The following is a 47827-nucleotide window of genomic DNA, read 5'->3' on the forward strand; positions in this document are numbered from 1 at the left end:
GAATTGCTACAGGGAAAAATCCTCCTTCTACATTTTTAACTTCTTGAGTGTTCAGTTCTTGTAATTTTAAATTTTCTACTTGCATATTTTTAATTTTTAATGAATTATTTAAATAGCTATCTTCCTTATATTATTTGGATAGCCTAGTTTTGTTCCATTAGTGGATTATCTCCAATAACGATTAAGAACTCTTGATACTCCCCAACCGGCAACTCCAGTCGCAACAGCTCCAGCAAATCCAATAGTAGCCTTAGCAGCCAATCCTCCTAACGCCATAGCAGGAATTGCTACAGGGAAAAATCCTCCTTCTACATTTTTAACTTCTTGAGTGTTCAGTTCTTGCACTTTTAAATTTTCTACTTGCATTTTTTAATAATTTTTAGTTAATAATTAATTTAAATCATCTAACAGTATTGCGCGCTATTGTTTTATGACATTGCAAAGTTAAACACAAATAACAGTGACTATTTTGCAATAATTAGCCATATTTTGCTCATATTTATCAAAAAACCAATTAATAGTAGTAATGTGAGTTTAAGGCAAGGTCATAAGTACACTTTATTGGGCTTTTTATTTCATATTTATATTACCCGTTGAAAATCAAATAATTTTATATATAAAAACAAAAAAAATAAATTGTAAACAATTTATTTTTTTAAACTCACTTCAAATTGAGGCTAATTACTCTCAATAACCCTAAGAGAAAATGTAATGGATAAATATAGTTCAATACATACCTTCTGAATACATTGTGAAAATCAAATACCAGATAGGATCAATTATTATTTATGGAGAAATCTATTTTTAAAATTTGTAGGAGATTCCCCAACAAGTTTTTTAAATAAGGTACAAAAATAGGATATACTTTCAAAGCCCACTTTATAACAAACATCTCCTACAGCAAAGTCTTGAAGCAAAAAAGCTTTGGCCATATTTATTCTGTACTTATTGATAAAATTAGTGAATGTTAAATTCGTCTGTTTCTTAAAATACCTACAGAATGCAGTAGTGCTTAGGTGTACCAGATGAGCAACCTCATCTATAGTAAGGCGTTTGTGGTAATTTTCATGTATATATTCATAAATAGTATCCATTCGGACTTTATTATAGGAAAATAATTTTGCTCTTGTATCCTCTGTATTCAGTTCTTCAACCTCTTTTGAATTGGCTAAAATTTGTAATATTTTTATTAAATCTAATAAAGATCCTAATTTTCTATCACTCTTTAATTCCTTTAGCATTCTACCTACTTCTTTCTTTGTTTCTCCTTTAAAAGAAAAACCTAAAAATGAACTTTCTAGCAATACTTTTATCCGATCAAACTCTGGGACATTCACTAAACCTTCATTTACAAAACTATCTTTAATTTGAACTACAATCTGATTATAATCAGTTTTAATTCCATAATCAAAGTTTAAATGGGGTACATTAGGTCCTATTAAAATGAGATCACTTTCTGTAAAATCTGATATATGCTTTCCAACATGTCTAATACCTCTACCCTTAGGCGTTTCTATGTATACCAATTCAATTTCGGGATGAGAATGCCAAAAAAAACATTCATTAAGTGAGGGTGTGAATGATTTAAAAGAATATCCTTCTTCAAAAATAATTTTTTCTTCTTGTATTTTCATTATTACATATTTATATTCCAAAATTGCTACAGCTATGTCACACAACAGGAAACTATTGTCCTATTGTTAGCTTATTAGCCCAACATAAGAGAAAATTAATATCATAATAAACTATTGGCAATTCTTAGGTAGAGCTCGGGAATCTCATCTTATAATCCATTCCTATATTCTCCAAAATGTCTCTTGAATATTCAATGTATTTCTAGATGCAAAAGGATTATTCATAGAATTTTTAACTTATCGAAAATCCTATATAGAAAAGATTAAAATATATCTATAATAAAATTACCATACCGATTCTAAAACTTGATAGTCTCGAATAACTTCGGATGTTAAATTAAAAATTTATTGAGGGGGTTTGAGGATGTTTTTTCAGGAGTTTCGGTTTCTTATATGCTCCTTTTGTGCAACCTTATAAGATAAACTACAGCTGTAGTTGTAAAAAATTGAGCTATAGTAAAACAAATAAAAGCTCAATGATAAGAGGCTTCATATTTCCCTCTTAATTTCTAAAATAGATTGGAACATCTCTACGCCCCGTACTATACTAAGTAAAAGCCTTTATTATAATAAATTGTTTTTTCATTTTTTTATCATTTAATACACTTTTCATACTCATCTTTTTTAAGAATTGAACTTTTTATAAATTAGGATTGATATCGGCATAATTTTAACACGAAATCATCCCACACAACTCTTAAAAAATAGATGGTATACGAAAAGTAAAATATCCATTTATGCTTTTACAAAAATAAAATATGTACTATATATATAAAGAACGTTTATAATTACAAATTTTGTAAAATAATGATTGCTTTCAATGCTATATCGACATGATATTATTATATTATAAGCTAGACTACTTAATTCAAATACGTCTCTTTTTATTTGGTTACGGTATGTAAGCATGCATCACTATTCAGATGGTAATCAAATTATTATTTATATTCCTTTATATCAAAACAATTTACTGGAAAATGAAATTAAAGTATTTTTCTTTTACTTAACAAATGTTATAATTCTTAGGATAGTCCATTAAAAATTCTTCATTGCAATTCCTATTCTAGTTACATAGTACTATCAGCAATAAAATATCGTTTTCATAATTTGATAGGTAAAAATTACTTACTAAAGCTAAATTGCTATACTAAAATACTCTTTTCTCCATTTGGAAATAGTATGTCGACTAATTTTAAAATGTATTGCTAATTCACTATTATTCAAGTGATGCTTTTTCTGAAAATTCAATATATGTATAACGGTCGATTCATTATATGCACGATGACTTTGATTAAAGGCTTTCGTACTACTATTTGGTGACCCAAATATTTTTTTGTTAAGTGTTATAACATCCAGAACTGATAAATATTCCTTATTTAGAAGACTTATGCATTCTTCCTTTTTATGAGGATATTTCTTCTCTAAAATATCCCTGAAAATTTGCTTGTAATTAATGTTTGCTTTGTTCATATTAATTTTCATAAATAGTTTCTACTTTGTACTATATTTATCCAACCATTTATACAATGTACTTTTAGGAATTCCATAATCCTTCATAACCTGTATCAAATCTTTTTCACCAGCATATAATATCTCCAAAATAAAATCAATCATTTCTTTGGTATATATATTTTTACGAAATTGAATTTGTTTAGAAACGGATACGGGTCTATTCTTAGTCCCATTTGGAGGGGCATACAGGATAAGATGCTCTGAGTATATTCTGAAAAAATCATATTTTAAAAGTCTACACCAGCTTAATAAAATCTCAGTATCTAGCGTTTCTAATTCATACATTTTTTTTATTTCACGCTCTTCACAACCAAAAAAATCACAGATAAAAGAAAATTCAATCTGATTTTCATCCACCTTCTTTTTTATTAAGTTACCTAAATGAATATTTTTAAAATCAAACGTATTTGGAACCATGTTATATTGTATTAAAAAGCCAATAAGAATTAATATAAAATATCTTCTACATTTAATGGATTCTCCATATATATTCCATTCAAAACTTCTACCTCTAAGTGACTTTCAAAATGAGTTTTTATACTATGGGATCCAAATACTGTTATATCACAATGATGCATCATAGAAATCATTTTTTCTCCTTTATATTTATTATAGGAATAGATATCTGAATGAACCCAATTAATTTTTTTTGTTTTGATGAATGGGCTTCTCAGAAGTGCTCCAAGAGTAGAGTACTCCATAGCAATCTCAACATCAGGAAGTAAGTTCATTTTATAGTACTCTAAGCAAGAAAAAAAACGATACATAATCAGGATCATCTTCATTTCTAAAAAATAAGCCTTGGTCCATTTTTTATTAGAATTAAGCACCTCATTATTGGTCATATAAAATACTTGGACATAGCTAGGAATTTCCTTAATCAATTCTCCTTTATATCTCTCAAGGAGTACAATAGGTTCAAATTTTGTTCTATCCAAATAATCAATGATATTCAATAAGGCTATCTGTGCAGCTCCATTCTCCATTGTGCATATACGAAAAAGAATTTTTTTCTTCATGGTTTTTAATTTATCATTAGATATATAGATTCTTTATTGGTAATTATAGAATATCAATATTTTTGGAACACCAAAGCATACACAAAAAAATTCTGAATCAATGAAGATGATTTTTATGGAAAAAATAAGTTCTTAAAATAATGCGCAGCAAAAATTGCTGCACATTACGGGATACAACATAACCTAATACAATCATCATTTGTATTTCTAGGAGCAATATATAAACCCTAGTCAAAATTGCTTCTGGTTAGTGTTATCTCATTATTAGACTTTTCCTAAAACAATATGAGATTTACTTTTTAATTACGGTACTTAGCTTTCTAGTAGAACCATCTTTCATTTCAAATCTTAAATAATATATCCCGGATTTTAAATCTCCCAAATAAATAGAAGATGATGGATTATTAATCGTTTTAACTGTTGCTCCAGAAGTATCTCTTACAAGAATTGATTTTACTTTTGAAACGTCCGGGATATTTAAGTCTGATACAAATGGATTTGGATATACCTTAATATCATTCTGTTCATCAAGTAGCTGAGATTCTGATAAAGATTGCTTAGTAAGACCTAATAAAGTAACCGCAGATCGATCGCTGGTAGTAAAACCTTCGGGTGGAGAACTGGTATTAATTTTCTCAGGGCTTGTATGGTCTAAAGAGGTTACTAGTGAATATTTATTAGATACCTCTGCGAATTTTGAAGGAGGATAAGTTGCAAAACTGTTTAATGACTTAAAATCATCACCTGGCTTGATTTCATCCACCGCAATCACAAGATTATTCGTATTAATGTATAAAAAAGGTTGAGAAAAATTTACGGTAACTTCTCCTGTAAAAGGAATAACCTCTACATCCCCCTCAAAAACCTGAGTTAATGATGTTAAAGGAATCCAATCGGAATTTGATGAGAATTGAGACTTGTCAGTATATCCCAGATACACTTTCCAAGTTTTCGAATTAGTAATAGGAGAACTCCCAGACAAATAAAATTTTAGTCCTGTAATACTCCCTGAATTAGCCTTAATTTCTGATGCCTGAAAAATTTGCTGTGAATAACTGTATTGTTGGCTAAGCAAAATAGGTACCATCCCTGTATTACCTGGAAAACCAAGATCGACTTGTGCGTGTGCTGATAACCCAGCCATCATCATACACGAAAATAACATTTTCTTCATAAAAAAATAATTTTTAATTAAAGTCCATTATTAGACATGTTTGTGCTTTTTTAATTCTATTATAGAATGTTTTATCGAATATCATTTTTCACTTGGAGAGTGAATCCTAAAAACGGCTTAATATAAACGGCCTTACTTATATAAACAGATTATTCTGAGATACAATGGATATATATAAGATACAGGATAAAACATTCTAATAAAATCATCATTTGTGTTTTCGGAAGAAAGTCTCTTATTGTCTTTTTACTTCGTAGTCATAAACCATTACTCCTTTAGAAATATCAGGATCAATATCAAGAAATTGTTCTGCAAAAGCTCTATAGGCATCATGCATTGGATCAAATGTCCCGGAAGCAGTCTGAAAAGGCTTTCCTTCATAATAATCACGATCAGCTTCCGATGCAAAGCTCACTCTAAATCCTACTTCATATCCTCTACCAGCACCTTCTTTACTATTTTGATAGCCAAATTCTATAAGCTTAATATAAGGTACTCCATTTTTTTTAGAATCCTTTAAAGCTAAAAAGCCGTCAATCACTGCTTGTTTTTGAGCTTCTGTTACATTGGGTTTAAATCTAAACAACGTCCAATGATCCAACCTATATCCAGTTTCTGGTATACTTCCACTTCCTTTTTCATTACTCGTAAAATCAAAAACTAATACGCCACCTGTACTTGGATCGTCAAGGTCAAGAAGTGGTCCTACAAAGTTTTTAAAATCGTCATACATTTGATCAAAAGCTGCCGGAGTAGGTTGTCCATCAATTTTCCCTACATAATAATCACGATCTTCCAAAGATTTAAAAGTCACTCTAAATCCTACATCATAGTTTCCCTTTGCGGCCACTTTACTGTTTTGGACACCATATTCAATTTTAACATAAGGTTTGCCGTCTTTTAAAGAATTACGAAGAGCCATAAATCGATCAACAACTTCCTGTCTTTGTTGTGCTGTTACACTTGACTTAAATTTAAACAATACCAAATGTTCTATCCTTTCTGTATCTTGGGTCTGTGAAGGATCTGGTTGGGTATCGCCATCATTACGACAAGATATTGCCGATACTAATGCAATCAAGCATAGTACAAGAGTAAATGATTTAATTACATTGTTAAAATTACTTTTTTTCATAATTTTTTTTAAAATTTTTCATTTGTTATTTTTAAGATTAATTATAAGAGACCACGCATTCGAATGAAAAAAATAGTTGGAAAAGATATTGTAACGAAATAATTACCGAGTCAACTTTTTAGACCTTTTAATATCATTCTGAAATACAGCGTACAGAAAATCCCCAATTGTCGCTGCTGAATGGTGCTTGTTGTACCGAACCACTCAAAACCCCATTTAACCCACCAGCCACATATATCATGTTCCTTGTACTAGACCAATAATTAGCCAGATAACCACGTTGTCTCAACGCTCCTGTACTAGCATTCCGAGTCCCTGCCGTAGGTAAAGTGAGTTTATTACTGTTACTTGAACAAGTCAATATAACTGCCGAAGTATAATTGGTCGCGAGCTCAAAAAAAGAACCTATCTGACTTATTGAATTAGAAGAATTTAAAGCACTCCATTCTGTCGCAGTAGGCACTCTAAACCCGGAAGGACATGGATCATTTCCGGTCTTTACAGCCCCCCAAGAACCATCTGGAGCTGGTGACGTATTCCATCCTGGAATATTATCATAACTTGCTTGGTCTTGAGCTTGAGTCAATGCTGGTGAAAGTCTCCCCCATTGATATTTGGCACCGTGAATTCCTGCAACTGGTGTATTAGGGTCTAAGCTTTCATCTGATCCCATATTATGTGTTTTCCAAGCTTTACTTGATCCGCACATAACCACTGAAGTAGGAAAACCACCTCCACTGCCTGCACCTACAAGTCTAGTAAAGACACAAGTTTGCCCTCCAATTGAAAATACAAAGGATGCTGTTCCCGAATTAATAGGCAGCCCTGTAAATGTAAAGATAAAAGTGCCACTACTCCCAAATGTCCCAGGCTGTAAAGTTGCAGTAAGACCATATACTCCTGTAGAATTAATTGTCTGAGTTGGGTAGCTAATTCCAATAGTACCTCCTGTATAAGGTATACTTGTAATATCACCTCCATTAGCAAATACATTTACTGTCAAAGTTCCAAAATGTTGAGCCGCAGAACAATTAAGAGCCAACGTAGAAGCTGCTACTACCGGAATATTGAAAGAACATGTTTGTCCCCTAAACGTAATCGAAAAACTGGCAGTTCCTGAAGAAGTTGGAGTTCCTGATATAGCAAAAGTCAATAATCCATTTCCATTGGCTAATGTTCCTGCTTGTAATGTAGCTGTAAGACCTGTCACTCCAGTAGATGCTATAGGAGTTCCTGCCGAATAGGCTGTCCCATCACCTCCTGTATATGGAACCTGTGCACTTACTCCTGAAACGGCAATGCCTTGTGTAAGAGTTTCAACGCTAGTTCCTGGACAATTAAGAACAAAAGTAGAAGGTGTTGCCGAACATAAATCCGGGCGTACAGCTTTCCAAGTTCCTCCATTGATCGAAGAAGAAGGATTATCATAATACCAAAAGCCACGGCATAATGTTCCATCTGTAGCTCCCACCCCCGCTACTCCTGAGACAGCCGTATTAAAAACAATAAAACCATCATAATAATAAGGGTAGTTATTTGCGATACCAAAATTTCCTTGTGAAAAAGAAGTAAAGGCTGCTAAGTCCGTTCTTGGAAATAATAATCCTTTTCCCACATTCGATGTATTATTATAAGCTGTGTTGGAAGAAGCATCAATAAATGCAGAACTGTTTGGAGCAGATGAAATCGCATTACTATTCGCTATTCTTACCTGGCTATCAAAATAGCTTCCCAATGCTAAAACCGCTAATAAGATAATTTTTTGTATATTAATAAATATATGTTTCATTTCTAAATATTTTTATTTTTAAATTGAATGGTTAAAATCCTGATATCCAATCCCATGACTCATTCCCTGAACCTCCTAAATACACCAATATTCCCGAACCTCCCGCCTGCACTTGGGTAAATACAGTATTCCTAGGAGCAGGTGAAATATCAATATTATTATTTCCTATATTGGATACATAAATTGTTTTCCCTACAGAAATTCCTGATGTAGGAAGTGTTAAGGTGTGTCCCGAGGTATCGATTTTTAATGTAATATAATCATCTGTAGGTAAGACTGTATAATCCGTTGTGATCTCCGTGGTAACATTAAAAGTTACCATAGAATTCCCTCCTAGAGATTTCCATTTCGAGGTAGGGTTATCATAATAGTAAAAGCCGGTTCCCGAAATATTGGAAGTTTTCCCTGAAGTTCCTGACCCAGAGATAACAAATACCAATACTCCATTTTGTGCAACGCCATAAGCTAAATCTTTAGCAGCCAGCTGAGCTACCGTGAAGCGAGGGATTAAAACTCCATCAGGAGAAGCAGTGGAAGAGGTTCCTACAACATCAAGAGTAGATTGGGGCGTATTCGTGTGTATTCCCACTTGTCCAAAAGCAAGAGTACTTGAGATTGCTGCCCATGCAACAATAATTTTTTTTTTCATTTTTTTTGTTTGTGTTATTATATTAGCTGTATAAAGACTTTCTATCTAAATAGAACCTTTATATATTTAAATCAAGCAACCTATCTTCAAAAATTAGTTGCAGAATGTGTATCATCATTATTTAGATATGCTTTAAAAATCCAAGGGTTATTTATCAGGTAACCCTTGGGAGTGAAAAAACACTTTACTATGATAAAATCTGATTTGGTTGTTAATTTCCAAAAAGGGGGTATACTAGATAGATTATAATACCTCCTATAGGTTAAATACTAAATGATATCCTCTAAAATACGATGATATATTTCTAATCATTAATTCTAAGGTTATAACTATTCTGATATACAACGCACAGAATTACCATCAGAACGCAAATCTGAATCAAAAAAGCTCACACCATACACTTGAGAAGCATCGAAAGTTATGACATAACTACGTCCATTTGGGTCCTCTGTACTAGACCAATATACCCCCTCATAACCACGATGATTCAATATCCCCGTGGAATAGTCACGATATCCCGCAGCAGGGAGCATTAACTGTTTAGCTCCACACTTATATACTAATGCCGATCCAAAATTTGAATCAATATCTATAAAACTTCCAAGTCTACTCAGAGTACTATTATTATGTAATGTTATCCACTCAGTTCTTGTAGGAACACGATATCCTGATGGACAAGGATCTTGTGGTGCTTTTATAGGTGTTAATTCGCTTCCACTAGCATTCCATGAAAGATTAGGTGCGAATGTGCTATCCCAACCTATGATATTACTAGGAGGAGTATCAACAGTAGCTACAGAAGCTTTTCTCCCCCATTGATAGTAATTCCCATGAATTTGCTTAATCGGGAAATTTGGGTCAAAACTTTCATCCGCTCCTTCATTATGAGTTTTCCAAGCTTTACTAGAACCACACATAACTAAAGATGTTTCCGTTGAAACTGTTGTACTCACATTACAAGATATACTACCAAAACTAATTGGAATTGTCATAGGTCCGGATGCTGTAGCTGATCCCGTTACATTATATACCAAACTACCATTACCCGTTGCCAGAGTTCCCGCCAGAAGCGTAAACGTTAAGCCATTTCGAGTAAATGATTGTTGAGGATAGGGTTCTCCATTTCCACCTGTATAAGGTATCATAAGTGTTCCTGTATAAACTTGACCTTGGTTAATAGTACCTGGTGAAAATATAGCACTACCACAGGTGAGAGAAGTTATACTTGCTGTAAAATCATCAACCTCTACTGTAAAAGTACACGATTTACCCGCAACTGTAATAGGAAAATTTGCTGTACCTGCGCCTGAAGGAATTCCTGTAATAGTAAATACAAAATTACTATTGCCTTCAAATAAAGTACCTCCAATTAAGTTAGCACTTAATCCTGTAACACCACCAGTCGAATTAAAACTTGCAGAAGGATAAGTACCTCCGTTTCCTCCTGTATAAGGAACTGTAGCATTGACTCCACTTGCCGATACACCAGAATGGACGGCTCCTGAAATAGTTGCAGTCGTACACTCAAGAGTTGTTATATGTCCTGTTGGAACATTTGATGAACACAACGATCCCCAATTGGGTACCACAGGGTCCTTTGAATCATTAACCATCAAGCAACCTAAATCATCAAAACAATCCGAACAAAAAATAACAAGACCATGGGCAGGATGTACAATATTATTCATCTCAGCCTCCAACATCCTTGGAGGAAGAAATCCATCATGGGTACTGGTAAGATCAAGAATCGCAGAAGGATCAGGAGCGCTTGTTCCCATACCAATTCTTCCACCCGTAAATCCTAAATTATTGCCATCCATAATCACATGACGTGTATTGGACAATGTGCCATCTGAATTATAAATATTACTACTACTTCCCAATTTTTTCCATTGATTCTGGGTAGCATCATAAAAATAGAATCCATAGGCATCTACTTTTATGGTCTGACCTATCTGATTGGCATCATCAGCAGGTTCGGTAACATACACAATTACTCCATTTTGAGCAGCTCCATACACTCCGAGGATAGAAGCATTATGGAGAGAATTACCCGTTAATCTTGGAGGTAAAATACCTTCCGCAGTACTTCCATTTGTATTTTTAGAAGTGATATCAAAAGTTGCCTTAGGATCAGGGGTATTAATACCGACCTGTCCATAAGCTAATACTTCAAAGAGTATTAAAGGTAATAAATACTTTTTTTTCATAGGTTATTGCTTATTTAAGTTTTTTTATATAGCTCAGGAAAAACATATACGTTGATAAATAGCATTTTCCTTACTATCCATAGCTGTTTAGTAAATTCTTTAAAACTCCGAGGGTTATGATTAATACCTTTGGAAATAAAAACATTTTATATGATAAAATCTTAATATCTTTTTTACTAGGAAAGACAGTCTATATTGTCAGAACATGTGTAGAATAGTTAAAAACCGGGGTTGTATGATATTCACCCCGGTAAATACTAAAATAATATACTAAAATACGATGTCATGCCAATAGAACATTTATAAAACAACGTCACACATTTTGTAGAATGAACTGTTTAAAAGAATATTAATTACCCCCTGGGCTAAAATATATTTTAAGAATAAAGTCATTGGTATTTATCGGAATGAGGTATAAAATAGGGAGGGTTTTAGTCTTTTCAGTACACTCATTAATCTCAAATATACTAGAGAAATAATATTGTCTTTTCATTAATGTTGTTTTTTATGGAGTTTAAATTTTCCTATCAATGTTATCAAACTATATATAGGTATTTATAATAGTCTCTAATTGAGAAGTATTTAACAAACTGTCATCAAAGAAGTATTCTAGAATTCTTATAGTTAGATGGAATTCTGAAACTAATTTTCAGAGCTTTTATTAATATGGAATTGAATATTTTTTTTTCATCATTGTAAGTGTCTGTTTAATTAGGTTTATATTATTAATTATATATGCAAATTTATAAGGACTTCCTCTTATCCTCACTATCAAACTCGTGGAACTATTACTGTGTTTTCGTGGAATTATTTCCACAAAATATAGTAATAATACTACAACCCATAGAGAGAGTATAATCAAAAACAAGAAACTAAACAACACATTATTAGCACATTATATTTTTCCAGATTATATGTTATACCACCAGTAGAATATTAATATCCCATAACACATTTGATGGACAAGATCTAGATGTATTTTTGAGACTATAGATTAGTCAAAACTATTTTTGTCAATACACCAAAGGATGGAATTTTTCAAAAAGAATGAAAGTGCTATGCTCATATTAGATGCCTCTGTAGCCCATCTATATAATAAAAACATCCTATTCAAGCTGATTTTAAATAAAAATGTAGATTTAATATTATATGTTGTGGAAAAAAATCCACATCAGAATAAGAATATATGTATACATTTGGCCATAAATAGATAGAAAAAGTCTTCTAATTTTGTCAATATAAATTAGAGTTATTTCAAAAAACAAAGTAAAAAAATAGAGCTTGAATTTTTGATATTGCTTTAAAGAGACTGACAAATAATTATGTATCATTTCGTAAACCTAATTATACTTCCGATGAAGATTTTTTAGAAATCAATATAATTTAAGAATAATAAATAGATTAACTTTAACAAAAGACTCTTAGATAATTTGAATTTCTAACCTCTGTTCATAGAAGAAACAAAAGAAGCTTTTATTTGTAATTTATACAGTACTTATTAGTAAGTATTGCATAATAACCAAGCACGGCAAGGCTGTCTTTATAATTATATTTGTATTATAAAACTATTAAGGATGAAGCTCTTATACTTTTTATTTATTATCTTTTTAATGAATTTGAAGGGACAGTCTTATACTTCTCAATGGTATAATACGGATAACGGACTGCCTCAAAATAGTGTAAAAGATATTATCAAGGACAAATATGGTTTTATTTGGCTGGCTACCGAAAATGGTCTCGTAAAATATGATGGAAAGCAATTTACTATATTTAATGATCCCAAGTCCAAAAACTACTATCCCTCCATCTTTTTAGGCAATCTACAAAGAGATTACATTCTCACTTATAATGATATTAATGAAAATATACAATTTATCACTCAAAGAAAAGTGGTTGTAAAAAACGGTCCTATCACTGAAAAAACTATTACGAGAAAAGGAAAGAATTATACTAATTTCTATATTGCTTTTAAAGGAAAAAGTGAAGATAAGACCCATAGCTATTTTATTCGTGTACAATCAGGAATATATTATTTTGAAAAAAATAGAATCATTTATGAAAACCATTCAAAGTATGAGATCATCATCCCTATACAATTAAGCGATGATATTCTTGAAAATACATTTGTCCACGGCGAAACTATTTTTATCCCTTATATAATCAATAAAAAAATGCTATTCATTATGGATGGAAAAACCAAGTATGAAGAAGCCCCATCTATTTATACTTCTCCTAAGAGCAAATTTTATAGAAATTTACTGCATAGACAAGTTTTTATTGTAAATAAAGATATTATATATCGTAGCAGTTTTCAGAACAATAAGTTAGTTGCAACTAAACTCATTACCTACAAAAATTTTGGATATAACTATTTTAACTCACTATATTATGATGAAGCATATAGCAATTTATATTTAGGTAGTTATAGCAAAGGATTAAATATTGTAAAGATATCCAACTTTTCCGTTTCCCTCAAAAACGGTCCTTATGAAAGTGATGTTTTTTATGCTGCAATGCCATTTGGAAAAGATAAAGTTATTACTGAAAAAGGAGGTGTTTACAATAAATTTTCAATAGTCTATGATTATAAATTCAAGGAAGAATATTCCAGAGCTAGTATGATTTATGATTCGGAAGGAAACATCATAAGCAAGAAGCAACATAAACTTTTTAAAAGATATAAAAAGGGGAATTTTCATGTGGAAGATACTCTTCATATCAATGCCCATCTGCATAAACAAGTAAATAACGTTTTTAAAAGCAAAGATCTTTATATAATTTCGTTGGAAGATTCTTTGGGATATTATCTTGCTCTATATAAAAATGATAAGTTTGATAAAACCAATCAGCTATTTAAATTTAAATGGGATATAACTTGCGTAACTCATTATGATAATAATCATCTTCTTGTAGGAAACAGAAAAGGGCTATTTATCATTTCACTCGTCACCCATACAATAAGTAGAATAAATGGGAGTCAAAATCTTTTTATAAAGTCCATCAAAAGAACATCAGATGGAAATTTCTGGCTTACTACTGTTGCCAATGGTTTTTATTTACTTAAAAATAATCATCTTATTAATATGCCGTTAGATCCCAATAAATATATTGTATCCGCCCACTGTATCCTTGAAGATAACCATGATGGTATGTGGATATCTACCAATAATGGATTATTTAAAGTCCTAAAAAGACAATTACTGAGTTATAGTAAGAATAGAAAAACAAAGGTTTACTATCATCGTTTTACCCGATATGACGGTTTTAAAACAAATGAATTCAATGGTCTTTGTACACCTTGTGCCAACATATTGCCCAATGGAAATTTTGTATTTCCTTCTTTAGAAGGTTTGGTTTTTTTCAATCCGGATAATATTCATGTGAACTATCCTCAATATATTTATGTAGAACGAGCTAAGATTCAAAAATCAGAAATTGATTTCACCCATACACTCACCCTGCCAAAAGATTATAAGATGGCCATTATATATATTGATGTTCCCTATTATGGAAATACTGAAAATTTATATGTAGAAGCAAGATTAGAAGGATCTGAATCGTCATCTTGGGAAAGAATTGAAGGAAATCGATATACAATCAGTAATGTATCACCTGGGCATTATCAATTGCATATAAGAGCACTAGTCTCAGAAAATGGACAATTTATAGATAAAACAATATCTGTAGAAATTAAGCCCTATTTTTATCAGACTATTTTATTTAAAACCCTTGTTCCTCTTTTAGGATTGATTATCCTATTTCTGATCATCCAACTCAGAACAAATTCATTAAATAAAGCATTAAAAACTTCCCATCATCAACTTAAAAACGCCTCCGAACATCAGAGAAATCTTATAGAAGCCATCAGTCATGATATTACAACTCCTGTAAAGTATATCACCCTAATTTCACAAAAACTTCATGAGGCAAAAGAAGACACAATACTTCAGAAAGAATGGTTTAAAAGTATATTTATTTCTTCCGAACAGCTATATAAATTTACTCTAGGACTTAAAGATTATGCACAGTTATTTAATGAGGAAGGTTTATTAAATCTTGAGATATGCCATATTTACGAAGAAGTAGAAGAAAAAAAATTATTATTTGAAGAAATTGGAAAAAAGAAAAATATCATTATTCATAATTTTTGTGATCCACAAATAGCAGTAAAAGCTAATAAAAAAATTCTCACTACCATTCTTCATAACATCATTGATAATGCCGTAAAATACACCTCAGATGGAGATATTTTTATCAGCACTTATTTACATAAAGAACAAACTGAAATTGTAATAGAAGATACCGGAAAAGGTATGTCTCAGGAACAAATAAAATATTATTCGGATATCTTCAAAAATCATGATACATCAGGCAAAAACTTTAAGAAATACGGACTAGGTCTACATATGGTTCTCCCCTTGGTAAAAAAACTTAATTGGCAAATAAGTTTTCATCCCAATACTCCAAAAGGAACAAAAGTTAAAATTATAATTAAAAAAATATAATCATGAATAAAAAAATATTGATTGTTGATGACCATTCTGTCGTAAGAGTAGGGACTTCTATTATTTTGGAAAATGAATTTAAAGATATTACTCTAGGTTTCGCTTCCGATTATGATGAAATTAAAGAAAAATTATCTGTTGAAAAATTTGACCTTATTTTACTTGATCTGGATATTCCGGGCAGTCTTTTTAAAGAAATGATTAAAGAATTAAAGGCTATTCAAAACGATATTTTAATTATGATATTTTCCTCTTATAAAGAAGATATTGCTATACAATACATTAAAGAAGGCGCAGACGGTTTTTTTAATAAACTCAATAGTGAAGCAGCTCTCATCAAAGCTGTTGAATCTATGTTTGAAAGTGGATATTACTATCCTGCTGAGCTGATCCATCAATTTGTAAAGGAACCCAAAAAAGCAGCCAACGAGATATTATCTGAAAGAGAGTTTCAGATCTTTAAATTATTAGCCATAGGAAATGGAAATCTTGAAATAGCAAATATTCTTAACATTCAAGTATCTACAGTAGGAACATATAAAAAAAGAATCTTTGATAAATTAAAGATCAAGAACATTATTGACTTAGCAAAAATCTACAGCAATTTGCATTAGTGAGTCCTATTGGCGATTAAATAACCAATATAAATTTATAATTGAGCTAACTTTCTAGCCTTATAAGTTTTTCAACTATTTTCTGATTTGGTATACAATATGTATTCAACTAAGTAAAGGATGCTGCTCCATAATCTATTCTGTTTACTATGTATTATTATCCAAAGAATAATATATGACTGGATATTAAAAAAACATTAAAATTTCCAGGAAATAAGGCTATGTAGTCTAATTTTAAACAAAAAATAATAGTTCAAAATCCTGATTAATATCATGAATATAATTCTTTTATTGATGATATATTTTTCGCTAATTTTGCAGCCTCTTAAAATAAATATGAAAAACAGTATCAGTAAAATAGGTCAGCAAACCATCGTTCAAATAAACGGGTGTATGGATAGTTTAAATGCTCAAGAATTTGCACAAAGCATTCAGCCTTTATTCAAAGAAGATAAACCTGATGTTCATATAGACTGTTCCGGATTACAGTATATAAATAGTAATGGATTACGTGTTTTCATGACATTACTCAAATATATAAGTAGTATGAATGGGCAACTTTTCCTTACTCAATTACGTCCCGAAGTTAAAGATATATTTGATATGACAGGATTTTCAGCTTTATTTGATTTATTAGATGATAATAGAAGCTATGCTTTATTTAGATGATTTAATCGAAAATTGGAGTAATTCTGAAATTGAACGCCATTTAAAGGGTGTATCGGTAGAAAGACAAGAAAAGATTCGTAGCTATATGATGCCCCTTGACCGGGAACTAAGTCTTAAAAGTTACCAATTATTACAAAAGGGACTAAAATGTCAATATGGCATTTCGGAGCCTCCCATTTTTAAATATAATCAATATAAAAAACCATCATTGGCCCAATATCCGAATATTCATTTTAATTTGAGCCATTGTAAAAATGCTGTTGCCTGCTATATTGCAGAACATCCGGTAGGTATAGACGTTGAAAAAATAGATTCTTTTGATTCAGACTTGGCCCAATATGTTCTTAATCCAAAAGAATATGAACAGGTAGAAATGAGTGAAAATCCAGCTGTAGAATTTACATTATTATGGACCATGAAAGAAAGCCTTGTCAAATTAATAGGAGAAGGAATTGATAATCAAAGCTTACCTAATATTCTACATAACCGTTCACTATATCACTTTGAATCAATTATCAATAAGGAAAAGGGATATGTAGTCACTTCTTGTATTGTAAAATAATCCAAAAACTAAGTATAGTTTCTGTAAAAATAAAAGGGTCTCATTTAATTTTTAAATGAGACCCTTCATTGATTTATCTTTTATATAAAAGATAAATGTCTGTTTTCTTTTCCTTTCATTAATTTATAATCATCAAAAAAGCCTAACCCATCTAACATTTCTATAAGCGTATATATATAGTTTGCATTGGGCTGGTTCCAATAAAATCCTAAACGATATAATACATTCGTAGTGTAGTTATTTACAGGCTCGACAATTGACAAGCCTTCATTCAATTTCCCAAAATGGATAAGACCTTGAAGATATACAGCCTCATCCGGATTGCTCATCATCTCTGAAATACGGGCGGAAAAGATAGTATTAGAGGTCACATCAATCTTATAACCATAATCATTAAATGATTTTACAATAACTGCCATATCTATCTGATAGTTATTATAAGGATGAAAAATGACCATATCCTGTGGCGTGCCTGCAAGTTTTATTACGGCTTCCGCAGTTTTATCAATAGGAGATATTTCAATGGAATTTGTCATTTCCTCTAAAGGAAATACCCCTAAAATTTTATAACTTTTAAGAGAACTTACAAAAGCATTACTGTTGAAGTTTATCTGAAACTCTCCATCACTTGCTCGTCCCATAAGATTTCCTACCCTCATTATTTTCGCTTTTAATCCTCTACTTGCAATAGCTTCCAAAATAATTCGTTCCGCTACAAATTTGGTTCGTACATATTCATTATCTGTGACCTGCCCAATGTAAAAATCTTGCTCTGAAAGAATTTTTTGTTCATCATTTCTCACCGTTCCTCCAATACTATAAGTAGATATATGGATAAGATAAGCATCTTTTTCTATAGAAAGAGAAATCAAAGCATCAACGCCATCAACATTGACCACTTCCATTGTATTTTCTGCTACATAATGTTTTACCATAGCAGCACAGTTGAAAATAGTATCAATATTCTCTCCTTTCAATTTTTCGATTAAATTATCATCTGTAATATCTCCCTCGATAACCTTCACTCGAGAATCAAAATGAGATTCCCACTCATCACTAAAATAATAAGTCATCAATGCCTTAATTCTATTTTCGGGAGTTACCTTAGACTTTGATCGTACTAAACAATAAATTTCGCTATGATCATTCATCAACAGATGATGTAATAAATGAATACCTAAATATCCTGTAGCACCCGTTAGCATGACTTTTCCCAAAGAACGTACACCGAAATTATTCCATAGATCATATTCACCTTTAGAAAGAATACTCTCTATTCCATTATAGTTATATGTAGAAAAATCAAATCGACCATCTTCATTATTATTTTCACAAGCTTTTATATCAGGATCTAAAAATTGCGCTATAGAACGAGGCGTTTTAAGCTTAAACAAATCACCGTAATTAAGCTGATAATTAAGGTTAGTAATTTGTATAATTGCTTTAATAGCCATTATAGAAGTACCTCCTATTTCGAAAAAGTTATCATTAATACCTACTTGATCCAATGTAAGAAGGTTTTCAAATATCGAACATACATCCTCTTCTATTTTATTAGTAGGAGCTTGGTATTTCACATTTCTTTCTAGTTCAGGTAACGGAAGTGCTTTTCGGTTTACTTTACCATTAGGGGTTAAAGGAAATGATTCTAGATATATAAATGCTGTAGGTATCATATAATCAGCAAGAGACTCTGAAAGATATTCCCGTAAGTGCTCTTTTTCAATGGTATCATGAGATGTATAATAGGCACACAAATGTTGTACTCCTCCTATTTCCTTTACTTCTACAATAGCATCCTGAATCCCCTCATGACACAACATCGCCGTTTCTATTTCACCAAGCTCAATTCGGAAACCTCGTAATTTAATTTGATTATCAATACGTCCTAAATACTCCAATTCCCCTTCTTCATTCCAACGAACGAGATCACCCGTTCTGTACATCTTTTCTCCATTTATAAAGGGACAAGAAACAAACTTTTCCATCGTAAGGGCAGACCTTTCCCAATATCCTCTAGAGATTTGACGACCTATAAGACACAACTCGCCAGCTATACCTCGAGGTACTAAATTACCCGATTTGTCTACTATCGCAGAAATACTGTTAGGTACTGGACGACCTATAGGAATATTTCCATAACTTCGTTGAGAATCCAGTATATGATAAGTAGCTGATACTGTAAATTCTGTCGGACCATACGTATTAATCACTTTCGTGGATGAGAGCTTAGTCAATTTCAACTTTTCTCCTCCTACTACTATAAAACGAAGAGGTAATTCATATTCATTCAACATCTCCATTCCCAACTGAGTACTCAAAGACGCCCCTGTTATTTGATGATCTATAAAGTAATTATACATACCTGCCATATCATGTCGAAGCACAGAGGATAAAATATGAATCTCGGCTCCCACCGATAATGGAGTCATCAAATCGTCCATGGAAGCATCAAAACTAAAACTTGCATGCTGAGCACAACGATCATCCGAAGTTAATTCTACACAACCCGAAAACCAAGATACAAAAGAGCGAAGACTTTGATGCTCTATCATCACTCCTTTAGGCTGACCTGTTGATCCTGAAGTATAAATCATATACGCTAATGAACTAGCTGTACTATAATTTACAGAACAGTCCCAATTATTAAAATCGAAGTCATCAACATACAATATATTTTCAACACTAAAATCACCACTATTTTGTTTCTCTGTAAATAAGGAATTCGTTGTCAGCAATACTTTTGCTTGAGAATCTTCAAGCATATAAAGCAGACGATCATTAGGATAATCATTATCCAGGGGAATATAAGCTCCTCCTGCCTTAAATACAGCTAAAAAACACACGATAAACTCTTTACAACGAGGAAGCATAAGAGCTACAAAATGATCTCTACCTACTCCTTTACTCACTAAGACAGAAGCAAGAGAATCAGACATACGATCTAGCTCTCCGTACGTAATAGAACCTTCTTCATCTACTACCGCTATTTTTTCCCCATTAAGCTGTACTTGCTTAGTAAACAGATCTACAAAAGTCTCAGTAAGGTTATAGGATATTTCACCTCCATTACCCAGACTTATCAGATCCTGACATTCAAATTCAGAAACTAAAGGTATCTTTGAAAGTTGGTCTTCAACAGAGCTTGTTACTAAAGAATCAATAAAGGATTGAAAACTTCTTCCCAAGAGAAGCATATCCTCTTCTCTATAAAGTCCACTATCATATTCCAACGTAATCTGATACATATCGGTATGAGGAACAATATCTATATCCAAAGGTACTTTTGCTTTTGTTAAATTAAGTCTTAGCATTTCTGCAGGACTGTCATTAAAGTATAACGGTTCATCGACCACTCCACCTTGATAAGCGATCATGATATTAGGTTTTACTTCATGACGCTCAGATAAATGTGAAAATGGATATTGATCATTATTGAGTGTTTCTAACAATTGATGCTGCATTATAAGCATTATTTCAGCAATAGTGAGATCTGTAAAATGACTTACAATAGGTAAAGTTTGTACAAACATCCCTATCGTATTCGAAACGTTTGTTGAAGAGCGGCCATTGGATAAGGTGGTGATCATAATATGATCCTCTGAAGTTAAGCGATGCAAAACCTGCATAAAAGCTGTTACAAAAAAACAATTTTCTGTTACTACTAATTGCTTACACATATTTTGTACTGGACGTCGAGGTACAGAAAATATCTGTTTCTTACTTGTCCCATCTGTTTCTGTAATTGTAGACAATGGATATAATATTGAATCTACTCCATCTAACAGTATATCGAAATAAGCTTCTGATCCTATATATGCTTCAGATTTTGTCCAAGCCTTATATTCTAATGCATGCTCATAAGCTGTAAAAATTTCCTTCTCTATTTCAACCCCTTGGCATGCTTTTACTAAATCATGCAATACAATATCCACAGATCCTCCATCATAAATAATATGATGAATATCCATAAATAAATAAGTATGATTATTCGTCTCATATATTTCAATACGAAATAATTGATTTTGAATTAAATCAAATGGACAGACAAGCTGTTGAAAAAAATCCCACTGCGGCTCAATATCCAATTTATTAATAGGAATAGTCACAGACCTTTCATCATAACGAACCTGACATATCTCTCCATCTCTCATTTCCAACTGAACCTTGAGATAAGAATGAGCCTTGAATATTTTTTCTAAAGCAGTATGTAATAATGCTGCATCAATATCAGTTAACTTTAATACCCAAGGAACATTATATTGTAAACTCTCTCTATTTTTTTCCCAATCCAAGTAAATTCCCAACTGATTGCCTGTTAACGGATAGGAATCAAGTTTATCATATACCTTAATCTGCTCTTCTTTTTGTATATAACTTGTCCACTTTCTAATCGTAGGATTGGATAATATATCTTTTGTTTTCAAGCTCAACCCTAATTCTTTTTGGATGAGTAAAGATAGTTTTATCGCTCCCATAGATGTTAAACCCATAGAGATCAAATTCGTGGTAACGCCAAATGTTGCAACTCCCAACATTCCTTTGGTAATAGTAAAAAGTGAGTCCTCCAGCGGAGTCTCTGCAGCTATAATTTCCTCATGCTTCATTTCAGGAACAGGAAGGAGTTTTCGGTTAACCTTACCATTGGAAGTCAGAGGAAAGGATTCCAATTTCATGAAAGTAGTAGGAACCATGTAATCAGCAAGGGATAGCAAAAGATAATCACGAAGATCAGCTTCTTCAATCAATTCTTCAGAAGTATAATATCCACATAAAGACTGTAAACCTCCAATTTCTTTTACATCTACAATAGCTTGTTGAATGCCATTATAACGAGACATTACACTTTCTATTTCTCCTAACTCAATACGTAATCCTCGTAATTTAACCTGATTATCTATACGCCCTAAATATTCAAGATCTCCATCTTCGTTCCAACGAACCAAGTCTCCGGTACGGTATATACGACTCCCATTTAATTCTATAAACTTCTCTGAGGTTAAATCTGCTCGGTTTAAATAACCACGGGATACACCGGCTCCACCTACACATAACTCGCCCGCAACACCTTTAGGGACCATATGCAAGAATTGATCCACCACATACAGTTGATAATTTGCCATGGGACGACCTATACGTTTATTATCAAAATCCCTTTTCACCTCATAAAAACTAGTCCCAATAGTACATTCCGTAGGACCATACATGTTAATAAAATCATAAGATGGTTTTTTTAAGGATGGGAGTTGCTCTCCTCCCACAGATAATAAACGTAGAGAATGATTCTCAAACATAGAAACAATCTGAGCCCCTATCTGAGTCGTCAAAAAGGCAATGCTAATATTATTTTCTTCAATATACTTGTTCAATAGGAACATATCCATACGAAGTGAATAAGAGATAATATGAATACACCCTCCACAAAATAACAAAGGATATAAATCCATCATATGAGCATCAAAACTAAAATTAGCATAGGCAATCCCTCGATCTGATGACGTAATATTATATTCGTTGATATACCAATGACTAAAGTTTAGCAGATTGCCCTGTTCAAGAATACAACCTTTTGGGCGACCTGTAGAACCGGAAGTGTATAAAATAACACTCATATCTGTCAAAGATGAGCTATATTCTAATAAATCATCTGTTTTAACTAAATTCAAAACATCTTTCGTTACAATAACATCGCCTTGGAAAGACGGAATTCTTGAAGTAACCAATCCCTCTTCTGATAATATTATAGACACTCCTGCTTCATCAACCATATACAATAGACGATCACTAGGAAGAGCCATATCCAAAGGCATATACGCTCCACCCGCTTTTAGAATAGATAAAGGATAAATAACCATCCACTCACTGCGATCAATCATCACTCCTACAACTTGATCTCTACCCACTCCATGATCACGAAGATATAAGCCCAAACGAGTAGAGAGTTCATCCACTTCACCATAGGTATATTCTCGACCCTCATATACGACAGCGACAGCTTCGGGATTTTTAAGAACCTGCTTGCTAAATAAACTTATTATAGTCTCTGAGGGGTCATAAGACATTTCTGGACCTTTACCTAATAACTCAAGAACTCCATAGTCTAGAGCCGATATGATGGATAAATCTTTGATAGGTACCTCAAGCAATTCAAGCATCTGATCGACACAAACAGCGATAGAATCCGAAAAACTCTGAATAGTAGCAGCGGAATACTGACAGTCAATATACTGAACTCTAACTTCATAGTCAGTTTCATTATCATATACCACAACAACAGGCTTTTGAGAACACGCACGCTCCACCATAGGAACCCTTACAACATCTTCATTCAGAAAATGGATATCATCTTTAATAAACCTTCCTTGAAATCCAAAAGTTACCTCGGGTACAATACCTAATTCACTACAAAAATGAGTAAAAGGATATATATCATGAGACCGGATAGAATCCAACTCCTGCTTATGAGATTGGATATAATCTATTACTTTGGTTTCTCCTTCAAGATGAGATAAAACAGGAGCCGTCTTTACAAACATTCCCAATGTATCTCGCAGAGAAGATAGATTTCGGCCATGAAGAGCCGTTGAATAAGAGACGCTATCTTCTCGGCTAAAGCGAGATAAAACGATTTCAAAGGCGGACATAAACAACCACGAAGGACGTATACCATTTAATTCACAAGCTTCATCTACCTTAGCCTTCGGTACAAATGAGGATTGCTGATGGAGAAGACCAGGTTTATTATTCAATTCTCCTGGCAGTTTGGTCATTCCTAAACCTCTAAACTTTTCTTTATAATAGTCCGATGATTCTTTATATGCTGATGTCTCAAAGCTTTTTATCTCATAATCCGTATACTCATAAAAAGACATCGCTTCACCTGGCAATTCTTCACCTTGATAGGCGAGTTCGATAAGATGATAAATAACATCTGTCGTCTTTCCATCCATAATAATGTGATGGATATCATGGGCAAGATAAATACTCTCAGAAGTTTCTAATAACAAAAACCTTGTTAATACGTCTTTACTCAAATCAAAGGGGCGAACAAATTCCTTAAGTTTCTTATTCTCAATCCCCACCTGTACATATTCAATCAAAACTTCTATATAAAGGTTATCATCAGAATATTGACGTAATTCTCCATCTTGCCCTATAATACGGTTACGAAAAATAGGATAGGTATTTAAGACCAATTCTATAGCTCTTTTAAGACGATGGATATCTACTTGCTTGGAAAATTTAAAGTAACAAGGATAATTATATTGTAGCAACTCCGGGTATTGAATATATTCTAAATAAATACCCATTTGGGACTGAGAAAGTCCATAAGTTGTTATTTGTTGTGAAAAATTAGATTCTGTTTTTGTGGTTTTTAAATTATGATTCACTTTTTTTCACAAAACTATGAAATATTTAAGCATTCAAAATTTGATATAAACCCAAGGAATGCCTTTCTTACAAGGGAAAATAAAATTTAACATCTTATTTTTTTAAAGGATTTATATTTTTTTACAACCATTCACAATAAATTTAAAAAAAATACCATCCAAATAAATCAAAAAATTATTACAGTTTTATTTTGTTCATTAAAATCATTCCGCAATAGACTTATTATCAGAATTCTATCTACAGTTACTCTATTTTATTAAAAAAACCCGACAGCTAGGCCATCGGGTTATGATTAGTTATCATTCTAAGTTGGTGAAATAGTAAAATGAATTTCACCTACTAAAAAATCAATAGAATTTATTCTGAGATACAACGAACTGAATATCCTTCAGTACGAACACTATAGTAAGCCGGAGAGATATTACTATAAAAGTACATCGTGTATGCTTGACCGCTGCCACGCTCTGTACTGCTCCAATAATAGCCACCACTGCCGCGTTCAACCAAGGCACCTGCTACTCTATTACGTGCCCCTGCTGCTGGAAGAGTAAGCTTATTTCCGTTACCTGGACAAGTAAGCTGAATTCCAGATCCAAAATTAGTAGGGTCATTAACAAAGGTTCCTATCGTGCTAGGATTGGTATTATTAAAAATAGATACCCATTCTTGTCTGGTAGGTACACGGAAACCTGAAGGACAAGGATCTATAGCTGTTTTTACCGGAATATCTTCTGTTCCACTATTCCAAGAGCCATTGGAAGCACTTGTAGTATTCCATCCGCTAATAACACCCGCAGGAGTATCCGCATCTGCAACCACATTATTTCTTCCCCATTGATAATAATTTCCATGAATATCTTTTACCAAAGTATTAGGGTCTAAACTTGTATTGGCTCCTAAGTTATGTGCTAACCAATTTTTAGTAGCACCACTGCCCATACACATAGTTACTATACTACCTCCACCGCCTGTAGTCACTGCCTTGCTTACATTACATGAAACACTGCCAAAACTAATAAGAATACTCATCGTAGTAACATTAGTAGCTGTTCCGGTTACTGTATATACAAAATTACCATTTCCTGTAGCCAAGGTTCCTGCAGGTAAGGTAAATGTTAACCCATTCTGTGTAAACTGTTGTTGAGGATAAGGATCTCCATTCCCTCCCGTATAAGGAATTGTAAGAGTTCCCGTATAAGGCTGACCTTGAATAATGGCAGCCGGAGAAAATACAGCTGTTCCACAATCTATTGAAACTACACTTGCCGTAAAAGCATCAACATCAATCGTAAAGGTACAAGATTGCCCACCTACTGTTATATTGAAACTTGCTGTGCCTGCAGCTGAAGGGGTTCCAGTAATATCAAAGACCAATGTTCCATTACCATCTACAATAGTGCCATCACGCAAATGAGCTACTAAACCTGTTACTCCAGTAGAATTGAAAGAGCTAGAAAAATAAGTCCCACTATGACCTCCTGTATAAGGTACAGTGGTAGTTACCCCACTAGCCAAGATTCCGGCATGTAAAGCTCCCGTAGTACTAGCATTCACACACTGAATATTATCAATAATTCCCGTAGGAATATTTGTAGAACATAAAGAACCCCAATTAGGAATAGTAGGATCTACCGAATCGTTTATCATTAAACATCCTTTATTTACCCCAAAGCAATCTATACAAAATATAACGAGACCATTAGACGGTCCGGATATCGCATCCATCTGTACCCTAGTCATACGAGGAGGGGAAAATCCTAATGTTGTACTGGTAAGATCCAAAATAGCAGAAGGATTAGGAGTATTTGTCCCCATTCCAATTCTTCCTCCTATAAAACCTAAATTATTCCCATCCATGGTAACTTGACGGGGATCAGACAAAGTACCGTCTGAGTTATAAAAATTGTTCCCACCTCCCAATTTATGCCATAGATTCTGATCAGAGTCAAAATAATAATAACCCACAGAATCTACCTCAACCGTTTGACCTATCCTATTAGCTAATGTAGCTGCTTCAGTAACATATACAATAGCTCCTTGCTGGGCAATACCATAGGTATTTAAAGCAATAGCTGCAAACAAGGTATTCCCTGTAAGACGAGGAGCAATAACCCCTTCAGGTGTACTGCCATTCGTGTTTTTTGCCGTGATATCTAAGGTCGCGTTGGGAGAAGAAGTATTAATTCCCGTCTGACCAAACATCAGTGTTCCAAAGAACATTAAAGGTAATAATTTTTTCATTTTCATTATTTTAACATTTTATTTTTAAAGTATTTTCTATCCATATATGGAAGAAATCAGATATCCGTAGATTTTGAAAATTCTAAAAATTAAGAGAAGAAAAGCTTATCTGAATGCATTGAAATGTAAAAAGACGTACCCTTTTTTCATCCTATTCCTATTATTAAATTTTTATTTCATCTTGTATTTTCTACACTATGGTTTACTAATTTCATAATCAATATTATTTCAATAAGACTTATTTTCAAGCCTGATTAAATCCACATAAAAATTTTAAGACCCAAGGATTTTTTAACTCATGGAAAAGAGAGGATAAGTACTATCTTTAATTAATCAAGGAACAATGATTATAAAGTATAGAGATATTTCAATCTTATTTTCATAGCTACTATATATTATGATCTTCAGTTTCTTACCAAATGAATATATAGTTAAAATATTACTATCGATCTCTAACGAGAAAAATAATCCATATAAACAGGAAATTAGACATCTAAATTAATTAGGTCGTAAATTGGACTAAAATTCGTATATCTACCTGTCCATATAGGAATTATTCTCTACAATCCCATGAATATTTTATTTTTTCATAGTTTTAATTATTTACAAAACGTAATAAATATACTATTTTTTTTAACTTAAATTAAAAAATAGATAAAAAAAAACAATAATTTTTAAATATTTAAATAGCCACATATAAAACTTCAAGCAAAATGATTTTGAATTCAGTGTGGAAATTCTTATAGCTATCGCACTAAATAATAAGTATAATTATTCATTATTATATGGTAAAAACCCGACAGCAAAGCCATCGGGTTATGATTAGTTATCATTCTAAGTTGGTGAAATAGTAAAATTAAATCCACCTACTAGAAAAATCAATAAAATTTATTCTGAGATACAACGAACTGAATATCCTTCAGTACGAACACTATAGTAAGCCGGAGAGATATTACTATAAAAGTACATCGTGTATGCTTGGCCACTACCACGCTCTGTACTGCTCCAATAATAGCCACCACTGCCACGTTCAACCAAAGCACCTGCTACTCTATTACGTGCCCCTGCTGCTGGAAGAGTAAGCTTATTTCCGTTACCTGGACAAGTAAGCTGAATTCCAGATCCAAAATTAGTAGGGTCATTAACAAAGGTTCCTATCGTACTAGGATTGGTATTATTAAAAATAGATACCCATTCTTGTCTGGTAGGTACACGGAAACCTGAAGGACAAGGATCTATAGCTGTTTTTACCGGAATATCTTCTGTTCCACTGTTCCAAGAGCCATTGGAAGCACTTATAGTATTCCATCCGCTAATAACACCCGCAGGAGTATTCGCATCTGCAACCACATTATTTCTTCCCCATTGATAATAATTTCCATGAATATCTTTTACCAAAGTATTAGGGTCTAAACTTGTATTGGCGCCTAAATTATGTGCTAACCAATTTTTAGTAGCACCACTGCCCATACACATAGTTACTATACTACCTCCGCCGCCTGTAGTCACTGCCTTGCTTACATTACATGAAACACTGCCAAAACTAATAAGAATACTCATCGTAGTAACATTAGTCGCTGTTCCGGTTACTGTATATACAAAATTACCATTTCCTGTAGCCAAGGTTCCTGCAGGTAAGGTAAATGTTAACCCATTCTGTGTAAACTGTTGTTGAGGATAAGGATCTCCATTCCCTCCTGTATAAGGAATTGTAAAAGTTCCCGTATAAGGCTGACCTTGAATAATGGCAGCCGGAGAAAATACAGCTGTTCCACAATCTATCGAAACTACACTTGCCGTAAAAGCATCAACATCAATCGTAAAGGTACAAGATTGCCCACCTACTGTTATATTGAAACTTGCTGTGCCCGCCGCTGAAGGGGTCCCAGTAATATCAAAAACCAATGTTCCATTACCATCTACAATAGAGCCATCACGCAAATGAGCTACTAAACCTGTCACTCCAGTAGAATTAAAGGAACTAGAAAAATAAGTCCCACTATGACCTCCTGTATAAGGTACAGTGGTAGTTACCCCATTAGCCAAGATTCCAGCATGTAAAGCCCCAGTAGTACTAGCATTCATACACTGAATATTATCAATAATTCCCGTAGGAATATTTGTAGAACATAAAGAACCCCAATTAGGAATAGTAGGATCTACTGAATCATTTATCATTAAACATCCTTTATTTACCCCAAAACAGTCTGTACAAAATATAAGAAGGCCATGAGACGGACCGGATATCGCATCCATCTGTATTCTGGTCATACGAGGAGGGGAAAATCCTAATGTTGTACTGGTAAGATCCAAAATAGCAGAAGGATTAGGAGTATTTGTTCCCATTCCAATTCTTCCTCCTGTAAAACCTAAATTATTCCCATTCATGGTAACTTGGCGGGGATCAGACAAAGTACCATCTGAGTTATAAAAATTGTTCCCACCTCCTAGTTTATGCCATTGATTCTGATCAGAGTCAAAGTAATAATAACCCACAGAATCTACCTCAACCGTTTGACCTATCCTATTAGCTAATGTAGCTGCTTCAGTAACATATACAATAGCTCCTTGCTGGGCAATACCATAGGTATTTAAAGCAATAGCTGCAAACAAGGTATTCCCTGTAAGACGAGGAGCAATAACCCCTTCAGGTGTACTGCCATTCGTGTTTTTTGCCGTGATATCTAAGGTCGCGTTGGGAGAAGAAGTATTAATCCCAATTTGACCATAGGAAAGTGTTCCAAGGAGCACTAAAGGTAATAATTTTTTCATTTTTCATTATTTTAATGTTATAACTTTATTGTGTTTTTCATCTATTATGGATGAAATTATATCATAGAATAAATTCTAAAATTGGGGAAAGCAATTATCTAAATACATTATGAAACAAAAGGATACAACCGACTTCTATTCTATTATAAACCATTGTTTAACATGTCTTTAATAATTAATATCTCAATGAAAGCCTTTTATAACATCTCAAAATCCCTATCCAAAATTTTAAAAGCCCAAGGATCTTTTAAACCCTTGGGCAGCGTATGGTAAGTACGATGAAAATGAACTTTCTATTAATCATTGGATAATAAATCCAATAATTTGTGTCACTTTAGCAAATAATATCTCATCATCATTTCATTATTATATTTGAAATGATCTTCAATTGATACCACATCGACATCTAACTAAAGTAACTACTGTACTAAAAAAATACACTCCTCCTAAAGAGAAAAAATAATCAATATAAATAATGGAATCAGGCTTTTAAAGCAATAGTTCGTGATTTGAATTCTACATATTCCTATCTCTACCTATCCATTAATTAATCATAATAAACAATCTCATGAATATTTTGTTTTTTCATAGTATTAATTATTTATATTTGTTTTTCAAACATTCAATTTTCAGCACAAAAAACGATAATACATAATGCGCTTTTAAACATAATAAATGTATATTTCTATCAAAGGCGTTTTAATTTCTCTCTATTGTACAATTTGGATGAAACTAGCCAAAAACAACTTGATATAAGCATTTAAAAACATTCACATTAAATTCATTGCTAAAGTAAAATATAAACACAAAACGCAAAGAACGTTTGTAATTACGCGATTTGTAATATTATTACTACAATTTTTCCTACTATAAATTAATGATAAATAATGGCTATCTTCTATAATCATTAGCCTGATTCCGCTCACTCTATCCTCTTTTATATTAAGTGGTAGTTTTATTAAAATCAAAGAGTACTTGTATAATAAAAGGATACAAATCTTCTCCCCGTTATATATACTTTTGCACAAAAAAAGGAAGCCTTCCAGCCTCCTTTTCATTATCTTATATTATTTTACATCTTTTCTTAAAAAAATTTTCACACTCAAATATCCTCATATTCCAATTAAAATTTATACAAGGTAATATGGTTAAAGATTTTCGTGTAGAAATAGTAAGTATACTTATTATAACTCTTTTCGTTTGCTATGATTCCACTCCTTCAATAATATCCTACATATATAAAAAAGGAAGCCTCTAGCCTCCTTTTTTATCATAAATATATTTTCGCCACTAAGAAAAATATTTTTTCACATCAAAACACGAAGTATTACATAAAAAATAAACTCTTATTTTCCGTTTCTTTCGTCAAATTATACTCCTCAAAAAAAGCCAGACCATCCAACATTTCAATGAGTTGATATATATAGTCTGTATTTAGAGGATTCCAATAGAATCCTAAGTGATACAATATTCGTGTGGTATTATTATTATCTGATTCCACTATAGATAAATTTTCATCTAACGTCCCAGAATGAATAAGCCCTTGAAGATATATTGCTTTATCAGGATGACGTAATAACTCCGATATACGTGCTGAAAAGTCAACCTCAGATGTTAAATCAATTTTATATCCATAATCATTAAATGCTTTTACAATAACCGCCATATTTATTTTATAATTATTATAAGGATGAAATACAATCATCTTTTCCGGAGTAGTGGCTAGTACTGCAACAGCTTCAGCAACCCTATCAATAGGAGATACTTCTACAGCATTTGTCATTTGATTCAAAGGGAATACGCCTAAGACCTTATAACTTTTTAAATAATTAACAAAAGCATTGTTACTGAAATTAATCTGAAACTCGCCATCGCTTTCTCTTCCCATAAGATTCCCAACACGCATGATTTTGGCTTTTAATTTTCCATCCGCTATATTCTGTAAAATAATCCTCTCAGCTATAAATTTGGTATATATATATTCATTATCTGTAACTTGACCAATGTATAAATCTTGTTCCGTAAAACTATTAGGGCTACCCTTTTCAACTGCTCCTCCAATACTGTAAGTTGATATATGGATGAGCAAAGCATCTTTTGACTGACTAAGAGATATTAAGTTGGAAACCCCATTGATATTTACTTTTTCTATTGTATCTTCAGTCACATAATGCTTCACAATAGCAGCACAATTGAATATTGTATCTATTGAAATTTCTTTTACAGTTTCAGATAATGTATCGTCAGTAATATCACCTTCAAGAACCTTCACCCTAGAATCAAAATGATTTTCCCAATCATCATTAAAGTAATATATCATTAAGGATTTAAGCCTGTTTATTGAAGTTATTTTAGATTGCGAACGTACCAAACAATAAATATCACTCTCTCCATTCAATAGCAAATAATGTAACAAATGAATTCCTAAATACCCCGTAGAGCCTGTAAGTAATATAGTTCCGTGAGTATGTAAATCAGAATCCGTCCAAAAGTCCTCATGATGATTTTCAGAAAGAACTTTATTAATTCCTGAATAATCATAGGTTGATAAATCAAATGTATTATCCAATTTATCTTGTGGATCAACTAATCCTTGGTACTTTATGAAGCTCGCCAAGGCAAAAGGAGTTTTAAGTTTAAATAAATCTCCGTAATTGATTTTATAATTTAGAGTAGAAATTTGAATAATTGCTTTAATTGCAGTCATAGAAGTACCTCCGAATTCAAAAAAATTATCATTAATACCTACTTTGTCAATTTTTAGAATCTCAGAAAATACAGAACATATATCTTTTTCAATAATATTAGTAGGAGGTACATACTCTATATTTCTTTCTATTTCAGGAATCGGGAGTATTTTTCGATCTACTTTACCATTTGGAGTCAAAGGAAAGGACTCTAACTGCATAAATGCTGTAGGTACCATATAGTCGGCAAGAGATTTTAATAAATATTCCCTTAAAAGGTCTTTTTCAATAGCCTCATGAGAGATATAATAGGCACATAAATGTTGGGTTCCTCCAATTTCTTTAATCTCAACAATAGAGCTTTGAATATCTTCATAACAAGCTATTGCAGCCTCTATTTCTCCCAGCTCAATCCTAAAACCTCTCAATTTTATCTGATTGTCAATACGCCCCAAATATTCCAATTCACCCTCCTCATTCCAACGAGCAAGATCTCCCGTACGATACATTTTTTCATCTTCCATAAACGGACAATTCACAAACTTTTCCTTAGTAAGCTCATAACGTTGCCAATACCCACGTGATATTTGGCTACCTATAAGACATAACTCTCCTGTAAAGCCATGAGGCAAAAGATTTCCAGTTTCATCTACTATCACGGAAATACTATTGGGAAGCGGGCGTCCAATAGGAATATTTGAATACTCACGTTTTGGATCAACTATATGGTAAGATGAACATACCGTAAACTCAGTGGGACCATAACCATTAATAACTTTTACTAAAGACGGTTTTATAGACTTTAGCTTCTCTCCTCCTACCATAAGATATCGAAGGGATAAATCATACTGATTCAGCATTTCCATTCCTAATTGAGTATTTAGAGTAAGTCCGGTTATTTTGTATTCATTAAAATAATGATACATCTTTTCCATATCCTGTCTTAATGATGAAGGCAAGATATGTACCTCTGCTCCTACAGATAAAGGTGTTATAAGATCGTCCAAAGATGCATCAAAACTGAAGCTAGCATGCTGAGCACAACGATCATCCGAAGTTAGTTCTAAAAAATAATGACGAGATTGAATAAAAGACACAAGACTTTTATGTTCTATCATTACTCCTTTAGGAAGACCTGTGGATCCAGAAGTATAAATCATATAAGCCAAAGATGATGGCTGACTGCGATTGATCGAAACCACGTTATTTTTATAGTCTAATTCATCTAAAAATAAGTGTTCTCCTATTGTAAAATCTTCATTTTTATTTTTGTCTTCGATTAATGAACGCGTGGTAAGAAGAATATCCGCTTTCGAGTCATTAAGTATATGAAGCAGTCGCTCATTTGGATATTCACTGTCTAGAGGAACATATGCTCCTCCGGATTTAAACACAGCCAAGATACTCATTAGAAACTCTTTTTGTCGAGGAAGCATTATGGCTACAAAATGATCACTACTTACTCCTTTCTCTATAAGAATTGCTGCTAAAGCATCTGACATTTGATCCAATTCTAGATAGCTGATTACTCCCACCTCATCTACTACTGCAGGTTTGTTTGGATAAAGTGCAACTTGTTTTCTAAATAAATCTACAAATGTATCAGAATCATTATAAGCTAGCTTCTTTCCTTGTCCCAAAGAGAGCAATCTCTTGTATTCTGCTTCAGATACTAATGGTATGTTAGAAATTTGCTGTTGAGGGGAAACGAGTGAAAGAGAAGTAGTAAATGATTCAAGGCTCTTTCCTAATCGAAACATATCCTCATCAGAATAAAGGCTACTATCATATTCTAACAATAATTGATAAGTATCTTCTAATGGAATGATGTTTAAACTAAGAGGCACTTTCGCAGTTGTTAAATACAATTCCAGCTCTTCTACAGGACTATCATTAAAACGTAATACTTCCTCCGAAATTCCTCCTTGGTAAGCGATCATAATATTAGGTTTCAGCATATGACGTTCAGACAAACGGGTAAATGGGTATTTTTCGTGGCTAACGGTGTCTAAAAGTTGATTCTGCATCTGAAGCATAGCATCCCATATTGTGATTTCCGTAAAGCGGCTGACAATAGGAAGAGTTTGTACACACATCCCGATTGTATTCGAAATATGCATTGAAGAACGTCCATTCGATACTGTTGTTATCAGTATATTATTTTCTCGAGTTATGCGGTGCAATATTTGCATAAAAGACGTTACAAAGAAACAGTTTTCAGTTATACTCAAATCTTTGCACATTTCTTTTATAGCAGCGCGGGGTAGGGATAAAGACAACCTTCTGCTTTTTCCATCTGTTTCTAATACTTCTGATACTGGATATAATACAGATTCTGTTTCTTTCACCAATTCATCAAAATACGCTTCTGATTCTACGTAAGCTTCTGATTCCTTCCATTCATTGTATTCTAGTGAATATTCATAAAAGGTAAATTTTTCATTCTGTATCTCCATATTTTGATATGCCAACTGTAAATCTTTCATTAAAATATTGGCCGAGATACCATCGAAAATGATATGATGAATATCTATAAATAAGTAAGTATGATGATTCGTTTCATAGATTTCAATACGATAAAGATTCTCTTTAAGAAGATTAAAGGGACGAACAAGACTTTGGAAATATCCAGTTTCAGGATCAATTTCTAACTTATTAACCTGGATTTGTACAGGATCTTCGTCACATCTTACCTGATAAATATTTCCATCTTTAGCTTCTAACCGGACTTTAATATAAGAATGTATATCTAATATTTTTTCTAAAGACCTGTGCAATGCTTCAACATCAACCCCTGTAAACTTCAGAGCCATGGGTACATTATACTGCAAACTGTCTCTATGCTTCTCCCAATCTAAGTAAATTCCTAACTGGTTCTCTATTAATGGATAATTTTCTTTTCTTTCATATACTTTAACCTGCTCTTTTTCTACTTGTATATATCCCGTCCATTTCCTAATCGTGGGATGTGATAATATATCTTTTGTTTTTAGTGTCAATCCTAGCTCTTTTTGGATAAGTAGAGATAGTTTTATCGCCCCCATAGAAGTCAATCCCATAGAGATTAAATTAGTAGTTACCCCAAATTCTTCATTTCCCAACAGTGTTTTTGCAATAACTAAGAAGGATTTCTCCAACGATGTCTCAGGAGCTATTATTTCTTCTGTTTGTAAATTCGGCATCGGAAGTGCTTTTCTATTTACTTTACCATTAGGGGTTAAAGGAAATGATTCTAGATATGTAAATGCTGTAGGTATCATATAATCAGCAAGAGACTCTGAAAGATATTCCCGTAAGTGCTCTTTTTCAATGGTATCATGAGATGTATAATAGGCACACAAATGTTGTACTCCTCCTATTTCCTTTACTTCTACAATAGCATCCTGAATCCCCTCATGACACAACATCGCCGTTTCTATTTCACCAAGCTCAATTCGGAAACCTCGTAATTTAATTTGATTATCAATACGTCCTAAATACTCCAATTCCCCTTCTTCATTCCAACGAGCGAGATCACCCGTTCTGTACATCTTTTCTCCATTTATAAAGGGACAAGAAACAAACTTTTCCATCGTAAGGGCAGACCTTTCCCAATATCCTCGAGAGATTTGACGACCTATAAGACACAACTCGCCAGCTATACCTCGAGGTACTAAATTACCCGATTTGTCTACTATCGCAGAGATACTGTTAGGTACTGGACGACCTATAGGAATATTTCCATAACTTCGTTGAGAATCCAGTATATGATAAGTAGCTGATACTGTAAATTCTGTCGGACCATACGTATTAATTACTTTCGTGGATGAGAGCTTAGTCAATTTCAACTTTTCTCCTCCTACTACTATAAAACGAAGAGGTAATTCATATTCATTCAACATCTCCATTCCCAACTGAGTACTCAAAGACGCCCCTGTTATTTGATGATCTATAAAGTAATTATACATACCTGCCATATCATGTCGAAGCACAGAGGATAAAATATGAATCTCGGCTCCCACTGATAATGGAGTCATCAAATCGTCCATAGAAGCATCAAAACTAAAACTTGCATGCTGAGCACAACGATCATCCGAAGTTAATTCTACACAACCCGAAAACCAAGATACAAAAGAGCGAAGACTTTGATGTTCTATCATCACTCCTTTAGGCTGACCTGTTGATCCTGAAGTATAAATCATATACGCTAATGAACTAGCTGTACTATAATTTACAGAACAGTCCCAATTATTAAAATCGAAGTCATCAACATACAATATATTTTCAACACTAAAATCACCACTATTTTGTTTCTCTGTAAATAAGGAATTCGTTGTCAGCAATACTTTTGCTTGAGAATCTTCAAGCATATAAAGCAGACGATCATTAGGATAATCATTATCCAGGGGAATATAAGCTCCTCCTGCTTTAAATACAGCTAAAAAACACACGATAAACTCTTTACAACGAGGAAGCATAAGAGCTACAAAATGATCTCTACCTACTCCTTTACTCACTAAGACAGAAGCAAGAGAATCAGACATCCGATCTAGCTCTCCGTACGTAATAGAACCTTCTTCATCTACTACCGCTATTTTTTCCCCATTAAGCTGTACTTGCTTAGTAAACAGATCTACAAAAGTCTCAGTAAGGTTATAGGATATTTCACCTCCATTACCCAGACTTATCAGATCCTGAAATTCAAATTCAGAAACTAAAGGTATCTTTGAAAGTTGGTCTTCAACAGAGCTTGTTACTAAAGAATCAATAAAGGATTGAAAACTTCTTCCCAAGAGAAGCATATCCTCTTCTCTATAAAGTCCACTATCATATTCCAACGTAATCTGATACATATCGGTATGAGGAACAATATCTATATCTAAAGGTACTTTAGGAGTGGTTAAATAAAGCTCTAACTGCTCTACAGGATTATTATTAAAATATAGTGTTTCATCAACAACTCCACCTTGATAAGCAATCATAATATTAGGCTTCAACGTATGACGTTCTGCCAAACGGGTGAAAGGATATTTCTCATGGCTAATAGTATCCAAAAGTTGATCCTGCATTTGGGACATGACAGCCCCCAGTGTTTCTTCTGTGAGATGGCTTACAATAGGTAGAGTCTGTACAAACATCCCTATCGTATTCGAAACGTTTGTTGAAGAGCGGCCATTGGATAAGGTGCTGATCATAATATGATCCTCTGAAGTTAAGCGATGCAAAACCTGCATAAAAGCTGTGACTAAAAAACAATTTTCTGTTACTCCTAATTGCTTACACATATCTTGTACTGAACGTCGAGGTACAGAAAATATCTGTTTCTTACTTGTCCCATCTGTTTCTGTAATCGTAGATAATGGATATAATATTGAATCTACTCCATCTACCAGTGTATCGAAATAAGCTTCTGCATCATTATAAAACTTAGATTCCGACCACTCTTTGTATTCCAATGAATATTCATAGGCAGTAAAAGTTTCCTTCTCTATTTCAATTCCTTGATACGCTTTTGCTAAGTCATTCAATACAATATCCACAGATCCTCCATCATAGATAATATGATGAATATCCATAAATAAATAAGTATGATTATTGGTCTTATATATTTCAATACGATAGAGTTCATCCTCAAGAAGATTAAATGGACGAACAAGACTTTGGAAATATTCACTATCAGGATCTTCCTCTAATGAAGCAACTTGAATGTTAAACGGGTCTTCATCACGACGCAATTGCACTACTTCCCCGTTATCAACAGCCAAACGAGCTTTAATATAAGGATGGGCACCTAATACTTTTTCTAAAGATGTTCTTAATGCTGATACATCAACACCTGTAAATTTTAAAGCCCACGGTACATTATATTGTAGACTGCTTCTATGCTGTTCCCAGTCAACATAAATTCCCCACTGATTCCCTGTTAGCGGATAGGAATCCAATTGATCATATACTTTAATCTGCTCTTCTTTTTGTATATAACTTGTCCACTTTCTAATCGTAGGATTGGATAATATATCTTTCGTTTTCAAGCTCAACCCTAATTCTTTTTGGATGAGTAAAGATAGTTTTATCGCTCCCATAGATGTTAAACCCATAGAGATCAAATTCGTGGTAACTCCAAATGTTGCAACCCCCAACATTCCTTTGGTAATAGTAAAAAGTGAGTCCTCCAGCGGAGTCTCTGCAGCTATAATTTCCTCATGCTTCATTTCAGGAACAGGAAGGATTTTTCGGTTAACCTTACCATTGGAAGTCAGAGGAAAGGATTCCAATTTCATGAAAGTAGTAGGAACCATGTAATCAGCAAGGGATAATAAAAGATAGTCACGAAGATCAGCTTCTTCAATCAATTCTTCAGAAGTATAATATCCACATAAAGACTGTAAACCTCCAATTTCTTTTACATCTACAATAGCTTGTTGAATGCCATTATAACGAGACATTACATTTTCTATTTCTCCTAACTCAATACGTAATCCTCGTAATTTAACCTGATTATCTATACGCCCTAAATATTCAAGATCTCCATCTTCGTTCCAACGAACCAAGTCTCCGGTACGGTATATACGACTCCCATTTAATTCTATAAACTTCTCTGAGGTTAAATCTGCTCGGTTTAAATAACCACGTGATACACCCGCTCCACCTACACATAACTCGCCAGCAACACCTTTAGGGACCATATGTAAGGATTGATCTACTATATATAATTGATAATTAGCTAGCGGGCGGCCTATACGTTTATTATCAAAATCTCTTGTAGCCTCGTGAAAACTACTACAAACAGTACATTCCGTAGGACCATAGATATTAACTAAGCTATACGAAGGTTTCTTCAAAGGAGGAAGTTGCTCTCCTCCCACAGATAATAAACGTAGAGAATGATTCTCAAACATAGAAACAATCTGAGCCCCTATCTGAGTCGTCAAAAAGGCAATGCTAATATTATTTTCTTCAATATACTTGTTCAGTAGGAACATATCCATACGAAGTGAAGAAGAGATAATATGAATACACCCTCCACAAAATAACAAAGGATATAAATCCATCATATGAGCATCAAAACTAAAATTAGCATAGGCAATCCCTCGATCTGATGACGTAATATTATATTCGTTGATATACCAATGACTAAAGTTTAGCAGATTACCCTGTTCAAGAATACAACCTTTTGGACGACCTGTAGAACCGGAAGTGTATAAAATAACACTCATATCTGCCAAAGATGAGCTATATTCTAATAAATCATCTGTTTTAACTAAATTCAAAACATCTTTCGTTACAATAACATCGCCTTGGAAAGACGGAATTCTTGAAGTGACCAATCCCTCTTCTGATAATATTATAGACACTCCTGCTTCATCAACCATATACAATAGACGATCACTAGGAAGAGCCATATCCAAAGGCATATACGCTCCACCCGCTTTTAGAATAGATAAAGGATAAATAACCATCCACTCACTGCGATCAATCATAACTCCTACAACTTGATCTCTACCCACTCCATGATCACGAAGATATAAGCCCAAACGAGTAGAGAGTTCATCCACTTCACCATAGGTATATTCTCGACCTTCATATACGACAGCGACAGCTTCGGGATTTTCAAGAACTTGCTTGCTAAATAAACTTATTATAGTCTCTGAGGGGTCATAAGACATTTCTGGACCTTTACCTAATAACTCAAGAACTCCATAGTCTAGAGCCGATATGATGGATAAATCTTTGATAGGTGCCTCAAGCAATTCAAGCATCTGATCGACACAAACAGCGATAGAATCCGAAAAACTCTGAATAGTAGCAGCGGAATACTGACAGTCAATATACTGAACTCTAATTTCATAGTCAGTTTCATTATCATACACCACAACAACAGGCTTTTGAGAACAAGCACGCTCAACCATAGGAACCCTTACAACATCTTCATTCAGAAAATGGATATCATCTTTAATAAACCTTCCTTGAAATCCAAAAGTCACCTCGGGTACAATACCTAATTCACTACAAAAATGAGTAAAAGGATATATGTCATGAGACCGGATAGAATCCAACTCCTGCTTATGAGATTGGATATAATCTATTACTTTGGTTTCTCCTTCAAGATGAGATAAAACAGGAGCAGTCTTTACAAACATTCCCAATGTATCTCGCAGAGAAGATAGATTTCGGCCATGAAGAGCCGTTGAATAGGAGACGCTATCTTCTCGGCTAAAGCGAGATAAAACGACTTCAAAGGCGGACATAAACAACCACGAAGGACGTATACCATTTAATTCACAAGCTTTATCTACCTTAGCCTTCGGTACAAATGAGGATTGCTGATGGAGAAGACCAGGTTTATTATTCAATTCTCCTGGCAGTTTGGTCATTCCTAAACCTTGAAACTTTTCTTTATAATAGTCCGATGATTCTTTATATGCTGATGTCTCAAAGCTTTTTATCTCATAATCCGTATACTCATAAAAAGACATCGCTTCCCTTGGCAATTCTTCACCTTGATAGGCGAGTTCGATAAGATGATAAATAACATCTGTCGTCTTTCCATCCATAATAATGTGATGGATATCATGGGCAAGATAAATACTCTCAGGAGTTTCTAATAACAAAAACCTTGTTAATACGTCTTTACTCAAATCAAAGGGACGAACAAATTCCTTAAGTTTCTCATTTTCAATCCCAACCTGCACATATTCAATCAAAACTTCTATATAAAGGTTATCATCAGAATATTGACGTAATTCTCCATCTTGCCCTATAATACGGTTACGAAAAATAGGATAGGTATTTAAGACCAATTCTATAGCTCTTTTAAGACGATGGATATCTACTTGCTTGGAAAATTTAAAGTAACAAGGATAATTATATTGTAACAACTCCGGGTATTGAAGATATTCTAAATAAATACCCATTTGGGACTGAGAAAGTCCATAAGTTGTTATTTGTTGTACAAGATTTGTATCGATATTTTTGCTCATCATTATAGTTTTATTATGTAATTGTAAATAAATGGGATCAAGTTGTTTTAATTATTTCAAGATAAAGAACTAAGGTAGTCCTTTACTTATAGTACATTCTATAATCTCTTAAAAGATCAGATAAATTGTGGTTTCTATTTCGTTTTTTCCTTTTAAATGGTTAAGATAAATTATCTCAATACATATTCATTTTTATAAGCTCATCCATAGATATGTTGTTTACTTTCTTTTAACAAACATAGAAAAGCCTGCTGTATCCAAAATACTTTCTACTTCAGGTTTTATGGAAGTAAGAAAAATCTGCCCCTCTTTAGCTCTTATATATTTTAGTAACGATATAAAGGCACGTAATCCATTACTGCTGATGTACTGTAATTCCGAGCAATCTATACTAATATTAGGTTTTTTGATTTTTAACATTGGCTTTAGCTGCTTCTCAAGTTCTTGAGTATTGGATAAATCCATTCTTCCACTAATTGTAATAAGAGTTTGTGAGTCCACATTTTTAATAGTGTTTTTCATATTGATATTATATAATAATTAAATTTTAAATTCTTTAATATTTTTGATTTATAATAAATTTAAATTGCAATATATTCATGCATTTTTGATAATATTGTTTTTTTAATAAAAAAATCCAGATCAATTAACTAATTTCATAAAATAAATTTAGCTCAATGTTGAAAAAATATAGACACAACAATCCCTTACCAATTATTATTCTAAATAATTAGAGTTTCTACTAAACTTAAAACACATATTAGCTGTTGTAACTCAATAGCACCTATTCAACAATAACTATTTTGCGTTAGTTTAGATTAAGAATATTACATTCCTGTACTTTTAATTAAGAATTTTCTTTATAAAATAATAGGTCTAAAAAACCTTAGTAGATTTATAGGCAGTAAGATAAACCTATAACAAGCTACCAATACTTGATTACTTTACACTGAAGGTAGATTGAGAATAATAAAGTTTTTTTAATAATTCTTTACGTGTTACATAAGCCTGATCATCAAATGCATTGAACTTTATAGACCCTATCATTGATACTGACTATAATTTATTTTAAGGGCTAAATACACCTTCATTTTTTTTCATTGGTCATGAATAATAAAATATTTTCTTCACTTAAATTAAATTTATTATTTTATGTTTTCCGATTACACTTTCACCATTAGTATATGGTATTTTCACCCAGGGTAAAAGGACTAAAAAAATACTATTCTTTTTATTATTAAAAGGTTAATAAAAATCCATTTGAAAATTGTCATACATAAATCTATTTAACTTAGGCAACCATTCAATAATTTGCCTTGTAAAAATTAAATTAGATTGGTATACTATATCTTGTGCTATATCTTGTGCTATATCTTGTGCTATATCTTGTGCAAAAGTAAATATATATAGATAGACTATCAAAATTACATGACAATAAAATTTGAAAACTGATTAATATCACTCAACGTAAAACTACACCATTATTAAACAATAATTTCAAAATAAATTGATAGGGATAATTATATCTAAAAAAAACAATAAGAGTTTGGAATAAGAATTACATATAAGTTTTATTAAATCAATTATTTACATATAACTTTCTTAATTCTCGATCAAATCATACAACGAATTAATAGCAACTTATATATTATTATGATTTTTCTTATCCCAAACTCAGGGCATTTAAAATTGTTTAAATCCAATTAGCTAAGTAAATACAAATTAATAGGTACTAATTTCTATCACTAAATTATTTTGAGCATCTCTATTACCATTTAATTTGGCTTTAGGTCCTCCATTGATACCGTCAGAATCAACCCTAGCATCTATCCAAATCTTGCTTGGATCATGATAATTTTTATAAAGAGGCCCCTGTGCACCGTCCCCAAAACCAAGCTTCGCAGCTCTATACTGTATTGATTTAGGTTCTACTGGCCAAGGCAGATCAAATTGAATATCATCCGCTGCTTTACCCTCGTTAAGATCTAGCTGTGTTAAAACAACATCATTATAAGTAAAGGATTCTGCAGCTTTGTTATATAAAAATACCGGACTTTGCCTTCCTGGAGCCAGATTAAATCTTCCAATTTCTTTTTCTTCACCATTAACTTTTCCTCTGATAATTACCGGTAACGGAGAGTAATTTATATTTTTTAAAATTAATGTATATTGCTTTTCAGTACAATCCTGATAACTTCCATTCCCGCTAACACTTTTGGTTACTGGTACGTTAAAAAATCCCGGATTTGTATTTATGGCAGTATAATGAATAATTGCTCCCATATTAGTTTTTGAAACTTCTGCTCCACCCTTCATAAAGTCTTTAACCTGATCAAAGTTTTTTGCCATAGTTCCTAAAAATGCGTCCATACCATCAGTTGCACTTCCTCCTATCTGTTTTGCATATACTTTTGTATTTTCCATCACGTTGTTATACTTTGTACTGAAATCTCCACTCACAAAACCGGCTGGAGTTCTATATAGAGCTTCAAGAGCTGCTGATAATTCCGTAGCACTAGAATCTGATTCATAAATCAAACTATAGAGCCTTCCATAAGTTACCGTTTCAATAACTACTGGGGAGCCATTGCCATTAAAAGGAGAATTTTTTACCCATGATTGTGAACCAATGAATGATAATTTACTAGCTGTATCAACTGAAAAGGTAAAAAATGCTTGTTTAAGAGTAACTGCGTAATAGGTCTTAGAGTTATCAAATGAAAAATTGAATTTTGAATCTACATTTCCTACCAAACCTGTGTAGCCCATATTTAGTGCCATTTGTAATTGAGTTTTATCATATGCTCTTTGTATACTGACCTCATAATTAGCCGGAAATGTTGTCCCAGAGACCACATATGTTTCCAATAATTCTCCCAAAGCTTGTTGAACATTCCCTGCCGTAGGATTATCAATAGTTTTTGCGCCTCCACTTTTACCCATAGCTATAGCGTCTATTTTAACATCTATTTTATTTCTATTATTCTCTCCTGTAGGATATACTGCCAAATTTTCGGTTAGAAATGTTTCTGATTGTATAAAGCTGCCTGGCCAAATAATATTAGTTCTTGAGGTAAATCCTGTAAATTCATCAAACGTTTTATTGTAATTATAAGTTTTGTTTTGACAAACTTTATCAGTTTTACCAGAAACTCCCACGGAAACATTATCTCCATTTTGTATTGTCAATTTTAAAGGACTGGCTGGACCATCATATATAGCTTCTTTTGAAGTAAGAGAAGCCGAACCTGTTACCTTTGGTCGTGAAAGTGTTTCGTCATTACAACTGAATAATAATGCTAATAACATTATTGAAAATGAAAATTTAATTTTCATAAATAAATAGATCTTTTTTTAAATTATACGTTATTTTTTGATTCTTAGCCTATTTACGGCTCATGGATTTCATTTTTTACATAAAGTAGTTTAAACTATTTCTCCTTTTTCATTTCATATATTATATATTTTTAATTAGACTTCATTAAGATTTTTGATTTGAAAACAACTTTCCTGTGACTTATAACATTCATTAGTAAGAATGTCTTATGAGTGAAAAATTTATTATTGGAAAAATGGGGAGAAATCGACGAAAAGTAAATGATCAATTATTGATCTTCATTTAATATTTTTTTACTTTTCGCGATCTTAATCCCTAAAAGTCTTCGACTTCCTATTTTTGTGAAGTAATATTAGAATTTGTAAACTAAACCTAGTTGTAATAAAGATATAGTTTTACGAGCAGTATCTTCATACATTATGGGGCTACGACCACCATTTTGATTAGTCATTTGAGAAGAGCTTAAAGAATATCTTACATTAACACCTATCTTAGGAGTAAAATAATATCCGGCACCTATTGCTAGACCCAATTCAAATCCTTTTGTATCAAATTTCCTACTTAAGCTTTGAATTTTATTTATCTTATAATCCATCAATTCATTCATATCCTTCGTTTGAACCGGGGTCATATTTGCAATTTCATAAGTAGCATCAACGGTTTGCTTATTATTTACCAGAAAGTTAAATTGCGGACCTGCTTCTAAATACAATCCTTTAGTGATATTAAATTGAAACATGATGGGTACAGAGATATAGTCCAGATTAGCTTTTCTTTTTTCTTGCATTGTTACACTTGAAGCCCCATCATTATACAACATCCTATGACATTGAGCAAAGTTTCTAAATCCTGTCTGGCTATAAAATACTTCCGGCTGAATACTTATAAAACGCCCTAGCGGAACATTCACAAATCCTCCTAAATGAATACCGGTTCTAGAATCTCCGACTTTTTTTTCGTCAACGATGGTGGAAATGTTAATACCTGCTTTGGCACCAAATTTAACTCCAGATTCTGATTTTTGTGCGGACATAAGTGAACAAGCTGTTACAGCAAGTCCTAAAAATAATTTTTTCATTGTATTTTTTTTTAATTAGTATTAATTATAAGGCACATCTTTATTAGCTAGACTAAATTATTAGCTAACAGAATTCAATTAATAATGAATAGCAGACTCAAGCTTTCGTACATTGACTTCAAGAAAGCACTGAGATAAACTAGGGATGTGCGTGTTAGGTCATTATCGTGAAGGATAATGAAGAAGTGAGTAAGAGAGAGAGGAAAAATCTATTCTTTATTTTGAACTCATTCCAAAGCTGAAGGGACTAAAAAACAGCATCCCATCATGAAAACTCTTATCTTAATTAAATAGAATAATATTTCCCTATCACAATTAGGATTAATTGTATGAATAAAAGCTACTAGAAATAGGAATTAGAATCATAATTCTTTCAAACGGAGAATAAACGCTAGGTAGCTTAGCGAAATTTTTAGGATTTAAAAGATTAATTGTATTCATTTTAATGTTTTTTTTGCTTTTGTGAACTGATCTCTTAAGTCTCAGATCATAACTAGAAATGTAAAATGATAATAAAAATGGAGAGTATTATATAGTTCTTATATTAAATCATTCTGAAAATAATATTGTAAAGAACTAAAACTTTTTGATAAGTTATCATCCTTATACTCTTTCCTATCATTTATGGTACAAAGGAACAAAAATAATCCCAAGCACAAATATTAAAAATGAATTAAAATCATAAAAATGACAAATATCATGAGCTATCAACAAATATATATTAATAAAAATAAATTAAATATAACATTAAACGATAAAAATTGAAAATAAAATATTACAACATTTAGTAACACTCTATTACATTCCTGAAATATTGCATTGATAAAAATCAAACCATTCTATTACAAAATCACATTAGAATAAGAATAGATTCATTAAACAAAACACATTAAATTACTGAATTAATGCACCTTAAGTTTTAATTTCAAAAAATAAAAAATTCATAATGGAATCTATTTTTAAACCTATACAACTCTCATCCAGAACTTGGATTAAATATATAATTGAAAAAAACTTTAAAAATAGGTTTAATAGTCAAAAATAGTTGGTGAAATTCTTTGTATTGCCGATTGTTATTGATGATATAGAAAGTTTATTGAACTTTGTTTCAATAAACTTTTTTTACGGTTGAAAATTCAAAAAAAATCGTTGTTGGAGTTGCAAAAGTATGGATGTGATTTCTTGGGGTAAGCAAAATGGCAAACGTCATTTTAAATGCAAAAATTGTGGTATTTATTTTACCTCCGAGAACAAATCTGTGAGTTTGAAAAATAAAGAGGTTTGGTTCAAAAAATGGATTATTGGTAAGCAAACTTATGAGCAAATTTCATCCGAATCGGGGTATTCAATCAGCACCCTTCAGCGATATTTCAACACAATGTTTGGAAAAGCTCCTAAGTTGAGCTATAGTCAGAACAAGGAAGTTTATTTGCTGATTGATGGCAATTATTTTTCTAATGAGATTTGTTTGATTGTTTTCAGAGATGATATTTTTAAACAGACCCAACTTTACAGAATTACTGATGGAGAACATTATGAGGAGATGAAGGAGGATTTGGAAAACATATTGAATTTGGGAATAAAAATCGGTGGGATAACTTGTGACGGAGATAAATCCTTGTTAAAAGCCATTCGTAAAGTGTGTCCAAAAGTTCCTGTTCACAGATGTCTGGTTCATATTCAGAGAATGTGCAAAATATGGCTTTCTGCTTATCCGAAGTCCGAGACAGGGTTTGAACTGCGGGAAATCGTTTGTAAAATACGGTAGTGTCTCACTAACTGTGTAAGTTAAAAAGTTATTCTGGAAAATTTAGAGCTCTTACAGCTCAAGAAATTTTTCGGAACTCACTTTTTATTATTTTTAACCATTACATAGTTATGATTGACA

The 47827-nt window shown here is 32.7% G+C and carries 21 protein-coding genes and 1 pseudogene; 5 read left to right on the forward strand and 17 right to left on the reverse strand.

Annotation, left to right across the window (positions count from 1 at the left end; genetic code table 11):
* Positions 1 to 165 precede the first annotated feature (165 nt).
* From CHRY9293_RS13100 to CHRY9293_RS13145, 10 genes are all read right to left on the reverse strand, one after another.
* The gene (locus CHRY9293_RS13100; protein ID WP_122546487.1) at positions 166 to 366 is read right to left on the reverse strand and encodes a class IIb bacteriocin, lactobin A/cerein 7B family; all 201 of its coding nucleotides are present in this window, start codon (positions 364 to 366) and stop codon (positions 166 to 168) included.
* A gap of 416 nt (positions 367 to 782) precedes the next feature.
* Positions 783 to 1634, reverse strand: a complete 852-nt coding sequence (locus CHRY9293_RS13105) for an AraC family transcriptional regulator (protein ID WP_162033390.1) — start codon at positions 1632 to 1634, stop codon at positions 783 to 785.
* 1134 nt (positions 1635 to 2768) lie between these two features.
* Positions 2769 to 3104, reverse strand: a complete 336-nt coding sequence (locus tag CHRY9293_RS13110; protein ID WP_228455537.1) for a helix-turn-helix domain-containing protein — start codon at positions 3102 to 3104, stop codon at positions 2769 to 2771.
* 21 nt (positions 3105 to 3125) lie between these two features.
* Positions 3126 to 3563 carry a transposase gene (locus CHRY9293_RS13115; protein ID WP_162033392.1) on the reverse strand — a complete coding sequence of 146 codons (438 nt, stop codon included), beginning with the start codon at positions 3561 to 3563 and terminating at the stop codon, positions 3126 to 3128.
* Positions 3564 to 3592: 29 nt separating this feature from the next.
* Positions 3593 to 4165 (reverse strand): glycosyltransferase family protein, encoded by a 573-nt coding sequence (locus CHRY9293_RS13120; protein ID WP_162033393.1) that lies wholly within the window; start codon positions 4163 to 4165, stop codon positions 3593 to 3595.
* A gap of 292 nt (positions 4166 to 4457) precedes the next feature.
* Positions 4458 to 5339, reverse strand: a complete 882-nt coding sequence (locus CHRY9293_RS13125; RefSeq protein WP_162033394.1) for a T9SS type A sorting domain-containing protein — start codon at positions 5337 to 5339, stop codon at positions 4458 to 4460.
* Positions 5340 to 5574: 235 nt separating this feature from the next.
* Positions 5575 to 6474, reverse strand: coding sequence for a Dabb family protein (locus CHRY9293_RS13130; RefSeq protein WP_162033395.1), 900 nt, complete (start codon positions 6472 to 6474; stop codon positions 5575 to 5577).
* 133 nt (positions 6475 to 6607) lie between these two features.
* A complete protein-coding gene (locus tag CHRY9293_RS13135; RefSeq protein ID WP_162033396.1) occupies positions 6608 to 8263 on the reverse strand; it encodes an FISUMP domain-containing protein in 1656 nt (551 codons plus the stop codon).
* A 31-nt stretch (positions 8264 to 8294) separates the two neighbouring features.
* Positions 8295 to 8912 carry a hypothetical protein gene (locus tag CHRY9293_RS13140; RefSeq protein WP_162033397.1) on the reverse strand — a complete coding sequence of 206 codons (618 nt, stop codon included), beginning with the start codon at positions 8910 to 8912 and terminating at the stop codon, positions 8295 to 8297.
* 329 nt (positions 8913 to 9241) lie between these two features.
* Positions 9242 to 11122, reverse strand: coding sequence for a fibrobacter succinogenes major paralogous domain-containing protein (locus CHRY9293_RS13145; RefSeq protein ID WP_162033398.1), 1881 nt, complete (start codon positions 11120 to 11122; stop codon positions 9242 to 9244).
* 1574 nt (positions 11123 to 12696) lie between these two features.
* Here CHRY9293_RS13145 and CHRY9293_RS13150 point away from each other — a divergent pair.
* The 4 genes from CHRY9293_RS13150 to CHRY9293_RS13165 all read left to right on the forward strand — a co-directional run bounded on the left by CHRY9293_RS13150 (position 12697) and on the right by CHRY9293_RS13165 (position 17472).
* Positions 12697 to 15627 carry a sensor histidine kinase gene (locus CHRY9293_RS13150; RefSeq protein ID WP_162033399.1) on the forward strand — a complete coding sequence of 977 codons (2931 nt, stop codon included), beginning with the start codon at positions 12697 to 12699 and terminating at the stop codon, positions 15625 to 15627.
* 2 nt (positions 15628 to 15629) lie between these two features.
* A complete protein-coding gene (locus tag CHRY9293_RS13155; RefSeq protein ID WP_162033400.1) occupies positions 15630 to 16241 on the forward strand; it encodes a response regulator transcription factor in 612 nt (203 codons plus the stop codon).
* 336 nt (positions 16242 to 16577) lie between these two features.
* Positions 16578 to 16910 carry an STAS domain-containing protein gene (locus tag CHRY9293_RS13160; protein WP_162033401.1) on the forward strand — a complete coding sequence of 111 codons (333 nt, stop codon included), beginning with the start codon at positions 16578 to 16580 and terminating at the stop codon, positions 16908 to 16910.
* Positions 16894 to 17472 carry a 4'-phosphopantetheinyl transferase family protein gene (locus CHRY9293_RS13165; protein ID WP_162033402.1) on the forward strand — a complete coding sequence of 193 codons (579 nt, stop codon included), beginning with the start codon at positions 16894 to 16896 and terminating at the stop codon, positions 17470 to 17472. The genes CHRY9293_RS13160 and CHRY9293_RS13165 overlap by 17 nt, the downstream gene beginning before the upstream one ends.
* Before the next feature lie 80 nt (positions 17473 to 17552).
* Here the strand turns inward: CHRY9293_RS13165 and CHRY9293_RS13170 are convergent, their stop codons facing one another.
* From CHRY9293_RS13170 to CHRY9293_RS13200, 7 genes are all read right to left on the reverse strand, one after another.
* Positions 17553 to 24863, reverse strand: a complete 7311-nt coding sequence (locus CHRY9293_RS13170) for a non-ribosomal peptide synthetase (protein WP_162033403.1) — start codon at positions 24861 to 24863, stop codon at positions 17553 to 17555.
* 358 nt (positions 24864 to 25221) lie between these two features.
* On the reverse strand, positions 25222 to 27105 hold the full coding sequence (locus tag CHRY9293_RS13175; protein ID WP_162033404.1) for an FISUMP domain-containing protein: 1884 nt from the start codon (positions 27103 to 27105) through the stop codon (positions 25222 to 25224).
* An 888-nt stretch (positions 27106 to 27993) separates the two neighbouring features.
* Positions 27994 to 29877: an FISUMP domain-containing protein gene (locus CHRY9293_RS13180; RefSeq protein ID WP_162033405.1), complete on the reverse strand. Its 1884-nt coding sequence runs from the start codon at positions 29875 to 29877 to the stop codon at positions 27994 to 27996.
* Positions 29878 to 31204: 1327 nt separating this feature from the next.
* Positions 31205 to 41524: a non-ribosomal peptide synthetase gene (locus tag CHRY9293_RS13185; RefSeq protein ID WP_162033406.1), complete on the reverse strand. Its 10320-nt coding sequence runs from the start codon at positions 41522 to 41524 to the stop codon at positions 31205 to 31207.
* 219 nt (positions 41525 to 41743) lie between these two features.
* Positions 41744 to 42046: an STAS domain-containing protein gene (locus tag CHRY9293_RS13190; RefSeq protein WP_162033407.1), complete on the reverse strand. Its 303-nt coding sequence runs from the start codon at positions 42044 to 42046 to the stop codon at positions 41744 to 41746.
* 1200 nt (positions 42047 to 43246) lie between these two features.
* Entirely contained in the window at positions 43247 to 44860 is a 1614-nt protein-coding gene (locus tag CHRY9293_RS13195; protein ID WP_162033408.1) for a thiol-activated cytolysin family protein, read from the reverse strand.
* A gap of 353 nt (positions 44861 to 45213) precedes the next feature.
* Positions 45214 to 45939 carry a porin family protein gene (locus CHRY9293_RS13200; RefSeq protein ID WP_162033409.1) on the reverse strand — a complete coding sequence of 242 codons (726 nt, stop codon included), beginning with the start codon at positions 45937 to 45939 and terminating at the stop codon, positions 45214 to 45216.
* 1162 nt (positions 45940 to 47101) lie between these two features.
* Between CHRY9293_RS13200 and CHRY9293_RS13205 the strand changes: the two are divergent.
* A pseudogene (locus tag CHRY9293_RS13205) lies at positions 47102 to 47707 on the forward strand (IS256 family transposase, variant Zn-binding type); the annotation flags it as partial.
* Between the last annotated feature and the right edge of the window lie 120 nt (positions 47708 to 47827).

This window comes from Chryseobacterium potabilaquae (assembly GCF_902728265.1).
GTDB lineage: Bacteria > Bacteroidota > Bacteroidia > Flavobacteriales > Weeksellaceae > Chryseobacterium > Chryseobacterium potabilaquae.

Bases quoted from the DNA above. Each gene is read 5' to 3' on its own strand.
- CHRY9293_RS13100 (WP_122546487.1), bottom strand. From the start codon at position 366: ATGCAAGTAGAAAATTTAAAAGTGCAAGAACTGAACACTCAAGAAGTT.
- CHRY9293_RS13105 (WP_162033390.1), bottom strand. From the start codon at position 1,634: ATGAAAATACAAGAAGAAAAAATTATTTTTGAAGAAGGATATTCTTTT.
- CHRY9293_RS13110 (WP_228455537.1), bottom strand. From the start codon at position 3,104: ATGAACAAAGCAAACATTAATTACAAGCAAATTTTCAGGGATATTTTA.
- CHRY9293_RS13115 (WP_162033392.1), bottom strand. From the start codon at position 3,563: ATGGTTCCAAATACGTTTGATTTTAAAAATATTCATTTAGGTAACTTA.
- CHRY9293_RS13120 (WP_162033393.1), bottom strand. From the start codon at position 4,165: ATGAAGAAAAAAATTCTTTTTCGTATATGCACAATGGAGAATGGAGCT.
- CHRY9293_RS13125 (WP_162033394.1), bottom strand. From the start codon at position 5,339: ATGAAGAAAATGTTATTTTCGTGTATGATGATGGCTGGGTTATCAGCA.
- CHRY9293_RS13130 (WP_162033395.1), bottom strand. From the start codon at position 6,474: ATGAAAAAAAGTAATTTTAACAATGTAATTAAATCATTTACTCTTGTA.
- CHRY9293_RS13135 (WP_162033396.1), bottom strand. From the start codon at position 8,263: ATGAAACATATATTTATTAATATACAAAAAATTATCTTATTAGCGGTT.
- CHRY9293_RS13140 (WP_162033397.1), bottom strand. From the start codon at position 8,912: ATGAAAAAAAAAATTATTGTTGCATGGGCAGCAATCTCAAGTACTCTT.
- CHRY9293_RS13145 (WP_162033398.1), bottom strand. From the start codon at position 11,122: ATGAAAAAAAAGTATTTATTACCTTTAATACTCTTTGAAGTATTAGCT.
- CHRY9293_RS13150 (WP_162033399.1), top strand. From the start codon at position 12,697: ATGAAGCTCTTATACTTTTTATTTATTATCTTTTTAATGAATTTGAAG.
- CHRY9293_RS13155 (WP_162033400.1), top strand. From the start codon at position 15,630: ATGAATAAAAAAATATTGATTGTTGATGACCATTCTGTCGTAAGAGTA.
- CHRY9293_RS13160 (WP_162033401.1), top strand. From the start codon at position 16,578: ATGAAAAACAGTATCAGTAAAATAGGTCAGCAAACCATCGTTCAAATA.
- CHRY9293_RS13165 (WP_162033402.1), top strand. From the start codon at position 16,894: ATGCTTTATTTAGATGATTTAATCGAAAATTGGAGTAATTCTGAAATT.
- CHRY9293_RS13175 (WP_162033404.1), bottom strand. From the start codon at position 27,105: ATGAAAAAATTATTACCTTTAATGTTCTTTGGAACACTGATGTTTGGT.
- CHRY9293_RS13180 (WP_162033405.1), bottom strand. From the start codon at position 29,877: ATGAAAAAATTATTACCTTTAGTGCTCCTTGGAACACTTTCCTATGGT.
- CHRY9293_RS13185 (WP_162033406.1), bottom strand. From the start codon at position 41,524: ATGAGCAAAAATATCGATACAAATCTTGTACAACAAATAACAACTTAT.
- CHRY9293_RS13190 (WP_162033407.1), bottom strand. From the start codon at position 42,046: ATGAAAAACACTATTAAAAATGTGGACTCACAAACTCTTATTACAATT.
- CHRY9293_RS13195 (WP_162033408.1), bottom strand. From the start codon at position 44,860: ATGAAAATTAAATTTTCATTTTCAATAATGTTATTAGCATTATTATTC.
- CHRY9293_RS13200 (WP_162033409.1), bottom strand. From the start codon at position 45,939: ATGAAAAAATTATTTTTAGGACTTGCTGTAACAGCTTGTTCACTTATG.